Source organism: Lascolabacillus sp. (assembly GCF_028696275.1).
Lineage (GTDB): Bacteria > Bacteroidota > Bacteroidia > Bacteroidales > Dysgonomonadaceae > Proteiniphilum > Proteiniphilum massiliensis.
Window position 1 is genome coordinate 1 of sequence record NZ_JAQVHI010000002.1, and the last position, 57,671, is coordinate 57,671.

Genomic DNA, 57,671 nt, shown 5'->3' on the forward strand with positions numbered 1-57,671 from the left:
CGGTCTGTAAATGTTTCTACTTTAGTTACTTCACCAATCACTCCATCTGCGATCCAGTCGATTACCTGACGTACACCTGCACCTGATGATCCCTGGTTACCCATACTGGTAGCAACTTTATATTTCTCTGCCAGTTTGGTTAACAGACGAGACTCATAAACACTGTGTGTCAATGGTTTCTGAACATAAACATGTTTTCCCATTGTCATTGCATCAGCTGTAATGATAGCATGAGTATGGTCTGATGTAGCTACAACAACTCCGTCGATAGATTTGCCCAGTTCATCATACATACGTCTGTAATCGTAATACTTTTTAGCTTTTGGGTATTTCTCGAATACACGCTGACTATATTTCCAGTCCACGTCACAAAGACCAACGATATTCTCGCTTTGAAGGGCGTTCAGGTTTGAATTTCCCATACCTCCGATACCTACAGCAGCGATATTTAGTTTATCACTAGGTGCTTTGTAGCCCATGCTTTTTCCAAGTACCGATGAAGGTACTACAGTTAAGCCGGCAGCCGCAAGTGCTCCGGTTTCTAAAAATCTTCTTCTTGAAATGTTTGATGACATAAGTACTTTTTTTTAGGTTTCACTTATTGATAAATGTATATATTTTATACTATCTTATTTACAAATATTTAATCTATTTTTCAATAGTTTTCAGAGCATTAAAATAAATGTAATTCACTTATTTACCTTTATGGGACTACATTAGAAATACGCAATTTATATTTTTTCTTTTTCGCTTTTCATTAAATAGATGCGTAAAAGTAAGATAAATTAATTTGAAAACGAAATTTTAGGTGTAAAATTCACCCATTATTACTTATTTTAATATCTGAGAAACTTTTGCAACAAAAAGCCCCGGCAATACCGGAGCTTTTATGTATTATTATTAATTACAATGATTATTGATTTCCTTCATAACCCGGATTCTGAATCAGATTAGGATTAGCCGCTAACTGAGTATGAGGAATTGGGTAAAGCTCTTTGCTTGGATCGTTACTTGGTTCATGATCCCACCAGCTTTTTGTAACATAAGCACCAAATCGTATAAGATCTGTACGTCTTTTACCTTCGAAAATAAGCTCTCTTCCACGTTCTTCCAACAGCTCATCCATAGTCAATGTAGCAGTTGTATACTGCTCTGCTGGCCAATCTTCTTCGGTAAATGCACGCTTTCTTACAGCATTAACCAGATCAACAGCTTCCTGAGTTGCAACACCACCATTTTTGCGCATGATTGCTTCAGCTTTATTCAAATAGATTTCAGATAATCTGTAAATCATATAGTGGTTCTCGTGATAATTATCTTCATCGAGTCTTCCAGCTTTATATTTATTGAATCTAGCTCCACTGTTTTCTTCACCTTCTGCCATGCTGCCTTCACTTGTAAAGTCACCTTCACTCTCTCTTCTGATTGAGTTCACATATACAAGTGGCTCACCATTATACTCTTCAGTTCCGAGGATAGGTTCTCCTGAATCTATATCATACTGAGGTCCGAATAGGAACCATTCCTTTTTACGAAGGTCATTATCCTGATATGCATCAAATGCAGTAGGTATAACAACAAATGCATTCCAACCAGAGAAATCATAACCTAACGCTCTACTCATATTAGAGTATCCAAAGTAAAAGCCTCCCCAACCAAAAGAGAAACCACCCTGTTTACTGAAAGCAAATTGGAATAATGCTTCATCAGCAAATTTATTGGTATTAGAGAATGTCTCCAACAGATCATCAGCCAGCTTTGGTGTACCATTAACGCCACCTGCCTGACCGCTTATGATTTTATCACATGCAGCAATTGCTTCATCATACATTGGAGTACCAATATGATATTCTGCATTAAGGTAAAGTTCTGCCAACATTGCATAACCTGCAGTTTGTGATACCCTTCCCACCATTTCCTGTGAATAAGGAAGAAGTTTGGGCACATAAGTTTCAAGTTCCTGCTTTATGAAAGCAAATACTTCTTCTTTCGACTGTGTGGGAGGATTCTGTGGTTCACCAACAGTAGTAATGATAGGTACATTACCCCACAGTTCCATAATTTTCATATAGTGGAAAGCACGTAAAACATATAGTTCTCCCAATATAGCAGCCATTTCAGTATCAGAAATATCAATAGCATTATTGTCGACACTTTCCAGGTCCATTATCGCAGAGTTTACATATCCAAGACCTGTCCACATTAGAACCCAAGCATTACGCATACGGTTTTCATTTGCTGTCCAAGTGTGATAATGTTGTCTGAAGTGGTCACCTCCATCATATCCGTGTCTTCCTTTCTGTGGCCAGGCAACCTGATCTGAAGAAAGCTCAGCATGATAATAATAACCATTTTGTCCTGTTGGTGCTAACCATGCCTGCATATGAGTAAATGGCCTCAATGCAGCTTGTAAAACCTCTGTCCTATTATTATAGAAATTAGATTTATTCAGTTCACTGTAAATGTTCTCATCTAAGTCAGTACAGCTATTCAGTGTGAAAACCAATACCGCAGTGAGAAACAGAGCAATTCTATTCAGTATATTTTTTTTCATAGATTATTTATTTTTTTCTGTATGGTATTCATACTTATTAAAAACTAACATTTACTCCAATCGACCACGACTGTGTTCTTGGATAGTAATCTCTTTTGTCAACACCAGCTTCAAAACCTGTGTCCTGAAGTTCAGGGTCAACTCCTGAATAACCAGTTAAAGTAAGAATATTTCTACCTGTTACATAAAATCTTAGATTAGACACATAATCAGATTTCAATGGAACATTATAGCCTAAAGTAACATTATCTAGTTTAACGAAATCACCTTTTTCTAGATAGTAGTCAGAATACTGAGGATCATCGTTCAACTCATTATGCTTGGTAACAGCTGTTTTAAGCATATTATTTGGTAACCATTTTTTATTACCGAAATAAAGCTCTTTAAGATTAAGAATATCAAAGCCAAATTTACCTCTGAAAAGAAGAGTCAGGTCAAAATTCTTATATCTGAATGTATTATTAAGTGATGCTTGTACTTTTGGTACACCATTACCAATAATTTTAAGATCATCTTCCGAAATTTCAGAAGCTCTTGCAGTAGATCTATCTTTCTTATAGAACAACCACTTACCATCTTCATCAAAACCTGCAAATTCTTTACCATAGAAGTTACCTACTGCACCACCCTCTTCAAGTCTGAATGCCTCACCAAGGTTACCCGGTGAAGGTAATCCATAGAATGAAAGCCAGTTTGCTTTAAATACATCACTTGAAAGCTTTGTAAGTTCGTTTGTCTGGTAACTTGTTGCAAGATCGATATCCCAGCTGAAATCTTTATTATTGATAGCTACACCAGAAAGTTGAAGTTCAACTCCTGAGTTTCTGATTGAACCTACATTAGTATAGATGAAATCCCTTACATATGGTGGCTGTTGTGCATTGTAGTTATACAGCAAGTCTTTTGTATTTCTGTTATACAGATCCAAAGAACCGCTTATTCTTCTTTTAAATAATGCGAAATCAACACCAACATTTAGCTCCTGCTTCTGTTCCCAGCGAAGATCAGGGTTTGGGTTTCTTGCAGCACCATAAGTCTGATAGTAAACACCATTTTGTGGGTAAACACCACCTGTACTTAGAGTAACTAGCGACTGATAGTTAGGAATTCCCTGGTTACCAGTAACTCCATATCCTACTCTGAGCTTCAGTTCATCTATTGCATCAACATCATACATGAATCCTTCTTCCGAAATGGTCCATCCTGCCGATAATGCCGGGAAAGTACCCCATTTGTGGTTAGCACCAAAACGAGATGATCCTTCATGACGTACAATTGCTTGTAAATAATATTTATTATCAAATGAGTAGTTTACACGACCAAAGAATGCAACCAATGTATTGTCATTTTTGCTGCTTCCCATACCTGGACGTGGTAATCTGGTATTCTGTATTGCACTTCCGGCTCCAAGATTCCAATCCAAGAAAGCATCAGTTGTGAATCCATTATTATTAACATTAAAGCTTTCTTCAGTATTGTACTGATAGCTATAACCAACAAGTCCGGTTACAGTATGAACATCATTGAATGTTCTTCTATAATCTGTTGTTGCTTCAAATGTTTTGCTCCATGATAAATAGTTTGATTTAGAAGCATATCCCATTCCCTGGTAAGAAGAACCCGGTCTGTTATCCCAGTCTTTTGAAGAACGGTAGTATCTGTCGTTATAAGTATTGCGCAGATAAGAACCAAAACCTGATACCGACCAGTAATCAGTTAATTTAACCTGCAGGCGGACATCTGCTGATGTAGTTTGCTGATCTCTTTCTGATATCCTGTTAGCAAGACGAGAAAGAGGATTGTAGTTATTGTAAGCAGTTGTTTCATAGAAAGTTCCATCTTCATTATAAAGAGGAGCTGTAGGATTACGTTGAATAGCCTGCTCAAAATCACCTGTTCCACCACCAAGAAGGTTAGCCTTATTGAAATTGGTAGCAAGATTTAAAGACATTGTTAATCTGTCGTTAAGTCCTTTTTGATTAACATTAACACGTCCACCAAACTGTTCGCGAGAGTTTTCCTTAGCTATACCCTCCATATTACTATAAAATACAGATGCTCTATAGTTTGTATTTTCAGTTCCTCCTGAAGCAGCAAAATTGTGATATTGGCTTAGGTTGCTTTTATTAATCAATTCATCAAAAAGATCAGTATCAGCACCAAAATCCTGATTTTCATTAATTAAACCCTGTTTAATCAAATCTCTGAAACCAGCTGCATCAAAAATTTTCGGTCTCTCATTTAAAATCTCATGCTGTGCATAAGATGAATAATTGAACTGAGGTGCGCCAGCGCGACCTTTCTTAGTTGTAATTAAAATTACACCTGAGTTACCACGTGTTCCATAGATAGCTGCTGCAGAACCATCTTTCAGGATATTGAAAGACTCGATATCATCAGGTTGCAGAAGATCAAGACTACCTCCTGGAATACCATCAATAACGATTAGTGGAGTTCTTGTTCCTGACAAAGAAGCAATACCACGCAACTGAATATCCATACCTGAGTTAGGGTTACTGCCTCCAACACGTGTCATGTTTAATCCTGCTACCTTACCCTGAATAAGGTCCATAGCATTTCTTACTCCTCCCTGATTAAAATCAGCTGCAGTAATAGTCTCAATAGAAGAAGTAACTTCTCTTCTGTCCATTGTACCATAACCAACTACCACAACCTCATCCAATAGTTCAGTGTCTTCTGTTAAAGTGATGTTAATAATAGATCTGCCTCCAACCTGAACATTTTGATTCTGCATACCAACGTATGACACCTCAATAACACCATTGGACGGTACTCCGGATAAGGTATACTCCCCATCAATGTTTGTAACTGTTCCGTTAGTTGTACCCTGAACAAGGAGTGTTACTCCGATCAATGGCTCACCGTTCACATCAGAAACAACACCTCTTACGGTAACATTCTGTGCAAACAAACCTAGCGATAATACCCACACAAATGCAGATAAAATCACTCTCACATGAATAGTCTTAAGTTCTTTCATTCTTTAATTTTTAAGTTAAACGACAAAATAGTTTGAGTCACGAAAAATTCGAATTTCTCATGTATTTAATAAAAATTTTTTTGTATTATTTTCACAATATGAAGAAGTTTCACACAGTTTAGTTTACATATAGCTCCAAACGTTTATAATGGAGTAGTTTTAACACATTAAAACTGTTTATTCACTAATAGTATCAATTTTTCGCAGACAATTAATATAAAGCAAACTTTATTACGTAAAAAGGAGCCAAAGAACCGACATTTTAACATTTAATGCTATTAATCTATTGTGACCTAATAAATTAATATTATTTAAAATCACACCCCTATATTATTTATGTAAATAATATGATAATAAATACTTGTTTATTTTTATATTATGTGTAACTTTATCACACACAAATAAGATATAATAAAGCACAATAATGAATCAAAACAGTTTTTTAGGTATAATAGAACAGAGTATTAGAAATAACTGGGATCTGCCTGCTATGACAGACTACGAGGGAAAGACTTTATATTACAGAGATTTCGCTCGTGAAATTGATAAACTTCATGACATTTTTAAAGTAGCCGGTGTACAACGGGGAGATAAAATCTCACTTTGCGGAATGAACAGCTCTAACTGGGCTATAGTCTTTTTCGCAACACTGTCATATGGTGCTGTATCTGTAAATATCTTAAATGAATTTGATATAAGCAGTGTACAGTTTATTGTGGATCACTCCGATTCTAATCTATTTTTTGTAGATGAAAGTATCTGGAGTGGAATTGATGAAACCAAAATTCCTAAAGCAGAAACTGTTTTCTCTTTGGATAATTTCTCATTACTGAAGTCTGTTTCAGATGACTTGAAACAATTTATTTCTAATGCTTCTGACTATTTTACTGAAAAATATAGTAAAGGCTTTTTTGTAAATGATATAAATTTCAGAACAGACAAGCCTGAAGAGCTGGCATTAATCAACTACACCTCAGGCACCACCAGTAGTCCAAAGGGTGTAATGCTTCCCTATAGAAGTCTATGGTCAAATACCAAGTTTGCAATGGAAAATGTGAATTTCCTTCTGCCCGGGGATAATGTAGTATGTATGCTGCCAATGGCACACACTTATGGTCTTGCATTCGAGATTCTGAATTCCATAGCAATAGGCTGTCATATCCATTTTCTTGGAAAAACACCTTCTCCAAAGATTCTTAAGGATGCATTTGCAAAAACAAAACCCAAGCTGATTCTTGCAGTACCACTTATTATTGAAAAAGTTGTCACTAAGGTAGTATTCCCAAAACTGAAAAAAGGTTCAGCTGCTACTCTTAAGAAAATACCATTACTGAATGTTCTTGTATTTTCAAAAATACGTAAGGGGATGATTGAGTTTTTCGGAGACAATCTGGATGAAGTTGTTATTGGTGGAGCTGCTTTAAACAAAGATGTTGAAAATTTCCTGAAGAAGATAAAATTTCCTTTTACAGTGGGATATGGTATGACTGAATGCGGACCTCTCATTTCTTATGCTTACTGGAAAGAGTATAAGAAACGTTCTTCAGGTAAGGTTGTAGACAGAATGCAGGTTAAAATTGATTCAAGTGATCCTGAAAATGTTGTTGGTGAAATACTGACCAAGGGAAGTAATGTTATGCTTGGTTACTATAAGAATGAGGAAGCAACTAAAGAGACATTTACTGCTGATGGATGGCTAAAGACGGGCGATCTTGGTACTATGGATAAAGACAATTTCATCTTTATCAAAGGCCGAAACAAAAATATGCTTTTAGGTCCTTCAGGTCAGAATATCTATCCAGAAGAGATTGAAGAGAAGCTTAATAGCTCAGATTACATTAGCGAGGTCCTTGCAATTGAAGAGAATCATAAGATTGTAGCACTAATAGTACCTGATAAAGATGTGCTTGAGTCAGAAGGTGTAAAAGAAGAGCAGTGGAACTCTTTCTTCTCTAAAATAATTGATGATGTGAATTCCTCACTTCCTAATTATAGTCAGATTTCATCTTTCCGCATTCAGGAAGAAGAGTTTGATAAAACACCTAAAAGAAGTATTAAGCGATTTAAATATCAGAAGTAACGTATTAAAAAGTAAAATGATTGTTTTTTCGAAGTTTTACATTATTCAATTAAAGAATTTGTACTACATGAAAAAACAATCATTTTTTATTTTATATTAAAAATATCCCGTTTAATATTCGTCCCAGCTTTTAATCTGAACATCATCGAGATCCATTGTGCAAAATGCAGTAATAAATGCACTTGCCAATCTTGCATTTGTAATCAACGGAATATTGTAATCTATTGCACCGCGACGAATTATATAGCCGTTGGTTAACTCTCTGCGAGTAACATCTTTTGGAATATTTATAATGAGATCGAATTTCTTATCAGCTATCATTTTCTGAATATTGTTCTCTCCATCTTCATCAGGCCAGTTTACTTCGATAGCGTTTATGCCGTTATCAACGAGAAACTTCTGGGTACCGTGACTAGCATATAATTCATAATTCCTTTCTGCCAGTAGTTTACAAGCATCAAGCAGATCAACTTTTGATTTCATCTCTCCTGAAGAGATCAGAATTGCTTTTTCAGGAACTTTATATCCTACAGAAAGCATCGATTTTAGTATTGCTTCTGAAAAATCATCACCAATACAGCCAACCTCACCAGTTGATGCCATATCAACACCCAATACCGGGTCGGCATTCTGTAGTCTTGAAAATGAGAATTGCGATGCTTTAACACCAATATATTCAAGATCGAAGACTGAACTGTCCGGTTTTGTATAAGGTGCATCCAGCATTATTTTTGTCGCCGTTTCAATAAAATTCTGCTTTAATACCTTTGAGACAAAGGGGAAGGAGCGACTTGCCCTCAGGTTACACTCTATAACTTTGATCTCGTTGTTTTTAGCTAGATATTGAATGTTGAAGGGACCGCTTATATTAAGCTCTTTAGCAATCTGTTTTGAGATCTTCTTTACACGACGCATGGTCTCAAAATAGATCTTTTGAGCAGGAAATACCAGTGTTGCATCACCTGAATGAACACCAGCAAATTCTACATGTTCAGATATTGCATACTCAACAACTTCTCCATTCTTCGCAACTGCATCAAACTCGATCTCTTTTGCGTTCTGCATAAAGCTTGACACTACAACCGGATGTTCTTTAGAGACGCTCACAGCCATTTCCAGGAATGTACTCATCTGATCTCTGTCATAACAAACATTCATAGCAGCACCTGAGAGTACATATGATGGTCTGATAAGTAAAGGAAAACCAACCTCATCAATAAAAGCATCAATCTCTTCTTTACTACTAGCCTCTTTCCATCTTGGCTGATCAATGCCAAGCTCATCCAGCATGCCGGAAAATTTATGCCTGTTTTCTGCCCTGTCAATATCTGTAGGCTGAGTTCCGAGAATAGGAACATTTTGGCGGTAAAGCTTCATTGCCAGATTATTAGGAATCTGTCCTCCAACTGAAAGTATAACCCCCTTAGGAATCTCCACATCAATAACATCAAGCACTCTCTCGAAAGTAAGCTCATCAAAATAGAGTCTGTCACACATATCATAATCGGTAGAAACAGTCTCAGGATTATAATTTATCATTACTGAGTCATACCCAAGCTCACGAGCAGTTTGCACTGCGTTTACAGAACACCAGTCGAACTCTACAGATGATCCTATCCTGTATGCTCCTGAACCTAATACTATTACTGACTCCTTACCCTCCTCTTTGTATGGAATATGTGGTTTAACTTCTCCATAGGTGAAATATAGATAGTTTGTTTTATCAGGATGGTCAGATGCCACAGTATAAATTCTGCGAATTACAGGAGTGATATTCAAACTTTTCCTGTGATTGCGGACTCGTATCTGCTCATTCTCCATATTACCATCAGGTTCCTCAATTAACCTTGCAATCTGGAAGTCAGAGAATCCAAGTCTTTTTGCTTCACGAAGTACATCTTCAGGAAGCTCCTCTATCTTGTTGTATGAAGATAAAACTTTGGAGTATTTATGAATATTTTCAAGCTTTTCCAGAAACCAGGGATCAATTTTGGTAAGCTCTTCAATTTGTTCAACACTATAACCTTTTTCAAAAGCATCAGCAATTGCAAAAATACGCAGATCGGTAGGTTTGGAAAGGGACTCTTCAATATTGTCGAAAGTGATCTCTCTGTTGCCAACAAAGCCGTGCATCCCCTGCCCGATCATTCGCAAACCTTTCTGTATGATCTCTTCAAATGACTGACCAATTGACATTACCTCACCTACTGACTTCATTGAAGATCCAATCTCGTGACTTACACCGTAGAATTTGTTTAGATCCCAGCGAGGAATCTTCACAATCATATAATCTACCTTAGGTGCTGTGTAAGCTGAGTTGGGTGTACCCATTTCACCAATCTGATCTAAAGAATAACCTAAGGCAAGTTTTGTAGCTACAAATGCAAGAGGATAACCTGAAGCTTTTGATGCAAGTGCAGATGAACGACTCAATCGTGCATTGATCTCGATAATCCTGTAATCATTTGTCTCAGCATTAAATGCATACTGTATATTACATTCACCTACTATACCAATGTGGCGAACAACTCTCCTGGCTACATCTTCCAATAGTTCAATCTGATCCTTACGAAGTGTGATAATAGGTGCAACAACAATACTCTCACCTGTATGAATACCCAGTGGATCAAAGTTTTCCATAGGTACTACAGTAAAGCAGTGGTCGTTTTTATCCCTAATCACCTCAAATTCAATTTCCTTCCAACCTTTGAGACTCTCCTCTACCAGTACCTGATTAGAGAATGAGAGTGCACTTTTACACAACTCAACAAACTCTTTCTTATTTGCACAGATACCTGAACCCTGTCCTCCTAATGCATATGCTGAACGGAGCATAATAGGAAAACCAATTTCATTAGCAGCTTCAAGAGCTTCATCGAGCGACTCAACAGCTCTTGATTTTGGCGTTTTTGCCTCAATCTCATCAAGTTTCTTCACGAACAGATCACGGTCCTCCGTAATCATAATCGCTTCAACGGAAGTTCCCAGTACCTTCACATCATACTTTGCAAGTATACCACTCTGGTAAAGCTCAGTTCCACAGTTTAATGCTGTCTGTCCCCCAAATGCCAGAAGTATTCCGTCAGGCTTCTCTTTTTGTATAACCTTCTCAACGAAATAGGGAGTTATAGGCAGGAAATAAACCTTATCGGCTACACCCTCTGATGTTTGTATAGTAGCAATATTAGGGTTTATTAATACTGTTTCAATACCCTCTTCACGCATAGCTTTAAGAGCTTGCGAACCTGAATAGTCAAATTCACCCGCTTGTCCGATTTTAAGGGCTCCGGAACCCAGTAGAATTACTTTCTTAATAGATTGATCCATTTATATTATATTTTCTGAAATATTAGTCTGCTTAATTAATCATAACTTAATTAACAGCCTGATTTTAATTATACTCTCCCCAATGTTTAATTTTAATATTATCCTGCGAGATTCTGCAGAAAGCTTTAATAAAAGCACCTGCAAGTCTTGCATTTGTAATCAGAGGAATATTATAATCAATTGCTCCTCGCCTGATTCTGTAACCATTTGTAAGCTCTCTTTCAGTCAGGTTTTTTGGAATATTTATAATCAAGTCGAATTTTTTATCGGCTATCATATCATTTACTTTCAGTTCTGCATTTTCATCATCAGGCCAGGCAACAAAGGTACTCTCTACCCCATTCTCTTCCAAAAACTTTTGAGTACCACCGGTTGCAAATAGATTATAACCATTTTTCCTGAGCAGGCGGCATGCATCAAGCAGTGCTACTTTTGACTTTGTACCTCCCGAGGATATCATAATATTCTTTTCAGGAATCCTGTAACCAACGGCCAGCATCGAAGTGAGCAAAGCATCATCAAAATTACTGCCAATAGCTCCCACTTCGCCTGTAGATGCCATATCAACACCAAGTACAGGATCGGCTTTCTGCAGTCGTGTGAATGAAAACTGAGGTGCTTTAATACCTACATAATCAAGATCGAAAGCCGATTTTTCAGGTCTCTCCACCATTATATCAAGCATCACTTTAGTTGCTAACTCAATAAAGTTTATTTTCAAAACCTTAGATACAAATGGGAAAGATCTTGATGCTCTCAGGTTACACTCGATAACTTTTATATCATTATCCTTAGCTAGGAATTGGATATTGAATGGTCCTGATATATTTAACTCTTTTGCGATTTTACGAGTTATCTGTTTTATTCGTCTTACTGTCTGCACATAAATCTTCTGAGCAGGGAACAAAATGGTAGCGTCACCCGAGTGAACACCGGCAAATTCTATATGTTCTGAAATCGCGTATGCTACCAGTTCACCATTCTGTGCTACAGCATCCATCTCAATCTCTTTAGAATCTTCAATAAATTCTGATACCACCACAGGATATTTGCTTGAAACTTCAGTAGCCAGGGTTAGGAATCTTTCCAACTCTGTTTTATTGGAACAGACATTCATTGCGGCACCTGATAAAACATATGATGGTCTCACCAGCAATGGGAATCCAACTTCATCAACAAACTGATGAATCTCATCAAGTGTAGTAAGCTCCTTCCATCTGGGCTGATCAATCTCAAGTCTGTCGAGCATAGAGGAGAACTTATGACGATCCTCTGCGTTATCTATACTTTTTGCAGATGTCCCCAATATATTGACACCGGAATTATCCAGTCTGACCGCCAGATTATTAGGAATCTGTCCTCCTACAGATACAATTACTCCATATGGATTCTCAAGCTCTATTATATCCATAACCCTCTCATATGAAAGTTCATCAAAATAGAGTCTGTCACACACATCATAATCAGTTGATACCGTCTCAGGATTATAGTTGATCATTACAGAGCGGTAACCCTCTTTACGTACGGTATTCAGTGCGTTAACCGAACACCAGTCGAATTCTACCGACGACCCTATTCTGTAAGCACCGGAACCCAGTACAATCACCGAGCGGTGGTCACCCAAGTACTTAACATCACTCTCTGCTCCATTATATGTCAGATATAAGTAGTTTGTCTGTGCAGGAAACTCTGCAGCTAAAGTATCTATTTGCTTAACGAATGGAACTATTCCAAGTTTCTTCCTGTATGCTCTTATATTGAGAGGATCATTTTCACTGATATTTTCTTTATAAATAGCTTTAGCTATCTGATAATCTGAAAAACCTTGCTGTTTTGAAAGTCTCAGTAATTCGATAAACTTGTTAAGCTGATTATTTTGATTCTCATTATATTCATGAAGTTTACTATCTCCATTTCCAATAACTTCATTAATATCTGCATTCAGATCTATTCTTTCAGAATCCAGTTGTTCAAGCTGTTCGGCAGTGTCAACAATCTTGCGTAATTTATTCAGGAACCATCTGTCAATTTTGGTCAGATCATGTATCTGATCAACTGTATATCCCTTTCGGAAAGCTTTACTGATAACAAATATACGCTGATCTGTAGGCTCCCTTAAAGCCTTATCTATATCCGGAATTACCAGTTCTTTATTTTCCACAAAGCCATGCATGCCCAGACCAATCATTCTGAGTCCTTTCTGAATTGCTTCTTCAAAAGTGCGGCCAATTGACATGATCTCGCCAACCGATTTCATACTGGAACCGATCTCTTTTGAAACACCGCTGAATTTACCTAAATCCCAACGTGGTATTTTTACAACTATATAATCCAGTGCCGGTTCAAAGAAGGCACTTGTGGTTTTAGTAACCGAGTTTTTAAGATCGAAGAGTCCATAACCGAGTCCCAGTTTCGCAGCAACAAATGCCAGCGGATAACCAGTGGCCTTGGAAGCAAGAGCAGATGAACGGCTCAGTCGCGCATTTACCTCAATAACTCTGTAATCTTCTGATTCAGGGTCGAGGGCGTACTGAACATTACACTCTCCAACAATTCCGATATGTCTCACAATTTTAATTGCCAACTCACGAAGTTTATGATACTCGGAGTTGGTAAGGGTTTGTGAAGGAGCAACTACTATACTTTCTCCAGTATGTATGCCTAATGGATCAAAATTCTCCATATTGCACACTGTGATACAGTTGTCGAATCTATCTCGTACAACCTCATATTCAATCTCTTTCCATCCTTTTAAAGATTTCTCTATAAGTAGTTGGTCAGAATAATTTAATGCTTTTACTGACAGCTCTTTCAGCTCTTTTTCATTATTGCAAAAACCTGAGCCCAATCCACCAAGTGCATAAGCAGCCCTTACAATTACAGGATATCCGAGCTTTTCCGCTGCTTCAAGTGCTTCATTAGTAGTAGAAACAGCGTAACTCTTGATTGTCTTAACATCAATCTGATTGAGCTTCTTTACAAACAGATCGCGGTCCTCAGTATCCATAATTGCCTGCACGGGAGTACCCAGCACCTTTACACTATATTTTTCAAAGATACCCGACTTATACAGCTCTACTCCGCAGTTAAGTGCAGTCTGACCACCAAATGCCAAAAGAATTCCATCTGGATTTTCTCTTTCAATTACCTTCTCCACAAAATAGGGAGTTACAGGTAAGAAATATATTTTATCGGCCACACCTTCAGATGTTTGTACCGTTGCAATATTTGGATTGATAAGGATAGTTTCAACTCCCTCTTCACTTAGTGCTTTAAGTGCCTGAGAGCCTGAATAGTCAAACTCTCCCGCTTCACCTATCTTCAGGGCTCCAGAACCCAGCACCAATACTTTTTTTATATTATCTAAAATCTGATTTGTCATAAATCACAATAATTTTACAAACTCGTCAAAGAAATAGCGTGTATCATTTGGACCTCCATTTGCTTCCGGATGAAATTGTACTGAGTAAAATGGTTTTGATTTGTGCCTGATACCCTCATTGGTTCCATCATTCAGGTTAACATACCATGGTTCCCACTCTTTGCCTAAACCCTTATCATCTACTGCATACCCATGATTCTGGGATGTAATGAAACATTGATTACTCCCTACTCTTCTAACCGGTTGGTTATGGCTTCTGTGTCCATATTTAAGCTTATATATTTTTGCTCCGGCTGCTTTAGAAAGCAACTGATTTCCCATGCAAATTCCGAATATTGGTTTATCACTATTCATCGCTTTGCGGATATTTTCAACTGTTGCTATACAGTGGTCAGGGTTGCCGGGACCGTTTGAAATCACTACACCATCAAAATCTATTGTATTGAAGTCATAATCCCAGGGCACACGTATCACTTTTACTCCCTGCTTAATAAGTTCTCTCAGAATATTTAGTTTGACGCCGCAGTCTACAAGTACTACCTTTTTTACTCCATCCCCATACTCAATTACCTCTTTACAGCTTACTTCTGCAACCAGATTTGTAAAATCAGGATTGTAAAAACCATCTTTACTTATGTTGACTTCTGCCTTGCTTGCATCTTTTGTTTTTTCTGAAACATGACTCTCATCAAAAACAATCTTTCCCAATAGTGAGCCTTCTTCACGAAGTATTTTAGTGAGTTTACGGGTATCTACATCGCAAATACCCGGGATATTCTCATTCTTAAGCCATTCTCCAAGGCTTTCAATTCCGTTCCAGTGAGAGTATTCAGAAGTATAATCCTGTATTATCAACCCTGAAGCAAGAATATGTTCAGATTCAAAAAAATCGGAAATTCCGTCTGTTTCGCCTTTGGCTGGAACTCCGTAATTTCCGATTATTGGATAAGTTAGTGATAATATTTGTCCTTTGTAGGAGGGGTCAGTCAAGCTTTCGGGATAACCTACCATTGAAGTACTGAAAACAACCTCTCCCGATGTCGGCTTTTCAGCCCCAAACGATTTTCCTTGAAAGACCATCCCGTTTTCAAGGATCAATCGCACCGGTGTTAATTTGTGCATAGTGCGAGCATTAATTTTGTTTGATATATACTATGTGATATTAGGGTACAAAGATAGAAAAAATATTTTGAAGTAATAGATAGTAATTGAAATGTAATAGCATTTAGAAGTTCTAAATTTTATTTATGCAAAAGATGATAAATTATAAAAAAGATCTTTTTTCCTGCTATGAAAACAATTATTTACTTTAATCATTATATTTGTAAAAAGCTTTTATATAAAACATTTCAATATTTGACAGTTATATAAACTTTTTCAGTATGATTTAAAATCATATATTTATAATCAAAAACCTAAAAAACAGGATTATGAAAAACTGGATTGTAGAATCTATAATTTTAGCGATCGCACTATTGGCGTTTGGAATTTTATTAAACAGAGGTATTAACAACTTTACAGATCGCGACCGCGTTGTAACTGTAAAAGGACTTGCAGAGATGGAGGTGCCGGCAGATAAAGTTATCTGGCCTTTGATGTATAAAGATCTGGGAAATGATCTGACAACTCTTTATACAAATATTCAAAGTAAAAATAGAACTATTGTTGATTTCCTGAGGTCGAACGGTATTACAGATGATGAGATAAGCATAGCTCCACCTGAAATAATTGATATGGAGGCTGAACGTTACCTTAACCAGGCAATTCAGTACAGGTATAATGCAACCTCTGTGATAACTGTTACTTCTAATAATGTGGATCAGATTCGCAAACTAATTTCGGAGCAGACAGAATTGCTTAAACAGGGGGTTGCAATAACAGGTGGTGATTATAGATATAATACATTATATGAATTCACAGGCTTGAATAGTATCAAGCCCGCTATGATTGAAGAGGCAACTAAAAACGCGAGGGAGGCTGCAGAGAAATTTGCTCTTGACTCCGGAAGTAAGCTGGGTAAAATAAGAAATGCATCTCAGGGGCAGTTTACCATTACAGACCGAGATGCAAATACTCCATATATTAAAAACGTGAGAGTTGTGACTACTGTAAATTATTATTTAAAAAATTAATTATTTATCATAGCGAGAATCGATTTCCCTCTTCTATAAATTTTTCGTATCTCTCTTTATTGAAGGTGTAGTAATATGCCCCCCTCCTGGAGTTTACTTTATCTTTCTCGTCAAGTTTGTCGAGAAGATTCATGTTGCTTAGCTTTTTCCTGAAATTGCGTTTGTCTAATTGCATTTGATAAATGGCTTCATATAGATCCTGTAGTTCAGTAAGCGTGAATTTTTCATCGAAAAATTTAAATACAATCGGCTGATTTGAGGCTTTATATTGCAAAAGCTTTATAGCGTCTTCTACCATTTTGTTATGATCAAAAACAAGCTTTGGCAATTTACTTACACTTAGCCATTTTGCATCATACTTTTTTGCAAGTGATGTATTGAAATTTTCGGCATTGACTAAAGCGTAGTAAGCAACAGAGACTACTCTACCACCTGAATCACGGTCTACATCACCATACGCACCAACCTGTTCCATATATATATCTTTGTGGCTTGTATAACGAAATAGTATTTTTTCAGCAGCTTGATCAAGACTTTCCCCATTTTCCATAAACCCACCCATCAGTGACCATTCGTTTTTCAAGGGTTCTACAGGTCTGCGGGTTAATAATACATTAAGTTCTTTATCTTGAAATCCAAAAATAATACAATCAACTGCAATGAGGAATTTATCATTGTTTTCGTAGTATGTTTGTAACATAGTAGGTAAGGTAAAAAAATTATGTTTAAAAAAAAGTTGGAAGCCGGAACAAATAGTAGCTCCAGGCTTCCAACTAAATTTTAGTTGATAAAATTATAGTTTGCGTGCACCGTCGCTGATAACAACGTCATACACTTTTGGTTCATGACCATACTTTTCTTTAAATTGTTTTTTTGCATCTGCAATAAATGAGTCGTACAACTCATCTTTTACAAGGTTAATTGTGCAACCGCCGAAGCCGCCACCCATTACTCTTGAACCGGTAACGCCATGCTCTTTGGCAATATCGTTAAGGAAATCGAGCTCTTCGCAGCTAACTTCATAGAGTTTACTCATACCGTGATGGGTTTCATACATCTTTTGACCAACGGTTTCATAATCTCCCTGCTGAAGTGCATTACTTACATCAATCACACGTTGAGTTTCCTCTATTACATATTTAGAACGCATGTAATCTTCTTCCGAGATTTGATCTTTAACTTCATTAAGCATGTCCATTGATGCATCACGAAGGAATTTAACTTCCGGATGAAGTTTGCTTATAGTTGCAGCTGTATTTTCGCATGATGCACGACGTGCATTGTATGCTGAAGATGCTAGCTCATGCTTAACAAGTGTATCTAACAGAACTAGTTTATAGCCTTTCGGATTAAAAGGGAAATATTCATATTCCATTGTTTTGGTGTCTAAACGAATAAGATGACCCTCTTTTCCAAAGATTGAAGCAAACTGATCCATAATACCACACTTTACACCAACATAATTATGTTCGGTGCTTTGACCAATGCGTGCAAGCTCAAATTTATCAATTCCCAGGTTCAGTAAATCGTTAAGAGCGAATGCGTATGTACTCTCCAGTGCTGCTGATGAAGACATACCTGCTCCAAGTGGAACATCACCTGCAAAAACAGTATCAAATGCTTTTACTGTGCCTCCTCTTTTTATTATCTCACGGCATACACCAAAAAGATACTTTGCCCAGCCTTCATTTGGAGCATCCTCCTCAATAAGACCAAATTCTGAGCTTTCGTCCAAATCAATTGCGTAAGCTCTTATTTTATCTGTACCATTGAATCTGATGGCAGCTATCATACCTTTGTCGATAGCTCCCGGAAATACAAAACTTCCGTTATAATCGGTATGTTCCCCAATTAAGTTTACACGTCCGGGGGACGTGTAAACTTCAGGGTTTTCATTATTGAATTTCTCTTTGAATATCTTAATTACTTGTTCTTTTGTCATATTTAATTTTTAAAGTTTAGGAAAAAGATCAAATCCTTATTCTATTCTGTTGCTCTTTTGTTTACTTTAGATCCTATAAGGCCGTAGAATAACAGATAAGCCAATGCAGCAATAATTAACCAGTAACTAGAAATGTATCCTACAGCATCTGCAATGCCACCCTGGATTGCAGGAAGAATACCACCACCGCAAACCATAGTCATGAAAATACCTGCAGCTGCCGGTGTATATTTACCCAATCCTTCAACTGCAAGATTGAATATACTTCCCCACATAATTGAAGTACAAAGACCAACCAATACAAAGAACAGTGCATTGATAGGCACTTCGGCCAAACCAAATGAAAGAGCACCTTCAGCAGATCTTTGTAATACAGGAAGTTCAACAAGGTTGGTTGTTGGTGAGAAGATAGCAGCCAGAACCAGTACCAATCCCACTATTGAGAGAGAGCTGAGCATAGTCTTGCTTGACACCTTGCTTCCTAGTGATGCTCCAACCAAACGGCCGATTAACATAAGGAACCAGTATGTACCTGTAACAAATCCTCCGATAGTGGCACCTACAGATGGCATCTCTTCAAGCCAGTACAACATGATGTAAGGGTTACCAACCTCAATACCAACATAGATGAATATGGCTATTGCACCTAATACGAAATGTTTGAATTTAAGGGCACCTGACATCAGACTTCCCATTGATTCCTTTGATTCGGTAATGTGTGGTTCAGGAATATTTACTGACCATAATACAAAGAATACAACTGCAAATACGCCCATTGCAATATACATAACAGGGAATACGTCGCTGATTCTTGCACTTACAGCATCACCAATAAGGATACCTACGAAAGCAGGTGTGAAAGTAGCCATCAATGAGTTGAAAGATCCACCAATTTGAATCAGCTGATTTCCTTTGTTACCACCACCACCTAATGTATTCAACATTGGGTTTACTACGATGTTTAATAAACACATAGAAAAACCTGCAATAAATGCACCAAGCAAATAAATAGTAAAGGCTAAAGATTCAGGTGAATGTCCTGATAGGAATTGCACTAATACTCCTATGAAACCTACAGCAACTGCAATAAGGGCAGTTTTCTTATAACCTACACGTTGCAATAGAATACCACCCGGTATACCCATTACTGCATAAGCAATGAAATTGGCAAGGTTTCCTAATAGTCCAAGGAAATTTGATACAGCAAACTGTTGTTTTAATACTAATCCCATTGGTGCGGCCAGATTGGTCACAAATGCGATCATTCCGAAAAGTGCGATCATCATAATAATTGGCACTATCCGATTCTTGTTTTGAGTAGTAGTGTTCATACTTTTAATTTAATTAATGATTTGATATATTACTTTTTGACTAAATTTATGCTTTTACAATCGTCTGTTTTATAGGTTCTTATTATCTTATTTTAAAGCATTACTCTACAGAAAATCTAAAATCTGTTCTTGAGCTAAACGTTTCCCCCGGCTCTAATATAACCGATGGATAATCAGGTTTATTTATGCTGTCGGGAAAATGTTGCGTTTCAAAACAGACAGATGATCTCTCAGGGTAATTATGACCATTCTTGCCAATGAAGTTTCCTGTAAGCCAGTTAGCAGTATATAGCTGAAGTCCCGGTTCCGTAGTATATATATCCATTCTGATACCGGTCTTGGGAGATTTGCAATAACCTGCAAAAGAAAACTCTTCTGAGCTATTCTTATTTAATACAAATGTGTGATCATATCCTTTACCAAATCTCAGTTGCTCGAAATCATCATTTATTCTTTTACCTATTTCAACCGGAGTTGTAAAATCCATTGGAGTATCCTTTACAGGTTCAGGATCTCCATAAGGAATTGCAGTGTTATCTGTAGGGAGATATTTATCTGCATTCAGCATAAGAATATGATCTCCAACATGAGGATCACCTTCGCCGGAAAGATTGAAATATGAATGATTCGTGAGATTGAGTATTGTGGTTTTATCTGTTTCAGCTTTATAATCAATTCTGAGTGTGTTATCTTCTGTTATAGTATATGTAACCCATACAGAAAGATTACCTGGGAATCCCTCTTCTCCATCAACAGAGAGATAATATAATTCAATGCTGTTTTCTGTGAGTTTTGTTACCTCCCATACAACTGAATTAAATCCTTTAATACCACCATGTAGGGAATTGGGACCGTTATTGACTGTAAGCTTATACTCTTTGCCATTCAGATAAAAAAGGCCGTTGGCAATTCGATTTGCTGTTCGGCCACATATTGCTCCAAAATAGGGTTCTTCTGAATCGAGATAGTCATTGATATTGGGATGTCCTAAAACAATATCCTGAAAAAAATCATCTTTATCCGGTACCATCAGTGATACTATTTTAGCGCCATAATTTGTAATCGTTACTTCACTTCCAACTTTGTTTGTTAGAATGTATAATCCGGTTTGCTTGCCATCTACGATTTTTTCAAAAGCTTCACCAAGCAAACCGGACTTGCTATACATTTTGTTCATGTTATTTTCTTGGTTTTTAAATTAAGATAAGGATGAAGATTGATTTTTTAAATTGGTGTAAAATTAACACAGTTAGTATTAACTACCTAACATTTTTTTGTGTTATAAAACATAATATAGCGATTTTAACAAATCATATTACTACACCTTTCACATCCATCTTCCTCGTTATCAAAACTTTATCAATTTTATTACCATCAACATCCATAATCTCGAAAATAAGATTGTTATACTCAAACTTATCACCGACACCTGGAATCTTATTAATACAGGTAAAAACGAAACCTGCAACAGTAGAATAATCAATTTTATCGAAGTCGACTATGAAGTCTTCGTCAAATTGAGTTAATATTTCAATTGGTGCCTCTCCGCTTACCAACGCAGAATTATCTTCCCTAATAAATATAAGTGGTTCAGTTGATTCTACATCCGTTTCCTCAGGAACATTACCTACAAGATTTTCAAAAATATCATGAATTGTAATAATACCATCGAGGCTGCCATACTCATCTACAACAACTGCAACGAACTTATAACTGTTCTTGAAGTTCTCAAGCACTTTCTGGGCTCGTACGGTATTTGGAACTATAATTGGCTCCATTATCAGCTCTTCAATTGTGAAATCTTCCTTGCTGTTAAGTCGCATAAGAAAATCACGCATTGATATGATCCCTACAAAATCATCTATTTTTTTTCTGCATGCAAGTATCTTACTATGCTTTGTCTGTAGTAATTGTTCAATTACCTCTTCCTTGCTTTTACTTATATCCACCCATTCTACATCTGTTCTGTGGGTCATTAGATGTCTTGCACGTTTATCTGAAAAATAGAACACCTGTTCGTGGATGATATTTTCCTGAACATCAATTATACCTTCATGAGAAGCAGTTTTTAGCATAGCACGCAATTCCATTTCTGAAATTACATCTTCCTTTGGTTTCAATCCGATTAACCTGTTGATAAAACCGGTAGAAAAAGAGAGAAGCTTGACAAAGGGATAAAAAATAATACTTACTGCATAAATAGTTGGAGCTACTGCCACTGCCATTTTTTCTGAATAATTCAGAGCTATTGTTTTGGGCACCAGCTCGCCTATTACAATGGAGATATAAGTGATCAGAAATACAACGGTCACCATTGATATCCCTTCTGCAAAAGGAGCAGTGAATGCGAATTGATCGAAAAAGGGCACCAGTTTGCCTGCGAAGGCCTGACCTCCGTAAGCACCATTTATAATACCTATTAAAGTAATTCCTACTTGTACTGAGGATAAAAAATTATCAGGGTCGGACTGAAGCTTCAGCGCACGAGAAGCTCCGTTTGAACCATTCTTATATGCTGATTCCAGTTTGTTTTTCCTCGCTGAGACTATTGCTATCTCGGAAAGGGCAAAAAAACCATTTAGCAGAATCAGCAAAAGAATGATGATAATATCTATCCACATAATATAATGATAGAAAAATTACTTGAATTTATTACCACAATGGCGTTGGATAAGTACCATTATCTGATAGTTCTTTCAATTTGGCTACAACATCTGGTCTGTCTTCAGCATATGTTACTCCAAACCATTTTGAAGGTGTATCCAAGACCCTAACTTTAGCTGTTTTATTAACTATCAAATGGTTTACTAATAAAGGAATAAAAAATTCTGCTTTGATATTATCCTGATTATCTTCCAAAAATTTTACAAAATAATCATCTGAATATTTAAAGTAATCGGGAGTAAAACCCCACATATTCATTGATACTGGTGTATTATCTTCTACAGCAATCCACTGGTCATTCTCATCCTTAAAGCAAACTTCACCATTAATTCGCTTAACCTGGGTGCGTTCTACAACACCAGTAAGATAACCGTTTTCATCTGTCTCACATACACCACGTGCAACTGTACCACTTTCAGAAAGTGTGTTTCCTATGCGGTATCCTATCATACAGTAGTTGTTTTCGCTATTATTAAGTTCAGAAAGTGTATCGGCCAAAATCTTAAAGCTTTCGCGACCATAGAAATCATCTGCATTGATCACTGCAAAAGGCTCATTGATAACATCTTTTCCCATCATTACAGCATGGTTTGTGCCCCATGGCTTTACTCTTTCAGGGTTAGGTTTGAAGCCTTCAGGTAATTTATCAAACTCCTGGAATACCAGTTCAACAGGAATTTTCTTCTCATACTTCTTAACTATTTTGTCTCTGAAGTCCTGTTCAAAAGATTTACGAATTACAAATACCAATTTGCCAAATCCGGCATTTACAGCATCAAATATTGAATAGTCCATTATGGTTTCCCCATTAGGTCCTACTCCATCTAATTGCTTTAGACCGCCATAACGGCTTCCCATTCCTGCTGCTAATACAAAAAGTGTAGGTTTCATTTATTATCTTTTTAATTTAATCTCTTATGCAAATGTAATGTTTTTATATAAAAAGCGGAAACAAAAAAAGATTATTGATTATATCGCTTCAATTCAGGCTACATTTTGGTAGTAGTAATTTTGTTAAATTTTTACATTTCGCTGATTAGTTAAAACAATTTTTAAAGCTATGCGTTAAGTAGTGAAAGTAAGGTGATTGTGTAAACTATCCAAAACATGTTCTAGAGATTAATACACTTAATTATAGGTACTTTTACATTTAAATTAATTAAAATAATAAATCATGGAAACAAATGTATCAAATGATGTACAGGGCAAAAACATTGCCATTATTTCTTATCTCACCGTTATCGGGTTAGTACTCGCTTTTGTTATGAACAACGAGAAAAAAGAACCGTTTGCAAGTTTTCATATCAGGCAATCTTTAGGTCTTGTTATAACAAGTATAGCTTTAGCTATTATAAATGTAATTCCTGTACTTGGATGGATAGTAAGTATTATTGGCTACTTAGTTCTTTTATACATGTGGATAGTTGGATTACTTAACGCTGTAAACGGCAAAGAAAAAGTTGTCCCTATTCTTGGTAATAAATATACAGAGTGGTTTAAAACTATTTGAAGTTTAGACCAATGTTTATATATTCATATCTAAAGATTTACAAATAATGAAAAAAGTAAATTTATTTATCCTGTTTATAATTATTTTCGGATTTGGATTTACTGATAGTGCAAATGCTCAGTTTCTAAACAGACTAAAAAATAAAGTGCTTGAAAAAACAGAGGAGGTTATAATAGACAAAGCAGCGGACAAAGCCGCGGAGAAGACTTCTAATGCAATGGAAAAGATACTTAATCCAAATCTTGAAGGTCTGTTTAACTTTGGTGGAAAATCTGTAGATCTCGCTGATCTGCCTGAAGTTTACCGTTTTGATTATGACTATACTGTAAAGATGGCTACAGAAGGTGGAGAGACAAATATGAACTACCTATTCAGTAAAAATGATTCTTATATAGGTATAAAAACAGAGATTTCTCCTGATATGATTATGATTTTAGATAATTCAAAGAATGTCTTCATAATTAAATCAAACGAAACTGTAATTGCAAGGGAGTTAACTACCGATCAGGAATTAAGCGAAGAGGATCTTGATATTAAATATGACTATACTTTTTCTGAGTTACCTGATCGTGAATATCTTGGATATAATTGTAAAGGATTTAAATTAGAAAGTGATGAGCATAATATAATTGTATATTTTGCACCTGAAATAAATGTCCGTTTTGGGGATACTCGAGGCCAGGGTATTGCTAATATGCCAAAGGAGATGATAGCATTCACAAAGAAGTATGAAAATGGACTCATGATGTTTATGGAAATGGAAGATAATTCAAAGAAGGGCAATAATATGACAATGGAATGTATTGCTTTTAATGAATCGTCTACAAATATCAGATTAAAATAACTATCTGTCTCTGACAGATTCTTCAAAGGATTTCCATAAATTATCCATGGGAACTGGTGCAGTAACTTCTATTTTTACTTTTGATACGGGATGTATAAAAGATATGCTTCTTGCATGTAAACTAATACTACCATCGGGATTTGAACGTTCAGCGCCATATTTTAAATCTCCTTTAATTGGAGAGCCTATCTTGGCTAGTTGACATCTAATTTGATGATGACGCCCAGTCTCAAGATTAACTTCAAGTAGGCTATAGTTCTGTGATGTACTAATCAATTTATAGTGCATCACAGCTTTTTTTGTATTAGGTTTCTCTGTATTGAAGGCGGATGACTTATTCTTTTTTTCGTCCTTGATAAGGTAATGAACTAATTTATCCTCTATTTTAGAAGGTCTGTTTTTAACTATTGCCCAATAAACTTTATCAATTGAATCTTTTCTGAACATCTCATTTAACCTTGATAAAGCTTTACTAGTTTTTGCAAATATCACTACCCCACTTGTTGGTCTGTCAAGTCTGTGAGTTACTCCACAAAAAACGTTGCCGGGTTTGTTATATTTATCTTTAAGATAATCTTTAACAATTTCCGACAACGGTTTGTCTCCGGTTTTATCGCCTTGAACGATCTCACCGGGTAATTTATTAATTATGATTATATGATTGTCTTCGTAAAGAACAGTCATATCAGCTATTCATACCACCACAAACGTTAATAACTTGACCACTTACATACGAAGAGAGGTCTGAAGCAAGAAAAAGAGCTACATTCGCAACATCTTCAGGTGTTCCGCCACGTCTTAATGGTATCTGCTTTGTCCACTCTTTTTGAACTTCTTCAGAGAGCTGACCTGTCATATCGGTAATAATAAATCCTGGAGCAATTGCATTTGCACGAATTCCACGTGAGCCCAATTCTTTTGCGGTTGATTTTGCTAAACCTATCATACCGGCTTTTGAAGCTGAGTAGTTTGCTTGTCCTGCATTACCTGACACGCCTACAACAGAGCTCATATTTACTATGCTTCCTGATTTCTGACGCATCATTATTGGTGTAACTGCATGTATAAAATTGAATGCTGATTTCAGATTCACATTAATAACAGCGTCCCACTGCTGCTCAGACATTCTCATGATAAGACCATCTTTTGTAATTCCTGCATTATTGATAAGAATATCAATTCTGCCAAAATCTTTCATTATCTCATCAACTACAGCATGCGATTCATCAAAATTTGCCGCATTTGAAGCGTATCCTTTACATTTTACCCCCATAGAGGAAATTTCCTGTTCTGTAGCTTTGCCTGATTCATCTATAACTAAATCTGTAAAAGCTATATTTGCTCCTTCAGATGCAAATTTCAATGCAATAGCTTTACCAATACCACGTGCAGCACCGGTTATAAGCGCTGTTTTACCTTCTAATAATTTCATATGAATTGTTGTTTCTAATTAATTAGTTCTGATTTTATTAAAATATTTTTGTAGCAGAATATTGATGGAAAATCATTCTGAATATAGGCCTTTGAATATCAGGTTAGATATCAGCTCCCTGTCGCCCTTTTTACTGTAATCTAGTTTAAGCGCACCTCTTATAGTTGGAACTTCTAATCCTTTGAATGCGTAATGCAATATTTCTGCTGTCTGTTTTATATCTTTAAGGTGAAATATTCCTTTTTCACACCCATCTCTAATGATAACCTCAAGGTAATATATCTCTTTGTTATCAAACCCTTTGCGTACTGTTTCTACCTGCCATATATCTCTGAAAAAATCTGCTTTCAGAGTACCATTGCGGGTAACAACTTCTTTAATAGCATTAAGTCTTGTGAATGCCAGCATTAGTAATTTGTCATCAGCGGGCATGTCACGTCTGGTTACTTCCTCCAGTTTATTATATAGAACATCCAGCTCTGATTCTATTACAGCCTTGTAAATATCATTTTTACTACTGAAATAGGTATACAATGTTCTCCTACCCCGTTGAGATGCTTTGGCTATGTCGTTCATAGTGGTGCTTTCTACACCATTCTTTGCGAAAAGCATACGGGCTACATCAATTAAATCTTTTCTAGTTTTTGAAATCGCAGATGACACTTTTTGCACATTTTAAATATATATGTGCAAAAATATAACAAAGATTTATATTTTCAACTCTTTTCTTCGTTTTTTTCCATCAGTTTGCCAGCCTCACAGACTTCATTGTACCATTCCTGTCCAAATTTTCTAATTAATGGCTCTTTTAGAAATTTGTAGAGGGGTAATCCGTGCTGTCTACCAAGAACAGTGGCTGGTTCGCAGATCGACCATTTATGATAATTTACTGCCGTAAATTCTACATACTTTTGAAGTCTTATAGGATATAGATGACAAGAGATTGGCTTTTGGATGTTTATTCTTCCTTCACGATATGCATTATCAATTGCACATTTGCATACTCCATTCTCATCGAAATATGTAAAGACACACTCCCGGCCTTTGATAATAGATGTAACAAGTTCTCCATCATAATCTTTATAGGCAATACCCTGCTCTTTTATCAACACTTGAGCTGCTGGTGAAAGGTCATCCCAAATCTCCGGAAGAATTTCATTAATTTCTTCGAATTCGTAATCCTCTAACGGAGCTCCGGATTCTCCATCTACACAACATTGTCCTTTACACTTACAAAGATCACAAATAAAGTGTTCTTTAAATATATCGTCAGATATTATTGTATCTTGAATTTGTATCATTATTATTATTTTTTGAAATTAGTCTATTGTATATCCAAAACAGTGCTATTGTAAGCACCAAGCTAAAAATAGCCAAAACCACAAACTGAGGTGTTATTGAAATATTTTCAATATTCTTATACCACTCAGCATCGCCCCAGAAGAAATTTATCAAGATTACAGTGGCATTATTCAGAAAATGGAATATGATTGGAACATATAGGTTTTTAGTATATATAAATAGATAACCAAGTATTGCCCCTAAAAATAATCTTGGCAAGAATCCATAAAACTGAAAATGTATAATACTGAAAACAAGGGCGGTCAACCAAACTGCGATATGACCATTTTTAAACTTTTCCTGTATAAACTGTTGTAATGCACCGCGAAAGAACAGTTCTTCTGAAATTGCAGCGAAACCTGCTATCACAATGATATTTAGGAAAAGTGCACTAAGCGATTTTCTCGATAAGATCAAATTAGTAGTTTCCAAGGCTGCATCTTCCATCATTCGCATAAATTCTTCAATACCTTTCATACTTTCCGGCAACACCATTCCTTTATTCAATTGCACTAAAAATGATGCAAAAAGATAAGAGAAAATAAATGCAAGAATAGCAAAAGGGATATTGTACGACTGTTTAACATTATCTGCTACTCTGAGGTATTGTACGGGTTTGTTATTTGTCCATGCTACAATTAAATACGCAGGTAATCCGATTGCAAAAATCGATTGCATGATTGTATCTACATAAATACCTGAAATCTCTCCATAATCTTTGATTACAGGTATCATCAAAATTAATCCGGCAAATAATCCTGCAAAAAAAACTCCAATTAATAGAAATAAAAAAAGATAAGCTATTTTAAATCCCGGAGAAGCAGATATAAGAATTGGACGCATCCTTCCTGTTCTTTTATTAAAGATATTTTTATCAAACCACAAAGATAATAGAATTACTTTTTATAGGACCAGAAAATAATTTTTGCAATTTGAAAGAATAACACTAATTTTGCACTCTTGTTTAAAAAAATGTTTCAAACGGTTGAATTTAACCGACTTTGAATAAAATAATCCATTTCAAATGAAGTCAACACTTAACAAAATCGACGAGGTAAACGGAACAATCCTAATTGAGCTGGAGAAAGCTGATTATCAGGATAAAGTAGATAAGTCGTTAAATCAATTCAGACAAAGAGCTGAAATACCGGGATTTCGACAGGGTAAAGTTCCAAAAAGCGTTATACAGAAACTTTATGGAAAATCAGTCCTGATTGATGAAATCAACAAAATTGTGACAGAAGAGGTTAGTAACTTTGTACGCGATAACAAGTTGAAAATACTTGGAGAGCCTCTGAATGACCAAAGTGAAGACAGGCAGGTTGATTTAGATAAAGATGAAAATTATAAATTCTATTTCAATATTGGACTGACTCCTGAATTCGACCTAAAACTGGGTAAAGAGATTGAACACACATATTATAGTGTAGATCTGGAAGAAGATTTGCTTAACAAGCAGATTGATGCATACAAGCAGAACTATGGCACTTATCTGAAAGTTGAAGAGGAGTCTGTTGAAACAGACCTGATTAAAGGAACTCTTACTGAAGTAGAAAATGGAGAAGATAAAGAGAATGGCAAAGTAATTGAAAACGCCATCTTAATGCCATCATACATAAAGGATGAAGCAAGTAAAGCTAAATTTATTGGATCAAAAGTAGGTGACAATATTATCTTCAACCCAAAAACTGCCTACAATAATAATGAGGCTGAGGTAGCATCACTTCTGCAATCTACTAAAGAAGAGATTAAAGACGTTAATTCTGATTTCCGTTTTGAAATAAACGAAGTTACTCGTTATAAAGAGGCTGAATTAAATCAGGAGCTGTTTGATCGTGTTCTTGGAGAAGGTGGAGCGACAACTGAAGAGGAATTCAGAACAAAAGTTAAGGAACAGCTTGAAAAACAATTCAAGCCTAATGCTGATCATCTGTTCATTCATGAAATGAGAGACATCATTGTTGAGCAAATGAAAGATGTTAAATTCCCTGATGAGTTCCTGAAGCGCTGGCTGCTTGAATCAAGCGAGAATAGAACTGAGGAGCAGGTAGAGGAAGATTATCCAAAAATACTGGAGGATCTGAAATTTCATATCGCAAAACAGAAGATCATTGAAGAAAATGAAATAAAAATTGAATTCAAGGATATTGAAGAACTGGCAACTGAAGTGGCAAGAGCACAGTTTGCTCAGTATGGTATGACAAACTTACCGGCAGATGTACTTCAGAATTACGCTAAGAGCATGCTTGAAAAAGAAGAGACTGTTCAAAATCTGTTTGAAAAGGCTACTGAAGATAAAGTAATCGACTGGCTGAAAGAAAATATAACAGTAATCGAGAAAAAAGTTTCTTCTAAAGAATTCAATGAAATTATGACTGAACATTCGCATTTACACAGCGAAAATGTAGCGGATGAAAATGAAGTTGAAAGTGAGACTGAAGAAGTATCTTCAGACGAAACTAACGAATAAGATGTGAATAGGTGCTGAAAACAACTTATTTTTTCAAGTAATTGTTTATAAATTCAATTTTTAGAATTAAATTTGTTTTATTTCTGGCACCTTATTTGCAACAGTTCAACTGATAAACTATGTTGAACAACCAAAATAAAAATTATGCAAGACGATTTTAGAAAATATGCAGTAAAACATCTTGGGATGAGCGGATCCAGACTGGATAGTTATATGAAAATAACCAGTCAGGGTGGCTACATATCTCCTACTATTATTGAAGAGCGTCAATTGAATGTTGCTCAGATGGATGTTTTTTCACGATTGATGATGGATAGAATTATCTTTCTGGGTACAAGTATAGATGATTATACTGCCAACGTTATGCAAGCTCAGTTACTTTATCTGGATTCATCTGATCCCGGTAAAGATATTTCAATTTATATTAATTCTCCGGGTGGTTCTGTTTATGCAGGGTTAGGAATTTACGATACAATGCAATTTATTTCAAGTGATGTATCAACAATTTGCACCGGAATTGCTGCATCTATGGCAGCTGTTTTATTAGTATCAGGAACTGAGAAAAAGAGATTCGCACTTACTCATTCAAGAGTGATGATTCACCAGCCTATGGGAGGTGTTCAAGGGCAAGCTTCTGATATCGAAATAACTGCTCGTGAAATAGCTAAAATAAAGAATGAACTATACACTATCATATCCAAGCACTCCGGAAAACCTATCGAAGAAGTAAGCAGGGATTCTGACCGTGACTTTTGGATGACTGCTTCAGAAGCAAAAGAGTATGGTATGGTTGATGATGTATTGATAAGGAAATAAATCCAGGAAATTAATATATTATTATGGCGAAAAAAGCAAATAGTAGTAACCACTGCAGTTTCTGCGGAAGAAGTGAACAGGAAGTAAATCTACTTATTTCCGGGGTAACGGGTTATATTTGTGACATGTGTACCGAGCAGGCACACGAAATTGTCAATGACTCATTTAAAAGTAGTGGAAAATCTGATGTGGGTATTACACTTTCGACATTGCCAAAACCTACTCAAATCAAAGATTTTCTAGATCAATATATTATAAAACAGGATAGTGCTAAAAAATTTCTATCAGTAGCGGTTTACAATCATTATAAACGTATTTTACAGAAAAATGCAAAGGATGAAGTAGAGATTGAAAAGTCTAACATCATAATGGTTGGAGCTACCGGTACCGGCAAGACACTTTTAGCAAGGACTATAGCTAAAATGCTTCAAGTACCTTTTACAATTGTTGACGCTACAGTTCTTACTGAAGCCGGTTATGTAGGAGAGGATATTGAAAGTATACTTACAAGACTACTTCAGGTAGCTGATTACGATGTGAATGCTGCTGAGAGGGGAATTGTTTTTATAGATGAAATTGATAAAATAGCACGAAAGAGTGATAATCCGTCTATTACAAGAGATGTAAGTGGAGAGGGAGTACAACAAGGACTTCTTAAACTCCTTGAAGGATCGATTGTAAATGTTCCACCTCAGGGAGGCCGTAAGCACCCTGAACAGCGTATGATTGCGGTTAACACCAAAAATATACTTTTTATATGTGGTGGTGCTTTCGACGGCATCGAGAAAAAGATTGCTCATCGTCTTAACAGTCATGTAGTTGGCTTCGCAGCTTCTCAGGAAAAAGCAATAATAGACAGAGATAATATGCTCAAATACATTACTCCACTTGATCTGAAATCATTTGGACTTATTCCTGAAATTATCGGTCGTCTACCTGTTCTGACCTATCTGGAACCTCTTGATAGAGATTCACTTTTACGCATTCTTGTTGAGCCCAAGAACTCAATAATCAAACAGTATCAGAAGTTATTCAGTATGGATGGCGTTACTCTTACATTTGATCAAAGTACATATGAGTTTATTGTGGATAAAGCGATTGAGTTTAAATTAGGTGCACGAGGTCTCCGATCTATTGTTGAAGCAATCATGATTGATGCGATGTTTTCATTGCCATCAGGGGATAAGAAAAAACTACATGTTACCCGAAAGTATGCAGTAGAACAGCTGGAGAATTCCGATATTCATCATTTGAGAGTGGCATAGAGAAAATTTTTCTATAACTTCCGTACTTTTTAATATCGGAAGTAAATTAAAAAAACGCATGGTTTAACCTGCGTTTTTTTAATGGATATAAATGGTTTTATTTGGAGCAAAATATTTTTTAAACTATCTTAGAAGTGAATTTATAATAAATGTTCAGAAGGTAAATTTCAAGTTTAATGCATTAATATTGGATATAAGTAATACTTTTCTATATTTGTAGAATACTTGTCATTTTAGGTTTTTCCCCGGATAGTTGAATAAATGAAAAATAAAGATATAATATATAATGGTTTAAAAAAGTATTTTGGATTCGATACTTTTAAAGGCAATCAGGAAGCCATAATAAATAGTATCTTATCAGGTAAGGACACTTTTGTTCTAATGCCTACAGGTGGTGGAAAATCTCTTTGCTATCAATTACCTGCACTTTTAATGGAAGGTACTGCAATTATTATTTCTCCACTGATTGCATTAATGAAGAATCAGGTAGATGCAATGCGGAGCTATAGCGAGAAAGACGGTATAGCTCACTTCCTCAATTCTTCTTTAACCAAAGCTGAGATAGAAGAAGTGAAAAAGGACATTATATCCGGAAAAACCAAGATGCTTTATGTTGCTCCTGAATCTCTTACAAAACAAGAAAATATTGAATTTCTAAGAAGTGTCCCTATTTCATTTTATGCAGTCGACGAAGCACATTGTATTTCTGAGTGGGGGCATGATTTTCGGCCTGAATATCGTAGAATCAGACCTATAATTAACGAAATAAGTCCAAGACCTATAATCGCACTTACGGCTACTGCAACTCCAAAAGTTCAGCATGATATTCAAAAGACATTGGGAATGACTAACGCAGAAGTATTCAAATCTTCTTTCAATCGTCCCAATCTAAATTATGAAGTACGTAAAAAAACAGATCAAATAGATAAGGAAATCATTAAGTACATACTTTCACAAGGCAGAAAATCAGGTATTGTTTACTGTCTGAGTCGAAAGAAGGTTGATGATTTTGCAGAGATACTGCAAGCCAATAATATAAGAGCACTGCCTTACCATGCAGGAATGGATGCGGCTACACGCTCAAGCAATCAAGATGCTTTTCTGATGGAAAAAGCAGATGTAATTGTTGCTACAATAGCCTTCGGAATGGGTATAGATAAACCGGATGTACGTTATGTAATCCATTATAACATTCCAAAAAGTCTTGAAGGTTACTATCAAGAAACAGGTCGCGCCGGAAGAGATGGTGGTGAAGGCAAGTGTATTGCTTTTTATTCAGAGAAAGACTTACAAAAACTTGAGCGTTTTATGCAAGGCAAGCCGGTATCGGAGCAGGAAATTGGCAAACAATTGCTTCTCGAGACAGCTGCCTATGCAGAAACATCTGTTTGCAGAAGAAAAATGCTGCTGCATTATTTCGGTGAAAATTTTGATCTCCCTAATTGTGAAAATTGTGATAATTGTTTAAATCCTAAAATAAAAGTGGAAGCAAAGGAATTACTAATTACTGTATTAGAAGCTATTACTGCTCTTAAAGAAAAACAAAAAGCCGAATATATTATTGATTTCCTTGTCGGAAAAGAATCATCTGACATTGAAACATATGGTCATGACCAACTTGAAGAATTTGGTTCGGGTGAAGATGAAGAAGAGAGCACATGGGAGGTTGTCATAAGACAAGCATTACTTGACAACTATTTGAAAAAAGAAATTGAGAATTATGGTATTCTCAAAATTACGAAAAAAGGTAAAGATTTTCTCAAGAATCCTGTTTCATTTAAAATAACTAAAATAGATGAAGATGAGGATGATATTTCTGATCTGGAAAGTGAGGATTCAGATATAATGGCATCAGGAGGAGTCAGCGGAGGAGCTGCAGATCCTGTACTATTTTCGATGATGAAGGATCTCAGGAAAAAATTATCCAAAAAACTGAATGTACCTCCATATGTGATTTTTCAACCCTCATCTCTTGAAGCAATGGCAACCTCCTATCCTATTACTTTGGATGAACTGCAAAATATACCAGGAGTAGGATCAGGAAAGGCTAAACGCTATGGTAAGGAATTCGTAGAACTTATTAAAAAACATGTTGAGGAAAATGATATCACACGTCCTGAAGATCTTCGTGTGAAAACAGTACCTAACAAGTCTAAACTTAAAGTATCAATCGTACAGGCTATTGACCGTAAAGTAGCTCTTGACGATCTTGCTGAATCCAAAGGTATCGACTTTAATGAGATGTTGTCCGAAGTTGAGGCAATTGTTTATTCAGGAACTAAAATCAATATTGATTATTTTCTGAATGAGGTAATGTCTCAGGATGTAATCGACGACATCTACGCCTATTTTAAGGAAACCGAGAAGGATGACCTTGAAAAAGCTCAGGAAGAACTTCCTGAATATGATGAAACCGAAATAAGGCTTGTCAGAATTAAGTTCTTCTCAGAATTGGCCAATTAAGAAGTTATTGAAATAAACTATTTCTCTTAACTGTCGTTATAAGTAATTGAAGGGTTAATGACTAAATGGTTCTTAAAGATACCCCGAAATAAGGAGTTTGATCCAAATGAAATATTTGCAAAATATAAATAGTCCCGACGATCTTAAAAAACTAAATGTTGATCAACTTGAAACAGTTTGCAGTGAGTTAAGGGATTTTATTATAGAACAACTTTCGTATAATCCTGGCCATTTCGGCTCAAGTTTAGGTACCGTAGAGCTTACTGTGGCCCTTCACTATCTGTATAACACCCCATATGACCGTTTGGTGTGGGATGTTGGACATCAGGCATATAGTCATAAGATACTTACCGGACGTCGCGATAGATTTTCTACTAACCGTAAGTTAGGAGGACTATCTGGCTTCACAAACCCTTCGGAAAGTGAGTATGATACGTTTATAGCAGGACATGCTTCAACTTCAATCTCAGCAGCACTCGGTATGGCTGTATCAGCATCATTGCGTAAAGAAAATCGCAATATAGTTGCAATAATTGGTGATGGTGCTATGACCGGAGGATTAGCCTATGAAGGTCTTAATAATGTTTGCTCACAACCAAACAATCTTCTTATTATCCTGAATGACAACAACATGTCTATAGATAATAATGTTGGAGCTATACAGGATTACTTAGTTAAGTTAACTACTTCTACAAAATATAATCGATTCCGTAACAATATATATCAAGGCTTCAAAAGGCGAAATTTAATATCTGAGAAAGATAAAAATCTGGTGTTACGCTTTAATAATAGTGTAAAATCACTAATTACTAAAGAGCAGAACATATTTGAAGGCTTTAATTTGAGATATTTTGGTCCCGTAGATGGTCACGATCTTCCCAGTTTAATAAGAGTATTAAGGAATATCAAAGACATGCAGGGGCCAAAACTGCTGCATATCAAAACTGTTAAGGGTAAAGGATATGAACCAGCTGAAAAATCTGCCACAGTTTGGCATGCACCCGGTCTGTTCAATGTAGAAACTGGCGAAAGAGTTGTCAAAGATGTAAAGAACCAGCCTCCATTATATCAGGATGTATTTGGCCACACACTTGTAGAGATTGCAGAGAAGGATGAGAAAATAGTAGGAGTTACACCTGCGATGCCTACAGGTTGTTCTATGACATATATGATGGATAAATTTTCTGACAGATCATTTGATGTTGGTATAGCAGAAGCACATGCAGTTACTTTTTCCGCAGGTATGGCCAAGGAGGGATTGATTCCATTCTGCAATATATACTCTTCATTCATGCAAAGAGCTTATGATCAGATAATCCATGATGTAGCTCTACAGAAACTTAAGGTAATTATGTGTCTGGACAGAGCAGGTTTAGTAGGTGCTGATGGTCCCACTCATCACGGTGTCTTCGATCTTGCCTATATGCGTCCAATACCTAACTTAGTGATCTCGGCACCATATAACGAGCATGAACTGAGAAACCTGATGTACACAGCTGCTTATGGAAATGACGGACCATTTGTTATACGGTATCCTCGTGGACAAGGTCAGCTTATTAACTGGCAAAATAAACCTCAAATATTACCTATTGGAAAAGGTAGAAAATTAAAGGACGGAGACGATATTGCAGTACTATCGTTAGGAGCCATAGGCAACAATGCAGCCAGTGCTATTTCAGAGGCTGAGAAATTAGGAATAAGCATTGCACATTACGATATGGTTTTTCTTAAACCAATAGATGAGGAATTGCTGGATAATATAGCCAAAAAGTTTAAACACATTATTACTGTTGAAAATGGTGTTATCAAAGGTGGCTTAGGAAGCGCTGTACTTGAATTTCTTTCAGAAAAACAGTACTCCGATTCCGATGTCAGAGTACATCGTATCGGTATTGCAGATGAGTTTATTACACATGGTTCTGTATCTGAATTACAGGAAATTGCAGAGATTAATCCTGAGAGTATCTTAAAGAAAATCCTGCAGGTTTATTTTGATTTGACTGGAATAAAACTACCTTCAGAAGAGACCATTGTATCATTATAGTCCTTAAATGAATAAATAATCGTTGGAGTAATTTACAGCTATCAATGAAAATTTTAATTGCCGGAGCCGGTGCAGTGGGTACACACCTTGCCAGACTTCTAGAACAGGAGAATCACGACATAACGCTTATCGATGGGGACAAAGAGCGTTTATCTCTTATACGTGACAACTCTGAAATTCTTACATATTTGGGAAATTGTACATCCCTGAATGATTTGGCAGCAGCCGGTGTTGGCAGTGCAGACCTTTTTATTGGAGTTACACCAGAAGAGTCTAAAAACATTAACTCATGCATGCTCGCCTCAAATATGGGTGCTAAGAAGACTCTCGCCCGTATAGACAATCATGAATATTTATTACCTAAAAACCAGGAATTCTTTGAAAACCTGGGTATTCATTCAATGATCTATCCTGAGCTTGTAGCAGCAAGAGAAATTGCAATGGCAATAAAGACTCCATGGACACGTTTCTGGTGGGAACTATGCAATGGAACTATTGTTTTAATTGGTGCAAAAATCAGAAATAATGCTCCTCTGGTCAATAAGTATCTATATGAACTTGATCAGCATGTAAAACAATTTCACATAGTAGCTATAAAACGTGGAGGCACAACAATAATTCCTAAGGGTAGTGATCAAATTCTTCATAATGATATTCTTTATTTTGCCACCTTAAAAAAATATGTAGATATTCTTCCTGAACTCCTTGGTAAAAAGTCTTTCGAGACAAAACGTCTTATGTTCATGGGTGGAAGCCGCATAACTATGCGCACAATTCAACAACTGCCTCAGAATATTGACATTAAGATTATTGAGCAGGATAGAGAAAGAGCCGAATTTTTAGCAGAAAAATGCCCTTCGAATGTTACAGTCTTTATAGAAGATGGTAGGAATGCCGAGTTTCTAATCAGAGAAGGTATAAGCGAAACCGATGCATTTCTGGCACTAACTGCAAATTCTGAAGCTAATATACTCGGTTGTATGATGGCAAAACAGTATGGAGTAAAGAAAACTGTTGCCGAGATTGAAAATATAGATTATATATCTATGGCAGAGCAGTTAGATATTGGTACAGTCATAAATAAAAAACTTATAGCAGCAGGTAAGATTTATGAATTGCTCCTAAAGGCTGATGCATCAAATATAAAGAGCCTCACATTTGCCAATGCCAATGTAGGAGAGGTAATTGCTAAACCTAAATCAAAAGTGACCAGGAAAAAGATTAAAGACCTGAAGTTGCCTCCTGATATTACTTTTGGTGCATTAATCAGGGATGGTGAACCAATTTTAGTTGAAGGTAATACACAAATAGAACCTAATGACCGCGTTGTGGTTTTCTTTCTGAACAGATCGATCAAAAGTATTGAAAACCTGTTTAACTAGTTTTTATAAAAAATGCACAGATTTAATTACCGGTTTGTTTTCAGCAGTATTGGACTTGTATTGATGATTGAAGCTTTATTCATGCTATTCTCCGCACTGATTGGTGAATATTACAATGAATCAGCTGTAAGAAGTATTTATATTTCATCAATTGTCACTTCTCTATCTGGTACATTTTTCATGTTTCTGGGAAGAAAGAAAAATAAAAGATCCGGTAATATCACCAAACGTGAAGTTTATATTACTGTCACAGCGGTATGGCTGGTGCTGTCTGTCTACGGTACTTTACCCTATCTGCTGAGCGGATCCATACCCTCTTTTACTAATGCCTTTTTTGAAAGTATGTCTGGATTCACTACAACAGGTAGTTCAACACTTTTCGATATTGAGGCATTTCCTAAATCACTACATTTCTGGCGTAACATAACTCAATGGATAGGCGGTATAGGTATAGTTATCTTTGTATTATCATTTATGACCGTTTTCGGAAGTGTATCAGTTCATTTTTATGAAGTAGAGTCAATTGGTATCGCAGAAGATCTGTTTCGTCCAAGAATAAAGGAAGTATCTAAAAATATCGCTCTTACTTATGTTGCGCTTACAATTATTGGATTCTTTTTTTTATGGGCGGGCCCAATGGATGCTTTTGATGCTGCCTGCCATACCTTCTCTGCAATATCAACAGGAGGATTTTCAACAAAACAATACAGTATCGCATCATTCAACTCTCCTTTTACAGAATATGTTATTACTCTGTTAATGTTCTTTGGAGCAACAAACTTTCTTTTGATATCAGCAATTTTCTCGAAATTTTCATTTAAGATGCTAAAGAACGAAGAGTTTCGCTGGTATGTATCACTAATTATGCTTTTTACAATTGGTATAACAGGAGCATTACTTGCAACCGGTCAAATGTCAGATATTGAAGAGACCTTCAGAACAGTACTATTCCAGGTTGTTTCAGCCATAACAACTACTGGATATGCGACTGTGGATTTTCTGGCATGGGGACCATTTTACTGGCTGCTCTTTCTTGTTTTGATCCTTTTTTGCGGTTGTGAAGGATCAACTTCAGGAGGGATGAAGATTTCCCGACTTGTTGTCCTTGCTAAAAATTCACTATTGGTTTTTAAGCGGCAGGTACATCCCAACGCCCTCTATATGGTCAAAATTAACAATAAAGTAGTTTCAAATGATTCAATTTCAAAGGTTATAGCTTTTGTTTTCCTCTATATTTTTGTTACAATTATGAGTGCTGTAATATTAAGCCTCACCGGTATGACCTTTGAAGAGTCGATAAGCGTTGCACTCTCATCTATAAGCAACTATGGTCTTGGATTGGGATCATACGGTCCCAGTGGCACTTTTGAATCAGCCACAGTATTTGCCAAGTATTTCCTATCATTTCTAATGCTAGTTGGTCGTCTCGAGATATTTACTGTCCTCTCACTATTTGTTCCAAGTTTCTGGAAGCGATAAAAAAAATAGGTCCCAACAAGCTGTTGAGACCCTTAATTAAACTTAGAACATCAATCTATTCAGATTAGATATTAAAGGCTGATTTTATCAATTATTTTTGAAATAAATAATATCATCAATTGCTTCAATAGTAATCGGTTTTGATTTATCAATCTTACCTGACAACAACTCTTTTGAAAGTTGATTCAGTACTTTTCGCTGAATTACCCTTTTCACCGGTCTGGCTCCAAACTCAGGATCATAGCCCGATTCAGAGATACTTCTGACAGCCTCATCACTATATTTAAGCTCAATACCGCTTTCAGCCAGCGACTCCCTTACCTTATCCAATTGTAATTTTACAATCTGAGTAATTTCATTCTCCTTCAAAGGAGCAAACATTATAGTTTCATCTATACGATTAAGAAATTCAGGTCGTATAGTCCTTTTCAACATATCCATCACCAGATTTCTGGTTTTATCAATAATCTCATCTCTGTTAACAGGATTTATCTTCTCAAAATTCTCTCTGATGAGATCAGAACCCATATTTGAAGTCATAATGATTATTGTATTCTTAAAGTTAACCACTCTACCCTTGTTGTCGGTTAAACGACCATCATCAAGCACTTGAAGAAGTATATTAAATACATCAGGGTGTGCTTTTTCAATCTCATCAAAAAGCACTACAGAGTAAGGTTTACGACGAATAGCCTCAGTCAGCTGCCCCCCTTCATCATAACCCACATATCCAGGAGGGGCACCAATCAGACGAGTTGCGCTAAACTTCTCCTGATATTCACTCATATCAATTCGAGTCATCATATTTTCATCATCAAACAGATACTCGGCAAGAGCTTTCGCAAGCTCAGTTTTACCTACCCCAGTAGTTCCTAAAAAGATAAACGAACCAATTGGCCTCTTAGGATCACTTAGTCCGGCACGACTACGTCGTACAGCATCTGCTACAGCTGTTATTGCTTCATCCTGACCAATTACTCGCTTATGGAGCTCTTCCTCCAAATGCAATAACTTATCGCGTTCACTTTGAAGCATCTTGCTAACAGGAATACCGGTCCACCTCGATACCACATCTGCTATATCTTCAGCATCAACCTCTTCCTTTATCATAGCGCGACCACCCTGTCTTACATGCAGTTCTTTCTGTAGTGCTTCAATATCATTTTCTTTTTCCTTTATCTTACCATAACGCAGTTCAGCAACTTTTCCATAATCACCTTCCCGTTCGGCTTTTTCAGCCTCAAACTTAGCATCTTCGATCTCAATCTTGGCTTGTTGTATCTTATTGATAAGTTCTTTTTCTGACTTCCACTTAGCCGAAAATTCAGCTTCTTCTGCTTTAAGATCCTCTATTTGTTTAGTTAGCAAATCCACCTTAGGCTGATCATTTTCTCGTTTAATTGCCTCACGCTCTATTTCCAGCTGTTTCACCTTCCTCATTAACTCATCAAGTTCCTCCGGAACAGAATCCACTTCCATGCGTAATTTTGCAGCAGCCTCATCCATAAGGTCGATAGCCTTATCAGGTAAAAAACGGTCAGTGATGTAACGACTCGACAACTGCACCGATGCAATTATTGCCTCATCTTTAATTCTCACCTTATGATGATTCTCATAACGCTCCTTCAATCCCCTCAGAATTGATATAGAATCGGTTTCAGAAGGCTCGTTAACCATTACAGTTTGAAAACGACGCTCTAAAGCTTTATCTTTTTCAAAATATTTCTGGTATTCATTAAGAGTAGTAGCTCCAATTGCTCTAAGCTCACCACGAGATAATGCAGGTTTAAGAATATTTGCAGCATCCATTGCCCCTTCACTCTTTCCTGCACCAACCAAGGTATGTATCTCATCAATGAAAAGAATTATCTCTCCATCAGACTTAGTAACCTCATTCACAACCGATTTAAGACGTTCTTCAAACTCTCCCTTATATTTTGCACCTGCAATCAATGCACCCATATCCAATGAGTATATCTGTTTACTTTTAAGATTCTCCGGTACATCACCACGAACAACTCTATAGGCAAGTCCTTCTGCTATTGCAGTCTTACCTGTACCAGGTTCACCTATAAGTATCGGATTATTCTTCGTTCTCCTGCTTAATATCTGCAATACACGTCTTATCTCTTCATCACGACCAATTACTGGATCGAGCTTACCCTCACGAGCCTTTTCAATCAGGTTTACTGCATATTTACCAAGAGCCTGGTAAGTATCCTCGGCAGTCTGACTTGTTACCTTATCACCTTTCCTTAAATCGTTTATTGCTGACTGAAGCTGATTAACTGATATACCGGCATCCTTCATCATTTTAGAGGCACTATTTTTCTCATCCAATATACCTAGTAGCAGATGCTCAATAGAGATAAACTGATCATCCATTTTACCGGCAAAATCAGCTGCTTTTTGAAAAACAGCATTAGTTTCCCTGCTCAGCATGGGCTCACCTCCTGAAACACGTGGAAATGATTGGATCTCAGCATCCACTACCCTCTCCAGATTCTGACTGTTTACAGTCAGTTTATTAAACAGAAAGCTGGTAACATTTTCACCAACAATCATAATACCTTTAAGTATATGAGCAGGTTCTATCATCTGTTGATTATTACCTTGTGCAATTTCGATAGATTTCTGTACAGCTTCCTGCGCCTTTATTGTAAAATTATTAAAATTCATATCGTTAGTTTTTTATTTGTCTCTCTGTATTGTTTAATTTAATATCAGATTCACAACAAGATAAGGTCAAAATCTTTGCCACAAATAAAATATGACTTTTTGTCATATCCCAATATTATCTCATATAGGTTAAAAAATTTAGTATGAACAGTTACTTTAAATAAATCTGTTTATCAAATTTGATACCCATTTTGTTTATCAGAACAAGAAAAAATTTGGGTACATTTGCAGTAAATATGAGTAAAGAAAAATTCTATACAATCAGAGAAGAACGAGCCAATTACCTTACCCACGGATTTGGCTTGTTAATGGGCATAATAGCTACCGGAATCCTGATTAATAAAGCAATGGGGTCAGGAGACAAATGGGCATTATGGGCATACTCTTTATTTGGTCTAGGTATGATTGTCTGTATGGCTGCATCAACAGTATATCATTTTGTACAAGAGCCGACTAAAAAGCAGAAATTACGCCATTTTGACCATGCGTCAATATATTTACTGATTGCCGCCAGCTACTCACCCTTTACCCTGATATTATTACTCAAAGAAGAACCTCTATGGGGCTGGCTGCTCTTTTCACTTGTATGGCTAATTGCAATTATAGGTATCTCTATCAGTTTCAGGCAACTAAAACAAAACAGTAACCTGAAAACAACCTCATATGTATTTATGGGACTAGTAGTTCTCGTTGCATTTAAACCTCTGATAGATGTTGCTAACTCTAAAGATTGTATAGAGGTTATATACTGGTTAATTGGTGGAGGTGTTTTTTACATTATCGGTGCCCTCATTTATGCTACAGCCAAGAAAGAGTTTGTACACTCCATTTTTCATCTCTTCGTTTTACTGGGACTTGCAAGTCATATCTATGCAGCATGGTTAATCCCCCTTTAAATCCTGATTTAAAATCACAGAATTTCTTTTATTTTTTCAATTTCAAACACTTAATTTTAACTTTATTTCAGTGTTGAGTTGTATTGTCACAAAACATCTTTTAGTGATAACAGTGTCATATTTTATTCATACATGTGTCTTACTTTGCTTTTGACTCACTCTTACATTCCTCTTATATTACTCATATATTAAGGAATAAAGTAATAATCATGCAATAATTTAAATTAGTTATGAAAGCTTTTTATTGTTTATAATTTAGTGGTTAATTATTGTTATATATATCAATTTTCAGCCCTTAATGTGTATTTATTCTTGTATTATGTTTAATTTTGTTACTGTCTTTTGAGATAAATATAATAACCTCATAAAATATCTTTTAATAATATTAAAAACTAACTGATATCGAAAAGGCAGCCGGGTACATTTAATTATACTTTCCCATCAAATACAATTTATATGAATGGAACTGTAAAGAATGACCAGTTGACAAAAATAATTACACAGAAATATATTGCACATATGCCTTGGTTACCACTTGAAGCATGGAGCGATCACCGTCGTCTGGGATTACCATTCTTCGAAAATATTGCTGTTGAATTGCCAAATAACGATTTGCCTGATTTAACTTCAAGTAATTATATGACCAATAGCGTTAGATTCTTCCCTCAGAGATTAAAGTATCCATCTTCGTTACCAAATACAAATCCAGATGGATATGCTATTGCAACAGGATTCCTCTCTAATGGTAAAGATGAAGTCCTTACTCCGCTATGGTGGGCAAAGAAATGATATACGTGGTATGTCGTATGACATGACTAGTACTAAAAAAAACCGCTCTGTAAAAACCTGTAACGGTTATTTAGGACTAGTCAAAATCTATATTAACCTTCAATATTTGGTGACTCTAGACCGTAACCTTTTTTCTTATCTTCTGCTTTAAGTAAAAATGCAAAAACTAGTGCTAACAGACCAAAACCAGTAAAGATAAGCATTGGAAGAGTATAATCGTATGTATTAACCATCATTCCATCTCTCATAGTCTGACCTGTAATACAATATTTTTCAAGCACCCAGCCAATCAGTAAAGGAACTCCCATCAATCCCCAGTTCTGCACCCAGAATATTAAGGAATATGCTGTTCCCAGTCGTTTCTCCGGAACAATCTTCGGCACAGAAGGCCACATTGCTGAAGGTACAAGTGAGAAAGCTACCCCAAGTATTATTACAAGAATCATAGCAATAATCCAGTTATTGAGCATCTGAACTGAGAATAAAGCGTGAACAACTATAAGTAATAAAGAGCCAATTATCATAATTGAGGCACCTTTTCCTTTTCTATCGTAAATACCTCCAAACAATGGAGTGAGTAGTATATTTCCAAAAGGCAACAGCATCGGTATTAAACCTGCTATATTTTGATCAACACCAAACTTATTTACCATCAAGTCAGTTGCATATTTCAGGAAAGGGAAAACAGCTGAGTAAAAGAGTACACATAATATTGCAATATACCACCACCCTTTGTTTGTTAAAATTTTTCCTATATCTGAAATTTTGAATTCATCTTCGTGACTTATTTCTGCCTGCACATCATTAGCTTCAGATGCATCCAGTTTCTTATCCATCACCATATAAACTATAAATGCAATAAGACCGATACATAGACCAATTAGGGCAACTAATACAGGACGTGACACATCTATAACTCCCAGAGCTCTGGCAATAGGCACAGAGAACCCTAATGCAAATGCAGTACCAACTCTTGCTAATGCCACCTGCATACCCATTGCAGTTGCCATCTCTTTTCCTTTAAACCACTTTACAATTATCTTAGATACAGTGATACCGGCTACTTCAACACCAACGGCAAAAACAGCAAAACCAATACAAGCCCAAAAAAGCTGAGCATTAAGCCCCATAATTGTTTCACCATCTAATACGTGAGTAGACACTGCCCAATATTTTATAGCAGTACCAATTACCATCAGAGCAGTAGCTCCAAGACCTGTTATTCTTATCCCCAGTTTATCAAGAATTATTCCTCCTAAAATAAGCATTACAAGAAAAACATTAAACCAACCGTATGAGCTGGTATATACTCCATAATCAGCTCGTGTCCAGTTTAACTGACTTTCAAGTAAACCTACTATTGGTGACAATACGTCTGTTAAAAAGTATCCGCACATCATTGTAAAAGATACAATCAAAAGTGCAGTCCATCTTGCCGCTGCAGAATCTCTGAGCGATTTTCTAACTGTTTCTACCATTTAAAAATATATTTAACTTATTAATCATTTGAAAGAGAACAAAGATAATTAAAAAGTCATTATTCATGACCTTTTGTTATTGTTATGTCTGAAATAAAGGGGTATTTTAAATAAAATGACAGCTAAAGTGCAGAAACTTGTAACCTGTTGAGGTATGAGGAGGTTTTACGTATCTCCTTATACATAACAATATCCTCATCAATGAAGGGAACCTCTTTACGATATCCCTTCAGCACTTTTTCGATTATTGGTGATGATTTCAGCGGGCGTCTGAACTCAAGTGCTTGAGCAGCATTCATCAACTCTATTGAAAGTATTATATCCAGATTGTCCATCACCTTAAGAAGCTTTATTGCCGATGTAGCACCCATACTAACATGATCCTCCTGACCATTTGAAGAGACAATAGAATCAATACTTGCCGGGGAGCAGTATATCTTATTTTGACTTACAACAGAGGCTGCAACATATTGTGGAATCATGAACCCTGAGTTAAGCCCCGGGTTTGCCACCAGAAATTCAGGCAGACCTCTTTTTCCCAGTATCAATTGCGCAATACGTCTTTCGGAGATATTACCCAGCTCAGCCATAGCAATTGCAAGAAAATCATATGCGATAGCCAAAGGTTGACCATGAAAGTTGCCTCCTGAGATAATCTTATCATCATCAGGAAAGATTGTTGGATTGTCGGTTACCGAATTAATCTCGGTATGAACAACCGACTTTGCATAATCAATAGCATCTTTTGTTGCCCCGTGAACCTGTGGTATACAGCGAAAGGAATATGGATCCTGCAGATGTTGTTTTTCTCTGGTGATAATCTCGCTACCTTCGAGGAACCTGCAGATATTCTGACTTGTTTCGAGCTGACCAATATGTGGTCGTATAAGGTGTAGTTTTTCCTCAAATGGCTCAATGTGACCATCATATGCATCTAACGACATTGCAGCTATCAAATCGGCTCTGACTGACAACCGCTGGGCCTTCATAATTGCATATACTCCATGTGCCGACATAAACTGTGTACCATTTAACAGCGCCAGACCCTCTTTACTCTGTAATTTGATAGGCTCCCATCCAAACTCATCAAGCACAAAACCTATATCTTGCTTTTTCCCCTTATAAAAAACATCTCCAACACCAATAAGAGGAAGAAAAAGATTAGCAAGTGGTGCCAAATCGCCTGATGCACCTAATGAACCTTTATCATAAACAATAGGCAGAATATCATTATTAAAGAGATCAAGCATTCTCTGTACAGTTGCTACCTGTACCCCACTATATCCCAGTGACAATGCATGAGCTTTAAGAATAAACATTAATTTAACTATTAGTGGCGTAACTTCATCACCAACACTACATGCATGTGATTTTACCAGATTTTCCTGCAGCGTGCTAAGGTCTTCATTCGAAACAGTGCGATCACACAAAGAACCAAACCCAGTGGTTATTCCATATAATGGAGATTGCTCTTTCTCAATTTTGCTATCGAGGTAATCACGACACTTTTGTATTCGCTCTTTGGCTTCCGGTGCAAGTTCCACTTTAATATTATTAGACAAAATCCATTCAAGATCTTCAATAGTAAGTTCTTTTTGCCCGATTAAATAAATGTTTTTCATAATTCTGTTGTTTGTCAGAAGGTATTATTTTCTATTTCATTGCATTTCTCTGTCATGTAATATACAAATTCCTCATCATCGATATTTTCCAAATTTATCCTGACGTTTAACAATGAACCTTTGATAGCTGCTTCACATGCCAACAGCCCTACCTTGCCATCAGAATTAGCATTTATATTTCCTTTCTGTATTGTTTCTTTTATCAAATCTTTCATACAGTATGCTCTTTGAGCAATTGACATTGGAATATAGGATGCAATTTTAGTTGCATGCTGAATTTTCCTATTTCGTTGAGCAATCTCTTCATCACTGTTTTTAGGTAGTTGATATGCATCCATAACAAGTTGATATGAGACCGCATCTCTATCAATGTCATTAATAAACTGAGCTCTGTTCTCAGACATAATCATAGCGATCTCTTTCATTCGCTCCTCAACATCTGAATACTTTTTTCTACCAATTGTCAGCTTGGCAACCATCTCAGTTAATGAAGCTGCAATTGCAGCCAAAAGTGCTGAAGAACAACCACCACCTGGCACTGCATCATTTGAAGCTGTCTTCTCCAGAAATTCCTTTAATGTTAAGTCTTGTAGTTTCATATGATTAGTTTTTTATTCAAAGGTATCATATGTAACATGCATATATGCTAGTTTCATATAACAACTTCTCCTTTTATTATTACTTTTTCAACTATATTCATTCCAACATTATACGGTAGAAATTTATAAGATGGATATTGCAGTAAAATCATATTACCCTGCTTCCCAATGTCAATACTACCTATTTTATCCGCACGGCCGATTGCAGCAGCACTATTAATTGTAAATGCTGTAACAGCTTCTTCTGGTGATATATTCATATAAATACATGCAATTGCAAACAGAAGAGGTACTGATGAAGAAAATGAGCTTCCCGGATTAAGGTCGGTTGCCAAAGCAACAATACAACCTGAATCTATCATTTCACGAGCTCTTGCATATTTTTCTCTCAATGAAAAAGCGGTCAATGAGCAATTTCATCAGCATGCATTTTCAGTTTAAATCCATATTGTCTGGCAGCTTCCAGATACCTTCTGGTTTGCTCAATTTCAATTGGATGAACTTCATTTAAGTACTTCATGATACGCAGTTGCTTAATTTCAGTTTCCTTATCGAGACCATAACCACTTTTGCCTTCCACAGTAGTTATTCCCAGATGCAACATAGCATCAAGCCGCATTTTGCCAGACTTAATCAACTCATCTTCCGAGGCTTCACGAGTCTTAAGAGTAGTACTTAAAATGCCCCCTCCCCAGTTCATGATTTCCATATAACTGTCACCTCTCATTCTCCATGAAAATTCCTCCTCCCGATATCCACCAAATACAAAATGAATATGCGGATCTACGAAACCAGGTAACAATGCTCTACCGGAAGCATCAAGTACATGATAGTCGGACAGATTTACATCAACTTTTTCATCTTGCTTTAGAATATGAGAAATAAGACCATTAGTTACAATTACAGTACCATTTTCAATTATACTAAGATCTGACATCTCCCTGCCGCGTTTTCCTTCAAAACCGCTGCATGTAACTACCTGTGATGCATTTTTAATTATAAGGTTACTCATTGTTGACAATTTTACTTTTTAATTTTTGCCTCCACTCTTTCCATCCAAGAATTGCCAGTATAAGAAATACAGTGTACTGTATAGATGTAAAAAACAAACCTTGAGAAGCAAAAATTGGAATTGATATTATATCACCAATTATCCAGAACAACCAGTTCTCGATCTTCTTTACAGCCATTAAAATTGTTGCCACCAAAAAAAATGCAGTATTGAACGAATCTATCCATGGCAGATAAGATTCCATATATTCAATATTATCTCTGTTTACCCAACGCAGAATAAAGAATACAATTATATATATCAATACTACTGAAAACCATGATATTACATTTTGTTTAATTGTGTTTTTGCTTATCTCTAACCTCTGATTGTCACTTTTACCTGACCACATATACCAGCCGAAGATATTTGAAATAAGGTATACAATATTAATACCTGCATTAGCAAATAATTTGGCAATGAAGCAAATGTATATGTAAATCGACACGTTTGCAATTCCGAAAGGGAAAACAAGTATTTTCTCCTTGCGAGCATACCAAACACTAAGTATTCCAAGAATTACAGCAATCAGTTCTAACCAATTCATCAGTCTATTCCATTAGTTTAATTTCAAGAACCTGTTTAATTGAAAAATTATCCAATCCCAGGTAATATGCTACAGAATCAACAAGTGCTTCCAAAGGTACCAATCCTATTACTTCGCCACCGGCAACAGTCACTCCATACCTTTTTGCTTCCATTCTCACCATTTCATGTGCTCTGTAGATTGAAGTTTTTGTATAGTCGGTCAGATTCATAGACACCTGAGTTATGCCTTTATCCTCCAATTCAACACCCATTGCTTTGCAAAATCTAAGTCCTCCACCAATATGTCTCACTTTTTTAGCAATCGCAGTTGCAATTTCTAAATCTGATGTATTAAGATTTACATTATATGCCACTAAAGGCATTCTGGCGCCAACAGCTACAGCACCTGCAGTAGGGTGTGGTTGTAATGGACCAAAATCAGGTTTCCACTCAGGAGAAAGCATTTTTTCTTTTAACCCTTCAAATTCACCTTTACGTACATTTGCAAGATTTTCGCGATGTTGTTGTGTAGCCGATTTCTCATATAAAAAAACAGGCAGATTATATTTTTCTCCGATAGCATCTCCCACCTCCTTTGATAATGTTATTGCCTCATCCATTGTTACATTCTTTATAGGAATAAAAGGAATTACATCCACTGCCCCCATTCTTGGATGCTGACCACTATGTTTAGTCAGATTAATAAGCTCAACTGCTATTCCTACTGCTTCAATTACAGCTTCCTTAAGAGCTTCGGGTTCACCTGCTACAGTGATTACCGATCTGTTATGGTCAGCATCACTACTATAATCAAGTAGTTTTACATTGTCTTTCGCACTGAATGCATCCGCAATCTTTTCTACTATTTGCTTATCACGTCCCTCACTAAAATTTGGAACACACTCTATGATTTTATTCATCAATATATTAGTTTCTGTTTAATGTTTTAACTATATAGTTATGCTTAACAAGTTCTCAATAATGAATTGCAATTTAGCAATATTTCAGATAATATCATTTAATAATCTCTCATTAACCAAATAAGGTTCTGTGATTTTATATTCCTGAGAGTGGTTAATATTAAATTCTTTTACTGTTTTCATAGCATTAGTATTTCTTGCCCAGGATCTGCGGGCAACACCACCCATAACATCCCAAAGTATAGCAGAACGAAGTATTTCATCAACTCTTTCACTTCCGTCAAGTACCATACCAAATCCACCGTTAATTGCTTTACCTATACCAACACCACCTCCATTGTGAAGTGCAACCAAACTCATTCCTCGGGCTGCATTACCAGCAAAACATTGTACTGACATATCAGCCATAATATTACTGCCATCCTTTATATTGGCAGTTTCCCTGAAGGGTGAATCTGCACCACTCACATCATGATGATCACGCCCAAGCATAACAGGACCAATTTCTCCATTTCTAACCATCTCACTGAATCGAAGCGCAATTTTTAGTCGTCCTTCAGCATCCTGATATAATATACGTGCCTGAGTACCAATTACCAGTCTGTTCTTTTCAGCATCACGAATCCAGACCCAGTTATCTCTGTCCTGCCCACTCCTTTCAGGATCAATACATTCCATTGCTGCTCTGTCTGTTTTTAAAAGATCAGCATGCAATCCACTTAAACTCTACCCCTGGCTTTAAGCTCTTCTAAAAATTCTGGTGCCAGCAATGAGTGCTGTTCAGGAGGTATGTATCTTAGAGCGTTCTTTAAAGCTATTTTAGTCTGTAACTTTGTTAATCTATAACCTCTGTTAGGTGCACGTAGTATGCCTTCCTGAAAATGAGGATATGGAGGTAAGGTATTCTCTAACGTGATACTCATATAATTTATTCATGGTTATTATACATCAGCAAACATACGACAAATTTAATATTTTAAATATATTTGCCAACACTTTAATTCATTAAAACAGAAACAGTTTAAAGATTAAAACTATTAACCATAAAAAAATCCAGCAAGAGGGACTATCCCCTTCTTGCTGGAAAAAATGACTAAAAAAAGCAAATAGTTATACCTTGAGGAAAATCTTCTTTTTATATAGCAGATACAGGAATAACCATCCAACTATAACATATCCAATTGCAATAATTAGTGGAGACCATGCTTCAGGAAGCAGTTCTGCAATTCCTCCAAATAAAAAGTCTGTTGCCCTTCCAAATCCTATAATTCTGTTAGCGAGATAAATTGTAATGGGGTTCATACCGATTACAACAAAGAAAAATGCCCATTTTTGATACTTCCAAACATCAATTATCAGATAAAAGATTGTCATTAGTATTATACTTATTCCACCAACATAGCATACAAATGAGCTAGACCATAAGTTTTTATTGATAGGGAAAACCAGATTCCATATCTGACCGATGATGATTAGTATTACTCCTCCTATTGCCATGTAGAGAACTTTCTTCATAGGCTTATAGGTATTCTTTAGAAGTTCACCTACAAGCATACCTAAAAGTCCGGTACTAACAGCCGCTATAGTAGGTAATATTCCTTCATTATCTCCAAACTCGTAGCAGCACAACCTGCCTGGTAGAATTGTCCTGTCAATATAACTTGATATATTTCCTTGCATTGAATATCTGTCAGGGTCACCAAAATCAGGTGCTTTAAATATAAGGAATAGTAACCAATAAAATATCAATAACCCCCAGAACCACACCATTCTTGATTTCCAGTTCTTTGTTTTCATGAAAATCAGTGCTGCAAACATCCAAGCCAGTCCAATACGTCCAAGTACACTTGGAAAACGCATAGCCTCTATATTGAAAATGATACCGTTATTATATATTAATCCAAGGAGCACCAGAATAAGACCTCTTTTAAAGATATGTCGATATAGTGCTTGCTTTCCTCCTTTTACAGCCAATCTTTTTGATACAGAAAAAGGAAAAGATACACCAGCAATAAAAAGGAACAATGGGAATATCATATCATAGGCTTGAAAACCATGCCATTCAACATGGGTCATTTGCCCGGCCCACCATTCCAGAACCGGCCAACCTGTTAATGCACCCAGCAGAATGAAAACTTCTTCTGCCCCCATTATCCAAAACATATCAAACCCTCTTAACGCATCCAACGACTTTAAACGATCGGATGGTTGAACCTTTAAGTCTGCGTTTTTCATTGTTAATCAATCAATTAATCTGTTAATATTTATCAACCCACAAGAGTTACTTCTCTGGCAGGAAGAATTAAATTTAGTTACTGTTTCACAAGAAGAATTTAAATGATACACAAATATAACCAATTATAGATATTATTTCAGAATAATAAGTTTAAATTTGCTTACTATTAACAATGTATAATCAGAAAAAATATCTAAAACCAATCAAAAGTTATGAGAAAAATTACTATCCCATTGCTTATCGTACTGTCTTTAATTATAGTACAATGTTCTTCAACAAAAAATACAACATTAATATCAACGGAAGCGCCTATAGTTGAAAATGTTATTCTGTTAATTGGAGACGGAATGGGTGTTAGTCAGGTCTATTCGGGCATTACAGCTAATAATGGGCTAAATCTTGAAAAATCACAATATGTAGGATTTTCTAAAACTTATTCAGCCAGCAGTTATATTACAGACTCTGCAGCAGGAGGTACCGCAATTGCAACCGGTACAAAAACAAATAATGGTGCAATTGGTGTTGATGCTAAAGGAAATGATGTTAAATCAATACTTGAATATGCAGCTGAAAATGGTAAATCCACAGGTGTTGTTGCAAGTTGTGCAATTACACATGCTACACCGGCATCCTTCGTTGCACATCAGCCAAACAGAAATATGCAGGAAGAGATTGCTGTTGATTTTGTAAATTCAGATATCACACTGTTTATTGGTGGTGGAAAGAAATATTTTGCTGATCGTTCAGATAAAGTAGATCTTTTTAAACAATTGAAAGATAAAGGATTCAAGGTTGCTTTTGATATGAATGATGTAAAACAAACAACTTCCGGTAAACTGGCAGCACTAATTGCAGATGAACACCCGGCAACTTATCCTGAAAGAGGAGAATTTCTACCTGAGAGTGTTCAAACAGCTCTGGATATACTTGATAATAATTCAAAAGGATTTTTCCTTATTGTTGAAGGCTCTCAGATTGATTGGGAAAGTCACGACAATAATGCAGAAGGTGTAGTAAATGAAATGATTGATTTCGATAGAACAATTAAGGTGGCTTTTGATTATGCAGACAAGAACCCGGGTACACTTGTTGTGATTACAGCTGACCATGAAACTGGTGGAATGGCACTTACAGGAGGCAGTTTTGAAACTGGAGAGGTTAAAGCTGCATGGGGATCAACAGGTCACACCTCTGTAATGGTACCTGTATTTTCTTACGGCACTGGTGCAGAAAAGTTTGCAGGAATATATGAGAACATAGATATATACAATAAAATCATGAGTCTTTATGGTTTTAAAAAATGACATTTTCAAGCTGATAATTTCCTGCCTTCTGGTTAGTCTGCTTATTAAGCTTCCTCAATGGCTGGGACTAGTTGCAGACTCTGATGAATACTACATCAAAAATGTAGCTGTTTCAATTTTTTTGGGATTATCAGCTTATACATATCTTACACAAAGCAAGATCAATAGAAAACAATTAATTATATCACTGCTGATATTTATTTTATCAGCTGTGTATATTAATTCCTTACCTAATGGTGAAAAAAGCGATTCTGTGACCTTGGCATACATACATATCATTCCTTTTTCCCTTATTTTTCAGATTTATGTAACTTTTATTTCAAGATTGTGTTACAAAGGAATATTTTATGTAAAATATGATTCTGATTTATAAAATTACAGATTAATAACAGGATTAAAATTCTGCTGCTATAGTTATGTTTCAATTTATCAGAAAATCGACTTGTCAATCTCATTGAACGAAGTTATAACATCATGATTGTAGTTACTGTATTCAGAGTTGGTTGAGTTCACTATTATAATTTTTCCGACTTTCGAGTTTTCAGCAGCACCAATTCCGGATGATGAGTCTTCAAAAATCAATGCATTCTCCGGTTTGACATTTAACACTTTCATTGCTCTGACAAAAATCTCAGGATTGGGCTTACTTTTCATTGTACCGTCGTTATACACTACTTTGTCAAAATTGAAGTACTCTCCAAGATTTAAATGTTTGAAATAGAACTCAACATTAAAAAGGTCTGATGCAGTTGCAATAGTGAAGGGAATATCTTTTGATTGTAGATATTTAAAAAACTCCACTGCACCGGGAGCAAGATTCATCTCCTGCTTCAAACAAAGTGATTGATATATACTCTCTTTCTCAATTATTAATCTCTGAACTTCATCTGATGAAAACTCTTTTTTGAAGATATTTGCAAGTATATCAGCATTATTTTTACCATGAATTTTTCGATCTTTTTCTTCATCATCAAGATTTAGTGAATATCTTTCTAGAAAAATATCCCATGCCTGATTATGCAGTTGAGTATCGAAAAAGAGTGTCCCGTTAAAATCAAATATTACACCTTTAATTACCATATTAACTTTTGAATATTGTATAAACTGCAAAGATAGCAATAAGCTCTGTAACGATTCCTGTTGGCTATTTAAAATTCACAACTTAATTATTATATTCAAGATGATACACTTAAATAAAAGAAACTTGATATATTTAGTTATTTCAATATATTTTTCTATATCTTTGGTTTTGTTACCCTTCTCTTTCTAATCTTTTATGAAGATCCTTATCATTTTAATGATTAATAAAAGTGATTTTATAATTTGAAAACACTATAAGGATATGAAAAAGATTAAACGTCGTGATTTTTTAAACTATACCGGATCGGCAATAGCATTTACAGTAATTCCAAGAAATGTATTGGGTGGTGTTGGATTTGTAGCTCCAAGTGATAGAATAAACATAGGACTTATTGGAGTTGGTATGCAACAAATGGGTGAATTAATAAATCTAATTCCCGATAAAAGAGTTCATATTGTCTCGGTATGTGATCCAAATAAATATCCTATTGGTTATCATCAGTGGGGACCTGGCAGTGATTTGAAGAAAAGTGTAAGAAAACTTCTGGGTGATTCAACCTGGGGAGGTGAGGTTAATGTAACAGCAGGACGTGACTGTGGTCAGAGTTTTGTAAATAAATATTACGCTAAAGAAAGAAATAAAAACAGTTATTCTGGTTGTACTGCATATTCAGATTTCAGGGAAATGCTTGAGAAAGAAAACGATATAGATGCAGTAAAAATTGTTGTTCCTGATCATGCTTATCCTCCTATAATTTTAAAAGCTCTTGAAAAAAACAAACATGTTATCTCTCATAAACCATTAGGTAATAGAGTTCATGAAACAAGAGCCATTTTTGAGGCAGTTAAAAGTAAACCCAATCTAATAACTCATATGCTTGCCTGGAGCGCTATACATGATAGATATCAAACTGTAAAAAAATGGATTGACGACGGAGTAATTGGAAACCTAAAGGAAATACATAACTGGTCATATCGTCCAGTATGGCAACAATGGCAAACTACTTTTAAAGATCGTCCTGAAATTCCTGAAGGTTTTGATTGGGACTTATGGTTGGGAGCATGGCCTGACAGACCGTATCATCCAAACTATACACATACAGTCTACAGGGGTTGGTATGATTTTGGCGCCGGAAGTATTGCAGACATGGGAATTTACAGTCTATGGCCTCTGTTCACAACATTAGGTGTAGATGCGCCTCCATTTGCTGTTGAAACAATGGGAACAACAACTAAAACAATTGGTGAGTTTGATGAAATGAAGGATGTACCAAACAGTGTTGCATTTCCATTATCTTCAATAGTAAGGTGGAAATTTAGTGCATCTGAAAACTGTGGTCCTTTTGATCTATTCTGGTATGATGGAGGAATGAGACCTCCTACTCCACCGGAGTTAGAAGTTGATAATAAAGTTTTCGAAAGTGAGGGAATGATGTTTGTGGGTGATAAAGGTAAGATCTTAGGTGGATTCAGATGCGAAAACCCTGTCATAATACCAGTATCAAAAATGATCGAAGTTACAGGCTCAAAAGAGATACCTCGTTCAAGAACAAGTGTAAACTCTACTGATGTCTGGATAGAAGCAATCTTAAACAACAAGCAATCACCTGGTAATTTCCTTAGCTCCTGGCCAATAATTGAGACTGCACATTTAGCTGCAGCAGCATTTAGAACTGGAAAGAAGATTAATTATGATCACAAGAACATGACTATTACAAATATACAGGATGCAAACCAATATTTATATCGTTCTGAATACAGAAAAGGCTGGGAAATTAAATGATTTAAATAGAAATAATAACTAATATAATTAACAGTGAAAACTTAATAGTATGAAAAAAGTATCCCGAAGAGGTTTTCTTGAAAAAACATTAGCAATTGGAGCAGGCTCATTTATTGCTCCTTCATTATTAAATATGCAACAGGCATACTCAAGAAACAGTACAATAGCTGCTGCAGGCTCTCAGTGGATAGGAGAAAATAACATTTCTCTTGCTCAGTGGGCGTTAGTTGATGAAATAAATAAAGGTGAGTGGAAAACATTAGACTTTCCCAGAATCGCTCGCGAAGATTTTGGTATAAGCGGTATTGAATTCGTTAACACACTGTTTGAAGTTCCTATTGCTACTTATTTAAATCGATTAAAAAGGAATGCAGATGAACATGGTGTTAAAATGGTATTGATTATGGTTGATGCAGAAGGTGAAACTTGTACTCCATCAAAAGAGGAAAGGAAGCAGACTGTTACTAATCACAGAAAATGGATAGATATTGCTCAGTACCTTGGTTGCCACGCAATTCGTACAAACTGTATTGGTGCAAAAGATATTGATAAAGGAGAAGCTCTTAAATGGTCTGCCGAAACATATAATATGATGCTGGAGTATGCCGTTCCGGCTAATATTAGCATACTGATTGAAAATCATGGAGGTGTATCAAATGATGCCGACTGGTTAGTTTCTTTAATGAAAGTGGTTAACAGTAAATACTTTGGAGTTCTTCCTGATTGGAGGCAACCCGGAGCTGAATTTGACAATGTAGGATTTCTGGAAAAAACTCTTCCTTATGCAGGTGGTATGTCTTTTAGAAATCAGCCGTCTGATGAACTTACTGAAAAAATGATTAAAATGACATATGATAGAGGTTTCAGAGGATGGTATGGAATTGAATCCAGCGGCCGCGAGAATATTTTAAAAAGTAAAGAATTACTTATGAAGCATTTACCAATGAAGTAGTATATTAAGTAAACCTGGATAAAGTAAAAATAGTAAATCTATATGGAAACTGTCAGTGCAATTGCTCTAGGAATTGGTTTGAGTGCCAGTGCAGGTTTCAGAGTATTTATACCACTTCTCATAGCAGGAATTGCTTCTCACTTTGGAGTCTTGCCATTAGGTGAAAGTTTCGAATGGATGGGGTCAACTCCTGCCCTCATATGTTTTGGTGCAGCAGCAGTTTTGGAGGTTTTGGCATATTATATTCCATTTATTGATAATTTAATAGACACCATTGCAACACCACTTTCAATTG

Annotated in this window: 44 protein-coding genes and 1 pseudogene (1 of these 45 running past the window's edge); 17 read left to right on the forward strand and 28 right to left on the reverse strand. The window is 36.1% G+C overall.

All coding sequences use genetic code 11. The annotated features are described in order from the left end of the window. From PHO43_RS00980 to PHO43_RS00990, 3 genes are all read right to left on the reverse strand, one after another. The coding region (locus PHO43_RS00980; protein ID WP_288011004.1) for a Gfo/Idh/MocA family protein at window positions 1-575 on the reverse strand (575 nt) is incomplete at its 3' end. 338 nt (window positions 576-913) lie between these two features. Further along, entirely contained in the window at window positions 914-2,554 is a 1,641-nt protein-coding gene (locus PHO43_RS00985) for a RagB/SusD family nutrient uptake outer membrane protein (protein WP_288011006.1), read from the reverse strand. A 37-nt stretch (window positions 2,555-2,591) separates the two neighbouring features. Beyond that, window positions 2,592-5,555, reverse strand: a complete 2,964-nt coding sequence (locus PHO43_RS00990) for a SusC/RagA family TonB-linked outer membrane protein (protein WP_045089623.1) — start codon at window positions 5,553-5,555, stop codon at window positions 2,592-2,594. A gap of 424 nt (window positions 5,556-5,979) precedes the next feature. Here PHO43_RS00990 and PHO43_RS00995 point away from each other — a divergent pair, with 424 nt between their 5' ends. Further along, on the forward strand, window positions 5,980-7,635 hold the full coding sequence (locus PHO43_RS00995) for an AMP-binding protein (RefSeq protein WP_288011008.1): 1,656 nt from the start codon (window positions 5,980-5,982) through the stop codon (window positions 7,633-7,635). A 111-nt stretch (window positions 7,636-7,746) separates the two neighbouring features. On the opposite strand, the gene carB (PHO43_RS01000) is transcribed toward PHO43_RS00995, so the two are convergent. The 3 genes from carB (PHO43_RS01000) to carA all read right to left on the reverse strand — a co-directional run bounded on the left by carB (PHO43_RS01000) (window position 7,747) and on the right by carA (window position 15,466). Beyond that, the gene (carB, locus tag PHO43_RS01000; RefSeq protein ID WP_045089625.1) at window positions 7,747-10,962 is read right to left on the reverse strand and encodes a carbamoyl-phosphate synthase (glutamine-hydrolyzing) large subunit; all 3,216 of its coding nucleotides are present in this window, start codon (window positions 10,960-10,962) and stop codon (window positions 7,747-7,749) included. 64 nt (window positions 10,963-11,026) lie between these two features. Next, window positions 11,027-14,332 (reverse strand): carbamoyl-phosphate synthase large subunit, encoded by a 3,306-nt coding sequence (gene carB / locus PHO43_RS01005; protein ID WP_288011043.1) that lies wholly within the window; start codon window positions 14,330-14,332, stop codon window positions 11,027-11,029. 15 nt (window positions 14,333-14,347) lie between these two features. Continuing rightward, window positions 14,348-15,466, reverse strand: coding sequence for a glutamine-hydrolyzing carbamoyl-phosphate synthase small subunit (gene carA, locus PHO43_RS01010; RefSeq protein WP_288010096.1), 1,119 nt, complete (start codon window positions 15,464-15,466; stop codon window positions 14,348-14,350). Window positions 15,467-15,774: 308 nt separating this feature from the next. Between carA and PHO43_RS01015 the strand changes: the two genes are divergently transcribed. Next, window positions 15,775-16,476 carry an SIMPL domain-containing protein gene (locus tag PHO43_RS01015; protein ID WP_045089627.1) on the forward strand — a complete coding sequence of 234 codons (702 nt, stop codon included), beginning with the start codon at window positions 15,775-15,777 and terminating at the stop codon, window positions 16,474-16,476. 7 nt (window positions 16,477-16,483) lie between these two features. Here the strand turns inward: PHO43_RS01015 and PHO43_RS01020 are convergent, their stop codons facing one another. The 6 genes from PHO43_RS01020 to PHO43_RS01045 all read right to left on the reverse strand — a co-directional run bounded on the left by PHO43_RS01020 (window position 16,484) and on the right by PHO43_RS01045 (window position 23,304). Continuing rightward, window positions 16,484-17,176: an NUDIX hydrolase gene (locus PHO43_RS01020; protein ID WP_288010091.1), complete on the reverse strand. Its 693-nt coding sequence runs from the start codon at window positions 17,174-17,176 to the stop codon at window positions 16,484-16,486. A gap of 93 nt (window positions 17,177-17,269) precedes the next feature. Beyond that, window positions 17,270-18,418, reverse strand: a complete 1,149-nt coding sequence (galK, locus tag PHO43_RS01025; RefSeq protein WP_045089629.1) for a galactokinase — start codon at window positions 18,416-18,418, stop codon at window positions 17,270-17,272. Window positions 18,419-18,459: 41 nt separating this feature from the next. Next, window positions 18,460-19,749, reverse strand: a complete 1,290-nt coding sequence (locus PHO43_RS01030; protein WP_053826270.1) for an MFS transporter — start codon at window positions 19,747-19,749, stop codon at window positions 18,460-18,462. Window positions 19,750-19,849: 100 nt separating this feature from the next. Next, window positions 19,850-20,926, reverse strand: a complete 1,077-nt coding sequence (locus tag PHO43_RS01035; RefSeq protein ID WP_045089631.1) for an aldose epimerase family protein — start codon at window positions 20,924-20,926, stop codon at window positions 19,850-19,852. A gap of 133 nt (window positions 20,927-21,059) precedes the next feature. After that, entirely contained in the window at window positions 21,060-22,370 is a 1,311-nt protein-coding gene (locus tag PHO43_RS01040; RefSeq protein WP_052673150.1) for a hemolysin family protein, read from the reverse strand. Between the two features lie 31 nt (window positions 22,371-22,401). After that, window positions 22,402-23,304 (reverse strand): sugar phosphate nucleotidyltransferase, encoded by a 903-nt coding sequence (locus PHO43_RS01045; RefSeq protein ID WP_045089632.1) that lies wholly within the window; start codon window positions 23,302-23,304, stop codon window positions 22,402-22,404. Window positions 23,305-23,587: 283 nt separating this feature from the next. On the opposite strand from PHO43_RS01045, the gene PHO43_RS01050 reads away from it, so the two are divergent. Both PHO43_RS01050 and PHO43_RS01055 read left to right on the forward strand, forming a co-directional pair. Continuing rightward, window positions 23,588-23,923: a DUF4870 domain-containing protein gene (locus PHO43_RS01050; protein ID WP_045089633.1), complete on the forward strand. Its 336-nt coding sequence runs from the start codon at window positions 23,588-23,590 to the stop codon at window positions 23,921-23,923. 46 nt (window positions 23,924-23,969) lie between these two features. Continuing rightward, window positions 23,970-24,767, forward strand: a complete 798-nt coding sequence (locus PHO43_RS01055) for a DUF4412 domain-containing protein (RefSeq protein ID WP_045089634.1) — start codon at window positions 23,970-23,972, stop codon at window positions 24,765-24,767. On the opposite strand, the gene PHO43_RS01060 is transcribed toward PHO43_RS01055, so the two are convergent. The 5 genes from PHO43_RS01060 to PHO43_RS01080 form a co-directional block, all read right to left on the reverse strand. After that, a complete protein-coding gene (locus PHO43_RS01060) occupies window positions 24,768-25,451 on the reverse strand; it encodes an RluA family pseudouridine synthase (RefSeq protein ID WP_045089635.1) in 684 nt (227 codons plus the stop codon). A 1-nt stretch (window position 25,452) separates the two neighbouring features. Next, complete coding sequence (gene fabG / locus PHO43_RS01065; RefSeq protein ID WP_045089636.1) at window positions 25,453-26,199, reverse strand: 3-oxoacyl-[acyl-carrier-protein] reductase; 747 nt, start codon at window positions 26,197-26,199, stop codon at window positions 25,453-25,455. A 72-nt stretch (window positions 26,200-26,271) separates the two neighbouring features. Next, window positions 26,272-26,811 carry a TetR/AcrR family transcriptional regulator gene (locus PHO43_RS01070; RefSeq protein WP_053826403.1) on the reverse strand — a complete coding sequence of 180 codons (540 nt, stop codon included), beginning with the start codon at window positions 26,809-26,811 and terminating at the stop codon, window positions 26,272-26,274. 104 nt (window positions 26,812-26,915) lie between these two features. Continuing rightward, the gene (locus tag PHO43_RS01075; RefSeq protein WP_045089637.1) at window positions 26,916-27,500 is read right to left on the reverse strand and encodes a DUF3109 family protein; all 585 of its coding nucleotides are present in this window, start codon (window positions 27,498-27,500) and stop codon (window positions 26,916-26,918) included. Continuing rightward, a complete protein-coding gene (locus tag PHO43_RS01080; RefSeq protein WP_154904819.1) occupies window positions 27,469-28,383 on the reverse strand; it encodes a CPBP family intramembrane glutamic endopeptidase in 915 nt (304 codons plus the stop codon). Before PHO43_RS01080 ends, PHO43_RS01075 begins: the two co-directional genes overlap by 32 nt. A gap of 181 nt (window positions 28,384-28,564) precedes the next feature. On the opposite strand from PHO43_RS01080, the gene tig reads away from it, so the two are divergent. From tig to PHO43_RS01115, 7 genes are all read left to right on the forward strand, one after another. Then, window positions 28,565-30,010: a trigger factor gene (tig, locus tag PHO43_RS01085; protein WP_288011012.1), complete on the forward strand. Its 1,446-nt coding sequence runs from the start codon at window positions 28,565-28,567 to the stop codon at window positions 30,008-30,010. 144 nt (window positions 30,011-30,154) lie between these two features. Continuing rightward, a complete protein-coding gene (gene clpP / locus PHO43_RS01090) occupies window positions 30,155-30,826 on the forward strand; it encodes an ATP-dependent Clp endopeptidase proteolytic subunit ClpP (RefSeq protein WP_045089639.1) in 672 nt (223 codons plus the stop codon). A 23-nt stretch (window positions 30,827-30,849) separates the two neighbouring features. Further along, complete coding sequence (clpX, locus tag PHO43_RS01095) at window positions 30,850-32,091, forward strand: ATP-dependent Clp protease ATP-binding subunit ClpX (RefSeq protein ID WP_045089640.1); 1,242 nt, start codon at window positions 30,850-30,852, stop codon at window positions 32,089-32,091. Between the two features lie 261 nt (window positions 32,092-32,352). Further along, window positions 32,353-34,554 carry a DNA helicase RecQ gene (recQ, locus tag PHO43_RS01100; RefSeq protein WP_288011014.1) on the forward strand — a complete coding sequence of 734 codons (2,202 nt, stop codon included), beginning with the start codon at window positions 32,353-32,355 and terminating at the stop codon, window positions 34,552-34,554. 106 nt (window positions 34,555-34,660) lie between these two features. Beyond that, window positions 34,661-36,598 carry a 1-deoxy-D-xylulose-5-phosphate synthase gene (gene dxs, locus PHO43_RS01105; RefSeq protein ID WP_288009900.1) on the forward strand — a complete coding sequence of 646 codons (1,938 nt, stop codon included), beginning with the start codon at window positions 34,661-34,663 and terminating at the stop codon, window positions 36,596-36,598. Between the two features lie 44 nt (window positions 36,599-36,642). Beyond that, complete coding sequence (trkA, locus tag PHO43_RS01110) at window positions 36,643-37,980, forward strand: Trk system potassium transporter TrkA (RefSeq protein ID WP_045089643.1); 1,338 nt, start codon at window positions 36,643-36,645, stop codon at window positions 37,978-37,980. Between the two features lie 12 nt (window positions 37,981-37,992). After that, a complete protein-coding gene (locus PHO43_RS01115; RefSeq protein ID WP_288011016.1) occupies window positions 37,993-39,459 on the forward strand; it encodes a TrkH family potassium uptake protein in 1,467 nt (488 codons plus the stop codon). 87 nt (window positions 39,460-39,546) lie between these two features. Here the strand turns inward: PHO43_RS01115 and clpB are convergent, their stop codons facing one another. Further along, the gene (clpB, locus tag PHO43_RS01120) at window positions 39,547-42,138 is read right to left on the reverse strand and encodes an ATP-dependent chaperone ClpB (protein ID WP_288009903.1); all 2,592 of its coding nucleotides are present in this window, start codon (window positions 42,136-42,138) and stop codon (window positions 39,547-39,549) included. A gap of 236 nt (window positions 42,139-42,374) precedes the next feature. Between clpB and trhA the strand changes: the two genes are divergently transcribed. Both trhA and PHO43_RS01130 read left to right on the forward strand, forming a co-directional pair. Next, a complete protein-coding gene (gene trhA, locus PHO43_RS01125) occupies window positions 42,375-43,034 on the forward strand; it encodes a PAQR family membrane homeostasis protein TrhA (RefSeq protein ID WP_045090893.1) in 660 nt (219 codons plus the stop codon). Window positions 43,035-43,490: 456 nt separating this feature from the next. Continuing rightward, window positions 43,491-43,823 (forward strand): SusD/RagB family nutrient-binding outer membrane lipoprotein, encoded by a 333-nt coding sequence (locus PHO43_RS01130; RefSeq protein ID WP_288009905.1) that lies wholly within the window; start codon window positions 43,491-43,493, stop codon window positions 43,821-43,823. Window positions 43,824-43,915: 92 nt separating this feature from the next. Here PHO43_RS01130 and PHO43_RS01135 read toward each other — a convergent pair whose 3' ends face one another. From PHO43_RS01135 to PHO43_RS01175, 9 genes and pseudogenes are all read right to left on the reverse strand, one after another. After that, the gene (locus PHO43_RS01135; RefSeq protein WP_045089648.1) at window positions 43,916-45,301 is read right to left on the reverse strand and encodes an MFS transporter; all 1,386 of its coding nucleotides are present in this window, start codon (window positions 45,299-45,301) and stop codon (window positions 43,916-43,918) included. Between the two features lie 122 nt (window positions 45,302-45,423). After that, window positions 45,424-46,923: a histidine ammonia-lyase gene (gene hutH / locus PHO43_RS01140; RefSeq protein WP_045089649.1), complete on the reverse strand. Its 1,500-nt coding sequence runs from the start codon at window positions 46,921-46,923 to the stop codon at window positions 45,424-45,426. Window positions 46,924-46,937: 14 nt separating this feature from the next. Next, the gene (locus PHO43_RS01145) at window positions 46,938-47,522 is read right to left on the reverse strand and encodes a cyclodeaminase/cyclohydrolase family protein (RefSeq protein WP_045089650.1); all 585 of its coding nucleotides are present in this window, start codon (window positions 47,520-47,522) and stop codon (window positions 46,938-46,940) included. Window positions 47,523-47,575: 53 nt separating this feature from the next. After that, window positions 47,576-48,534, reverse strand: a pseudogene (locus PHO43_RS01150) (amidohydrolase family protein). Continuing rightward, window positions 48,527-49,120 (reverse strand): nicotinamide riboside transporter PnuC, encoded by a 594-nt coding sequence (gene pnuC, locus PHO43_RS01155; RefSeq protein WP_045089653.1) that lies wholly within the window; start codon window positions 49,118-49,120, stop codon window positions 48,527-48,529. Before pnuC ends, PHO43_RS01150 begins: the two are co-directional and overlap by 8 nt. Window positions 49,121-49,124: 4 nt before the next feature. Further along, window positions 49,125-50,021: a glutamate formimidoyltransferase gene (gene ftcD / locus PHO43_RS01160; protein WP_045089654.1), complete on the reverse strand. Its 897-nt coding sequence runs from the start codon at window positions 50,019-50,021 to the stop codon at window positions 49,125-49,127. Window positions 50,022-50,105: 84 nt separating this feature from the next. Then, a complete protein-coding gene (locus PHO43_RS01165) occupies window positions 50,106-50,699 on the reverse strand; it encodes a urocanase-related protein (RefSeq protein ID WP_288011018.1) in 594 nt (197 codons plus the stop codon). Window positions 50,700-50,740: 41 nt separating this feature from the next. Next, window positions 50,741-50,944, reverse strand: coding sequence for a hypothetical protein (locus PHO43_RS01170; protein ID WP_045089656.1), 204 nt, complete (start codon window positions 50,942-50,944; stop codon window positions 50,741-50,743). Window positions 50,945-51,131: 187 nt separating this feature from the next. After that, window positions 51,132-52,256, reverse strand: coding sequence for an acyltransferase family protein (locus PHO43_RS01175; protein WP_045089657.1), 1,125 nt, complete (start codon window positions 52,254-52,256; stop codon window positions 51,132-51,134). A gap of 213 nt (window positions 52,257-52,469) precedes the next feature. Between PHO43_RS01175 and PHO43_RS01180 the strand changes: the two genes are divergently transcribed. Beyond that, window positions 52,470-53,561 carry an alkaline phosphatase gene (locus PHO43_RS01180; protein ID WP_288011020.1) on the forward strand — a complete coding sequence of 364 codons (1,092 nt, stop codon included), beginning with the start codon at window positions 52,470-52,472 and terminating at the stop codon, window positions 53,559-53,561. Window positions 53,562-53,990: 429 nt separating this feature from the next. Here PHO43_RS01180 and PHO43_RS01185 read toward each other — a convergent pair whose 3' ends face one another. Beyond that, window positions 53,991-54,641 carry an HAD family hydrolase gene (locus tag PHO43_RS01185; RefSeq protein ID WP_045089660.1) on the reverse strand — a complete coding sequence of 217 codons (651 nt, stop codon included), beginning with the start codon at window positions 54,639-54,641 and terminating at the stop codon, window positions 53,991-53,993. 262 nt (window positions 54,642-54,903) lie between these two features. On the opposite strand from PHO43_RS01185, the gene PHO43_RS01190 reads away from it, so the two are divergent. The 3 genes in view from PHO43_RS01190 to PHO43_RS01200 are tightly spaced (at most 49 nt apart) and all read left to right on the forward strand, a layout consistent with a single transcriptional unit that may run on beyond the window. After that, complete coding sequence (locus tag PHO43_RS01190; protein ID WP_045089661.1) at window positions 54,904-56,424, forward strand: Gfo/Idh/MocA family protein; 1,521 nt, start codon at window positions 54,904-54,906, stop codon at window positions 56,422-56,424. A gap of 49 nt (window positions 56,425-56,473) precedes the next feature. Further along, window positions 56,474-57,376, forward strand: coding sequence for a sugar phosphate isomerase/epimerase family protein (locus PHO43_RS01195; RefSeq protein ID WP_052673154.1), 903 nt, complete (start codon window positions 56,474-56,476; stop codon window positions 57,374-57,376). A gap of 42 nt (window positions 57,377-57,418) precedes the next feature. After that, a protein-coding gene (locus tag PHO43_RS01200; RefSeq protein WP_045089662.1) for a DUF4126 domain-containing protein crosses the window boundary here: on the forward strand, window positions 57,419-57,671 show its beginning. The gene runs 323 nt beyond the window's last position; only the first 253 of its 576 coding nucleotides appear in the window; the start codon lies at window positions 57,419-57,421; its stop codon lies off the right edge, out of view.

What these genes read in the sequence shown, in the direction of transcription:
- PHO43_RS01115 (WP_288011016.1), top strand. Translation starts at nt 37,993, where the DNA reads ATGCACAGATTTAATTACCGGTTTGTTTTCAGCAGTATTGGACTTGTA.
- PHO43_RS01075 (WP_045089637.1), bottom strand. Translation starts at nt 27,500, where the DNA reads ATGATACAAATTCAAGATACAATAATATCTGACGATATATTTAAAGAA.
- clpB (WP_288009903.1), bottom strand. Translation starts at nt 42,138, where the DNA reads ATGAATTTTAATAATTTTACAATAAAGGCGCAGGAAGCTGTACAGAAA.
- clpX (WP_045089640.1), top strand. Translation starts at nt 30,850, where the DNA reads ATGGCGAAAAAAGCAAATAGTAGTAACCACTGCAGTTTCTGCGGAAGA.
- PHO43_RS01020 (WP_288010091.1), bottom strand. Translation starts at nt 17,176, where the DNA reads ATGTTACAAACATACTACGAAAACAATGATAAATTCCTCATTGCAGTT.
- PHO43_RS01070 (WP_053826403.1), bottom strand. Translation starts at nt 26,811, where the DNA reads ATGCTTTTCGCAAAGAATGGTGTAGAAAGCACCACTATGAACGACATA.
- carA (WP_288010096.1), bottom strand. Translation starts at nt 15,466, where the DNA reads ATGCACAAATTAACACCGGTGCGATTGATCCTTGAAAACGGGATGGTC.
- PHO43_RS01170 (WP_045089656.1), bottom strand. Translation starts at nt 50,944, where the DNA reads ATGAGTATCACGTTAGAGAATACCTTACCTCCATATCCTCATTTTCAG.
- PHO43_RS01015 (WP_045089627.1), top strand. Translation starts at nt 15,775, where the DNA reads ATGAAAAACTGGATTGTAGAATCTATAATTTTAGCGATCGCACTATTG.
- PHO43_RS01035 (WP_045089631.1), bottom strand. Translation starts at nt 20,926, where the DNA reads ATGAACAAAATGTATAGCAAGTCCGGTTTGCTTGGTGAAGCTTTTGAA.
- PHO43_RS01130 (WP_288009905.1), top strand. Translation starts at nt 43,491, where the DNA reads ATGAATGGAACTGTAAAGAATGACCAGTTGACAAAAATAATTACACAG.
- PHO43_RS00985 (WP_288011006.1), bottom strand. Translation starts at nt 2,554, where the DNA reads ATGAAAAAAAATATACTGAATAGAATTGCTCTGTTTCTCACTGCGGTA.
- recQ (WP_288011014.1), top strand. Translation starts at nt 32,353, where the DNA reads ATGAAAAATAAAGATATAATATATAATGGTTTAAAAAAGTATTTTGGA.
- PHO43_RS01040 (WP_052673150.1), bottom strand. Translation starts at nt 22,370, where the DNA reads ATGTGGATAGATATTATCATCATTCTTTTGCTGATTCTGCTAAATGGT.
- pnuC (WP_045089653.1), bottom strand. Translation starts at nt 49,120, where the DNA reads ATGAATTGGTTAGAACTGATTGCTGTAATTCTTGGAATACTTAGTGTT.
- hutH (WP_045089649.1), bottom strand. Translation starts at nt 46,923, where the DNA reads ATGAAAAACATTTATTTAATCGGGCAAAAAGAACTTACTATTGAAGAT.
- PHO43_RS01180 (WP_288011020.1), top strand. Translation starts at nt 52,470, where the DNA reads ATGAGAAAAATTACTATCCCATTGCTTATCGTACTGTCTTTAATTATA.
- fabG (WP_045089636.1), bottom strand. Translation starts at nt 26,199, where the DNA reads ATGAAATTATTAGAAGGTAAAACAGCGCTTATAACCGGTGCTGCACGT.
- PHO43_RS01185 (WP_045089660.1), bottom strand. Translation starts at nt 54,641, where the DNA reads ATGGTAATTAAAGGTGTAATATTTGATTTTAACGGGACACTCTTTTTC.
- PHO43_RS01145 (WP_045089650.1), bottom strand. Translation starts at nt 47,522, where the DNA reads ATGAAACTACAAGACTTAACATTAAAGGAATTTCTGGAGAAGACAGCT.
- carB (WP_045089625.1), bottom strand. Translation starts at nt 10,962, where the DNA reads ATGGATCAATCTATTAAGAAAGTAATTCTACTGGGTTCCGGAGCCCTT.
- PHO43_RS01030 (WP_053826270.1), bottom strand. Translation starts at nt 19,749, where the DNA reads ATGAACACTACTACTCAAAACAAGAATCGGATAGTGCCAATTATTATG.
- trkA (WP_045089643.1), top strand. Translation starts at nt 36,643, where the DNA reads ATGAAAATTTTAATTGCCGGAGCCGGTGCAGTGGGTACACACCTTGCC.
- PHO43_RS00990 (WP_045089623.1), bottom strand. Translation starts at nt 5,555, where the DNA reads ATGAAAGAACTTAAGACTATTCATGTGAGAGTGATTTTATCTGCATTT.
- PHO43_RS00995 (WP_288011008.1), top strand. Translation starts at nt 5,980, where the DNA reads ATGAATCAAAACAGTTTTTTAGGTATAATAGAACAGAGTATTAGAAAT.
- trhA (WP_045090893.1), top strand. Translation starts at nt 42,375, where the DNA reads ATGAGTAAAGAAAAATTCTATACAATCAGAGAAGAACGAGCCAATTAC.
- PHO43_RS01060 (WP_045089635.1), bottom strand. Translation starts at nt 25,451, where the DNA reads ATGACTGTTCTTTACGAAGACAATCATATAATCATAATTAATAAATTA.
- clpP (WP_045089639.1), top strand. Translation starts at nt 30,155, where the DNA reads ATGCAAGACGATTTTAGAAAATATGCAGTAAAACATCTTGGGATGAGC.
- PHO43_RS01080 (WP_154904819.1), bottom strand. Translation starts at nt 28,383, where the DNA reads ATGCGTCCAATTCTTATATCTGCTTCTCCGGGATTTAAAATAGCTTAT.
- PHO43_RS01045 (WP_045089632.1), bottom strand. Translation starts at nt 23,304, where the DNA reads ATGAAACCTACACTTTTTGTATTAGCAGCAGGAATGGGAAGCCGTTAT.
- dxs (WP_288009900.1), top strand. Translation starts at nt 34,661, where the DNA reads ATGAAATATTTGCAAAATATAAATAGTCCCGACGATCTTAAAAAACTA.
- PHO43_RS01195 (WP_052673154.1), top strand. Translation starts at nt 56,474, where the DNA reads ATGAAAAAAGTATCCCGAAGAGGTTTTCTTGAAAAAACATTAGCAATT.
- PHO43_RS01190 (WP_045089661.1), top strand. Translation starts at nt 54,904, where the DNA reads ATGAAAAAGATTAAACGTCGTGATTTTTTAAACTATACCGGATCGGCA.
- PHO43_RS01165 (WP_288011018.1), bottom strand. Translation starts at nt 50,699, where the DNA reads ATGGAATGTATTGATCCTGAAAGGAGTGGGCAGGACAGAGATAACTGG.
- PHO43_RS01050 (WP_045089633.1), top strand. Translation starts at nt 23,588, where the DNA reads ATGGAAACAAATGTATCAAATGATGTACAGGGCAAAAACATTGCCATT.
- tig (WP_288011012.1), top strand. Translation starts at nt 28,565, where the DNA reads ATGAAGTCAACACTTAACAAAATCGACGAGGTAAACGGAACAATCCTA.
- PHO43_RS01175 (WP_045089657.1), bottom strand. Translation starts at nt 52,256, where the DNA reads ATGAAAAACGCAGACTTAAAGGTTCAACCATCCGATCGTTTAAAGTCG.
- PHO43_RS01055 (WP_045089634.1), top strand. Translation starts at nt 23,970, where the DNA reads ATGAAAAAAGTAAATTTATTTATCCTGTTTATAATTATTTTCGGATTT.
- PHO43_RS01135 (WP_045089648.1), bottom strand. Translation starts at nt 45,301, where the DNA reads ATGGTAGAAACAGTTAGAAAATCGCTCAGAGATTCTGCAGCGGCAAGA.
- ftcD (WP_045089654.1), bottom strand. Translation starts at nt 50,021, where the DNA reads ATGAATAAAATCATAGAGTGTGTTCCAAATTTTAGTGAGGGACGTGAT.
- galK (WP_045089629.1), bottom strand. Translation starts at nt 18,418, where the DNA reads ATGACAAAAGAACAAGTAATTAAGATATTCAAAGAGAAATTCAATAAT.